This is a genomic window from Streptococcus mitis SK1080, from assembly GCF_000220085.1.
Classification (GTDB): domain Bacteria; phylum Bacillota; class Bacilli; order Lactobacillales; family Streptococcaceae; genus Streptococcus; species Streptococcus mitis_K.
The window spans coordinates 1-43,973 of record NZ_AFQV01000014.1 but is presented as its reverse complement, the minus strand read 5'-3'; the positions used below and the strand labels follow the sequence as shown (position 1 = coordinate 43,973).

General features: G+C 39.2%; 37 protein-coding genes and 2 pseudogenes. 35 read left to right on the top strand and 4 right to left on the bottom strand.

Features of this window, described 5'->3' with window-relative positions; genetic code table 11:
- Window positions 1-6: 6 nt before the first annotated feature.
- Window positions 7-477, bottom strand: a complete 471-nt coding sequence (locus tag HMPREF9957_RS06055; protein ID WP_001043009.1) for an arginine repressor — start codon at window positions 475-477, stop codon at window positions 7-9.
- An 18-nt stretch (window positions 478-495) separates the two neighbouring features.
- Window positions 496-2,769 (bottom strand): Xaa-Pro dipeptidyl-peptidase, encoded by a 2,274-nt coding sequence (locus tag HMPREF9957_RS06050; protein ID WP_001212062.1) that lies wholly within the window; start codon window positions 2,767-2,769, stop codon window positions 496-498.
- A 344-nt stretch (window positions 2,770-3,113) separates the two neighbouring features.
- Between HMPREF9957_RS06050 and HMPREF9957_RS06045 the strand changes: the two genes are divergently transcribed.
- The 3 genes from HMPREF9957_RS06045 (at window position 3,114) to pyk (ending at window position 8,866) form a co-directional block, all read left to right on the top strand.
- On the top strand, window positions 3,114-6,215 hold the full coding sequence (locus HMPREF9957_RS06045; protein ID WP_000561491.1) for a DNA polymerase III subunit alpha: 3,102 nt from the start codon (window positions 3,114-3,116) through the stop codon (window positions 6,213-6,215).
- An 81-nt stretch (window positions 6,216-6,296) separates the two neighbouring features.
- Window positions 6,297-7,304: a 6-phosphofructokinase gene (pfkA, locus tag HMPREF9957_RS06040; RefSeq protein ID WP_000820862.1), complete on the top strand. Its 1,008-nt coding sequence runs from the start codon at window positions 6,297-6,299 to the stop codon at window positions 7,302-7,304.
- Between the two features lie 56 nt (window positions 7,305-7,360).
- Window positions 7,361-8,866 (top strand): pyruvate kinase, encoded by a 1,506-nt coding sequence (pyk, locus tag HMPREF9957_RS06035; protein WP_001042820.1) that lies wholly within the window; start codon window positions 7,361-7,363, stop codon window positions 8,864-8,866.
- Between the two features lie 393 nt (window positions 8,867-9,259).
- On the opposite strand, the gene HMPREF9957_RS06030 is transcribed toward pyk, so the two are convergent.
- On the bottom strand, window positions 9,260-10,246 hold the full coding sequence (locus HMPREF9957_RS06030) for an L-lactate dehydrogenase (RefSeq protein ID WP_000204726.1): 987 nt from the start codon (window positions 10,244-10,246) through the stop codon (window positions 9,260-9,262).
- 193 nt (window positions 10,247-10,439) lie between these two features.
- Between HMPREF9957_RS06030 and gyrA the strand changes: the two genes are divergently transcribed.
- From gyrA to HMPREF9957_RS0102310, 32 genes and pseudogenes are all read left to right on the top strand, one after another.
- Complete coding sequence (gene gyrA, locus HMPREF9957_RS06025) at window positions 10,440-12,908, top strand: DNA gyrase subunit A (protein WP_001153006.1); 2,469 nt, start codon at window positions 10,440-10,442, stop codon at window positions 12,906-12,908.
- On the top strand, window positions 12,908-13,651 hold the full coding sequence (gene srtA, locus HMPREF9957_RS06020) for a sortase SrtA (RefSeq protein WP_000078843.1): 744 nt from the start codon (window positions 12,908-12,910) through the stop codon (window positions 13,649-13,651). The genes gyrA and srtA overlap by 1 nt, the downstream gene beginning before the upstream one ends.
- Window positions 13,652-13,789: 138 nt before the next feature.
- Window positions 13,790-14,587 carry a formate/nitrite transporter family protein gene (locus HMPREF9957_RS06015; protein ID WP_000254774.1) on the top strand — a complete coding sequence of 266 codons (798 nt, stop codon included), beginning with the start codon at window positions 13,790-13,792 and terminating at the stop codon, window positions 14,585-14,587.
- Between the two features lie 146 nt (window positions 14,588-14,733).
- Window positions 14,734-16,014 carry an O-acetylhomoserine aminocarboxypropyltransferase/cysteine synthase family protein gene (locus tag HMPREF9957_RS06010; RefSeq protein WP_000196329.1) on the top strand — a complete coding sequence of 427 codons (1,281 nt, stop codon included), beginning with the start codon at window positions 14,734-14,736 and terminating at the stop codon, window positions 16,012-16,014.
- Window positions 16,015-16,109: 95 nt separating this feature from the next.
- Window positions 16,110-17,383 (top strand): annotated as a pseudogene (locus HMPREF9957_RS06005) (DUF2130 domain-containing protein).
- A 6-nt stretch (window positions 17,384-17,389) separates the two neighbouring features.
- Complete coding sequence (locus HMPREF9957_RS13550; RefSeq protein ID WP_004242295.1) at window positions 17,390-18,073, top strand: hypothetical protein; 684 nt, start codon at window positions 17,390-17,392, stop codon at window positions 18,071-18,073.
- A complete protein-coding gene (locus tag HMPREF9957_RS13545; RefSeq protein ID WP_025170694.1) occupies window positions 18,021-19,067 on the top strand; it encodes a hypothetical protein in 1,047 nt (348 codons plus the stop codon). Before HMPREF9957_RS13550 ends, HMPREF9957_RS13545 begins: the two co-directional genes overlap by 53 nt.
- Before the next feature lie 9 nt (window positions 19,068-19,076).
- A complete protein-coding gene (locus tag HMPREF9957_RS05990) occupies window positions 19,077-19,877 on the top strand; it encodes a hypothetical protein (protein ID WP_001288178.1) in 801 nt (266 codons plus the stop codon).
- Window positions 19,878-20,961 (top strand): annotated as a pseudogene (locus tag HMPREF9957_RS05985) (AAA family ATPase).
- A 19-nt stretch (window positions 20,962-20,980) separates the two neighbouring features.
- The gene (gene truB, locus HMPREF9957_RS05980; protein ID WP_001013279.1) at window positions 20,981-21,859 is read left to right on the top strand and encodes a tRNA pseudouridine(55) synthase TruB; all 879 of its coding nucleotides are present in this window, start codon (window positions 20,981-20,983) and stop codon (window positions 21,857-21,859) included.
- Between the two features lie 108 nt (window positions 21,860-21,967).
- Window positions 21,968-22,606 (top strand): uridine kinase, encoded by a 639-nt coding sequence (gene udk, locus HMPREF9957_RS05975; RefSeq protein ID WP_001181376.1) that lies wholly within the window; start codon window positions 21,968-21,970, stop codon window positions 22,604-22,606.
- 127 nt (window positions 22,607-22,733) lie between these two features.
- Window positions 22,734-24,074, top strand: a complete 1,341-nt coding sequence (xseA, locus tag HMPREF9957_RS05970; RefSeq protein ID WP_000417481.1) for an exodeoxyribonuclease VII large subunit — start codon at window positions 22,734-22,736, stop codon at window positions 24,072-24,074.
- On the top strand, window positions 24,052-24,264 hold the full coding sequence (locus tag HMPREF9957_RS05965; RefSeq protein ID WP_000043223.1) for an exodeoxyribonuclease VII small subunit: 213 nt from the start codon (window positions 24,052-24,054) through the stop codon (window positions 24,262-24,264). The genes xseA and HMPREF9957_RS05965 overlap by 23 nt, the downstream gene beginning before the upstream one ends.
- Window positions 24,261-25,136, top strand: a complete 876-nt coding sequence (locus tag HMPREF9957_RS05960; RefSeq protein WP_000743844.1) for a polyprenyl synthetase family protein — start codon at window positions 24,261-24,263, stop codon at window positions 25,134-25,136. Before HMPREF9957_RS05965 ends, HMPREF9957_RS05960 begins: the two co-directional genes overlap by 4 nt.
- Complete coding sequence (locus HMPREF9957_RS05955; protein WP_001041083.1) at window positions 25,129-25,944, top strand: TlyA family RNA methyltransferase; 816 nt, start codon at window positions 25,129-25,131, stop codon at window positions 25,942-25,944. The genes HMPREF9957_RS05960 and HMPREF9957_RS05955 overlap by 8 nt, the downstream gene beginning before the upstream one ends.
- A complete protein-coding gene (locus tag HMPREF9957_RS05950) occupies window positions 25,937-26,368 on the top strand; it encodes an arginine repressor (protein ID WP_001034401.1) in 432 nt (143 codons plus the stop codon). The genes HMPREF9957_RS05955 and HMPREF9957_RS05950 overlap by 8 nt, the downstream gene beginning before the upstream one ends.
- 6 nt (window positions 26,369-26,374) lie before the next feature.
- Entirely contained in the window at window positions 26,375-28,042 is a 1,668-nt protein-coding gene (gene recN, locus HMPREF9957_RS05945; protein ID WP_000923565.1) for a DNA repair protein RecN, read from the top strand.
- A 1-nt stretch (window position 28,043) separates the two neighbouring features.
- Window positions 28,044-28,772, top strand: coding sequence for a metallophosphoesterase family protein (locus HMPREF9957_RS05940; protein WP_000133348.1), 729 nt, complete (start codon window positions 28,044-28,046; stop codon window positions 28,770-28,772).
- 78 nt (window positions 28,773-28,850) lie between these two features.
- Entirely contained in the window at window positions 28,851-30,674 is a 1,824-nt protein-coding gene (gene lepA, locus HMPREF9957_RS05935; RefSeq protein ID WP_001047207.1) for a translation elongation factor 4, read from the top strand.
- A 414-nt stretch (window positions 30,675-31,088) separates the two neighbouring features.
- Window positions 31,089-31,565 (top strand): PTS sugar transporter subunit IIA, encoded by a 477-nt coding sequence (locus HMPREF9957_RS05925; protein WP_000521985.1) that lies wholly within the window; start codon window positions 31,089-31,091, stop codon window positions 31,563-31,565.
- A 38-nt stretch (window positions 31,566-31,603) separates the two neighbouring features.
- On the top strand, window positions 31,604-31,909 hold the full coding sequence (locus HMPREF9957_RS05920; protein WP_000590550.1) for a PTS sugar transporter subunit IIB: 306 nt from the start codon (window positions 31,604-31,606) through the stop codon (window positions 31,907-31,909).
- A gap of 47 nt (window positions 31,910-31,956) precedes the next feature.
- Window positions 31,957-33,432 carry a PTS galactitol transporter subunit IIC gene (locus tag HMPREF9957_RS05915; protein WP_000338735.1) on the top strand — a complete coding sequence of 492 codons (1,476 nt, stop codon included), beginning with the start codon at window positions 31,957-31,959 and terminating at the stop codon, window positions 33,430-33,432.
- A 204-nt stretch (window positions 33,433-33,636) separates the two neighbouring features.
- Entirely contained in the window at window positions 33,637-34,533 is an 897-nt protein-coding gene (locus tag HMPREF9957_RS12545; protein ID WP_000234199.1) for an aldose 1-epimerase family protein, read from the top strand.
- Between the two features lie 157 nt (window positions 34,534-34,690).
- The gene (lacA, locus tag HMPREF9957_RS05905; protein WP_000029283.1) at window positions 34,691-35,116 is read left to right on the top strand and encodes a galactose-6-phosphate isomerase subunit LacA; all 426 of its coding nucleotides are present in this window, start codon (window positions 34,691-34,693) and stop codon (window positions 35,114-35,116) included.
- A gap of 30 nt (window positions 35,117-35,146) precedes the next feature.
- Window positions 35,147-35,662 carry a galactose-6-phosphate isomerase subunit LacB gene (gene lacB / locus HMPREF9957_RS05900; RefSeq protein ID WP_001216913.1) on the top strand — a complete coding sequence of 172 codons (516 nt, stop codon included), beginning with the start codon at window positions 35,147-35,149 and terminating at the stop codon, window positions 35,660-35,662.
- 10 nt (window positions 35,663-35,672) lie between these two features.
- Window positions 35,673-36,602 carry a tagatose-6-phosphate kinase gene (locus tag HMPREF9957_RS05895; RefSeq protein ID WP_000604288.1) on the top strand — a complete coding sequence of 310 codons (930 nt, stop codon included), beginning with the start codon at window positions 35,673-35,675 and terminating at the stop codon, window positions 36,600-36,602.
- Window position 36,603: 1 nt separating this feature from the next.
- The gene (gene lacD / locus HMPREF9957_RS05890; protein WP_001229121.1) at window positions 36,604-37,584 is read left to right on the top strand and encodes a tagatose-bisphosphate aldolase; all 981 of its coding nucleotides are present in this window, start codon (window positions 36,604-36,606) and stop codon (window positions 37,582-37,584) included.
- Between the two features lie 233 nt (window positions 37,585-37,817).
- Window positions 37,818-38,654, top strand: coding sequence for a PRD domain-containing protein (locus HMPREF9957_RS05885; protein WP_000285705.1), 837 nt, complete (start codon window positions 37,818-37,820; stop codon window positions 38,652-38,654).
- A 35-nt stretch (window positions 38,655-38,689) separates the two neighbouring features.
- Entirely contained in the window at window positions 38,690-39,007 is a 318-nt protein-coding gene (locus tag HMPREF9957_RS05880) for a PTS lactose/cellobiose transporter subunit IIA (RefSeq protein WP_001078331.1), read from the top strand.
- Window positions 39,007-40,698 carry a lactose-specific PTS transporter subunit EIIC gene (locus HMPREF9957_RS05875; RefSeq protein WP_001037320.1) on the top strand — a complete coding sequence of 564 codons (1,692 nt, stop codon included), beginning with the start codon at window positions 39,007-39,009 and terminating at the stop codon, window positions 40,696-40,698. Before HMPREF9957_RS05880 ends, HMPREF9957_RS05875 begins: the two co-directional genes overlap by 1 nt.
- Window positions 40,699-41,036: 338 nt before the next feature.
- Window positions 41,037-42,443, top strand: a complete 1,407-nt coding sequence (gene lacG / locus HMPREF9957_RS05870) for a 6-phospho-beta-galactosidase (RefSeq protein ID WP_000169245.1) — start codon at window positions 41,037-41,039, stop codon at window positions 42,441-42,443.
- A gap of 41 nt (window positions 42,444-42,484) precedes the next feature.
- Window positions 42,485-42,742, top strand: coding sequence for a DUF3884 family protein (locus HMPREF9957_RS0102310; protein ID WP_000475754.1), 258 nt, complete (start codon window positions 42,485-42,487; stop codon window positions 42,740-42,742).
- A gap of 283 nt (window positions 42,743-43,025) precedes the next feature.
- Here HMPREF9957_RS0102310 and HMPREF9957_RS05865 read toward each other — a convergent pair whose 3' ends face one another.
- Window positions 43,026-43,787, bottom strand: coding sequence for a DeoR/GlpR family DNA-binding transcription regulator (locus HMPREF9957_RS05865; RefSeq protein WP_000917603.1), 762 nt, complete (start codon window positions 43,785-43,787; stop codon window positions 43,026-43,028).
- Between the last annotated feature and the right edge of the window lie 186 nt (window positions 43,788-43,973).

Sequence of the window (43,973 nt, the reverse complement as noted above, 5' to 3'; positions counted from 1 at the left end):
ATTTTGTTATTCTTCAAAGAAAAATGGTGGAGCGAATTTTTTCAATTCTTCAAAGCATTTTTGAGCAGCTTCTGCATCTTCGCAGATGACGAGACAGACATCATCGCCACAGAGAGTAGCGATAGCGTCAGGGAAGCTCAAAGCATCAATGATAGAACCAAAGGATTGAGCCAGTCCAGGAAGAGTTTTTAGTAGAACTTGGTGTTGAACTGGGCGCATCAAGACAAGGGCGTCTTCCATGTAGAGTTCGAGACGTTTTTCCCATTTTGAGATGGAACCATTGTTAAGAACATAATAAGCGTTATCCTCTTCGCGGACTTTTGATAGGTTCATATTTTTGATGTCACGTGAGAGCGTTGCCTGGGTTACTTGAATGTCGTTATCGGCCAGGAGGGACTGCAATTCAGCCTGTGTATGAATCTTGTTTTTTGCGACAAGAGCGCGTATGAGTTGGTGGCGGTGTTCAGATTTATTCATAATAATGTAACTCCTTTTTTAGTGAGGTATGGTAAGTGTGGACTGAGAGAGGTCGACAGTCAGGTGGTAGTCAGTATTGTCACGTATGGTGATTTCAAAGTCAGTAGTATAGAGGACTAAACGAAGAGTATCTTCTTCTTTTAGCTTGTAAATAGTAGGTTGTAGTTCAAATTGTACATCCATCCATTCATCTGCAGTAATATCCTCTACTAACAGTAAATCATTTCTATTTTGTAAATTGAGGTAGCCTTTTGTCACGACTCGTTGTGCATCTGCTCTAAATGGCAGTTCACAGAGATTTTCCAACATGTGGTAGCGTCCATTATCAATGGTTCTAGCACTTAAAACAGCTGGATAAGGTTGTAGGTATTTCTTTTGTCCAAGTTCCAGTAGTTGAGCAGATAAGAGCCCCTTGTTTGTGCTGGATTTGATACGAAGATTGAGTTGAGGTCGACCGTTCAAGTGAAGATCTTTGGTCACAGGAAGGTCAATAGTAATCTGATTGGCTTTTCCTTGATAGAGTTCTGTATTGAAGGTCTGGTAGGTCTTACCATAGCGCTCAAAATCCTCATCTGGGTACTGGTTTTGAATAGCTTGCTCTTCTTGACCAAGTGCGAAGGTTTCGAAGTTTTCTTGCTCACCGAAGGTATCAAGTGATAACCAAGTCTGAGGGGCTGTATTGTCCTGCCAAATGACAGTAGGAAGTTGAAAATCTGTATCTTGTCCCAGTAATTTTTTAGTCAATAAGGCATTCATGGATTCACGGAAGTCAATTGATTGCCAATTGTTCATATAAACATGGGCGCCATTATGGAAAAAGAGATGCTTGTTGATATGTGCAGGAAGAGTGTGGAACATCTGGTAAACATGAAGTGGTTTAACATTCCAATCCTGAGAACCATGGGTAAAGACAACCTCTGCCTTTACTTTATCAGCATTGAGTAGATAGTTCCGGTCATGCCAAAACTGGTTATAGTCCCCAGTTTTTCGGTCTAGCTGAGCTTTCACTTTTTCTAAGTCAGCTTGGTGAGCTTCATTGCCACGGATATAGTCGCCAGCCAAGAGATTACGAGAATAGGTTAACTCAGCAAGGGAGTCAAAGTCCTCACCGGGATAACCGCCTGGACTAGTTACCAGACCGTTTTCACGGTAGTAGTTGTACCATGAAGAAATGCCAGCCTCAGCAATGATAACCTCTAAACCATCGACGCCTGTAGTCGCAAGCCCATTGGACATGGTACCTAGATAAGAAAGTCCAGTTGTAGCTACTTTTCCGTTTGACCAGTCAGCCTTGACTTGACGTTGGCGCGTGTGGTCAGTGAAGGCACGGCAACGACCATTAAGCCAATCGATGACATTTTTATAAGCCTCGATTTGCTGATAGTCTCCGTTAGTCATGAAACCAGTAGAGTCTTTGGTACCAACACCTGAAACATAGAGATTGGCAAAACCTCGTGGGAGGAAGTAGTCGTTGAGTGTATAGCTAGAGTTGATGTGACTTAGCTTTTCCTCAGCTTCTGACACAAGCTCAGCTTGGCCTTGAGGTTGGACGAGATTGAGTTGAGGTTCCTCTAGTTCAATCTTATGAGCAGGTTTAACCTCAAGCTCGCCCTCCATCTTGTAGAGAGCCTTATCGCTTGCCTTGTCATTTGTTCCCTGATGATAAGGGCTGGCTGTCATGATAGCAGGGATTTGTCCATCATAACGAGGACGAATAATGCTGACCTTGACTAGATCTGGTAAGCCTTTTTGGTCAGTATCGACACGAGACTCAACGTAAACGACTTCACGAATGACATCATGGCTAGAAAAAGTAGCCAAACTCTTGCCGTTAAAGTAGTGATAGCCATTATCCTCAGGGATAAGACCGTCGCTTACCAGCTGATCAATCAGGGTATTCCCCTTTTTGGTGCGAGTATTGAGTAACTGATAGAGATTTTCAATCAAGTCACCGTATACAATAGGAAATCCAGTCTCTTTACGAAAAGCTTCACTGTCTTCGAAGTCAATCAAATAAGAAAAGCCTAAAAGTTGAAAGGCGACAGTATAAAAAATAGCTGCTGTCAAGTCTTTGTCAGATTTAAAAAAAGTTAATATGTTAGTTTCTTTATCTATAGCTAAGCAGGAGAGTGGATAGTCGGTGTTCTCATAAGTAAAAAATAAGCGACGTAAAAAAGTTTCCAGTAATTCCTTGGGATTGGCTGTGTTTTGTAAATTAAAGCCACATTTTTTTAGTTCAGATAAGATATTTTCTTTTGGGAAAGTGACATAACTATATTGATTAAAACGCATAGAACCTCCATATAGAATGATAGTTAAGGTTATTATATCAAAAAAAAAGCAGAAAGGGAATTGTTAACTGTAAAAGGAAATAATCCAATAAAAATGAATAAAGTGCTAAATTCAATATAGAGAACAGTGTAATAATAGACATAATAGGTATAATATAAAAATTCTAGAAGAGTTATATTATATGTTGTCTATTTTGTATATAATATAGTATAAATATAAAAATGATGACAAAAATACAAATGAATAGAAAGTAAATTAGTAAGCTGATGAAATTTTTCTCAAGAGCAGCCTTTTATAGGTGAAAATGGTATAATATAGTGAGAAGGATAGAGGAGAAGTATAAATTGATCGCACAACTAGATACAAAAACAGTCTATAGTTTTATGGAGAGCGTCATTTCGATAGCCAAGTATGTGAGAGCAGCAAAAGACTATGGCTATACTCATCTGGCTATGATGGATATTGACAATCTTTATGGGGCTTTCGACTTTCTAGAGGTTACAAAAAAATATGGCATTCATCCTTTATTAGGGCTTGAAATGACTCTTTTAGTGGATGAGCAGGAAGTGAATCTGCGTTTTTTAGCTCTATCTAGTGTGGGTTATCAGCAGTTGATGAAACTTTCAACAGCCAAGATGCAGGGGGAGAAAACTTGGTCAGTCCTGTCCCAGTACCTGGAGGATATTGCGGTAATTGTGCCTTATTTTGAAGAGATTGAGTCGCTAAATCTAGGCTGTGATTACTATATTGGAGTTTATCCAGAAACACTGACAAGCGAATTTCATCATCCTATTTTGCCTCTTTATCGGGTCAACGCTTTTGAAAGCAGGGATAGAGAAGTTCTTCAAGTTTTAACAGCGATTAAAGAAAACCTACCGCTCAGAGAAGTTCCCTTGCGCTCACGACAAGATGTCCTTATATCAGCAAGTTCTTTAGAGAAATTATTCCAAGAACGTTTTCCTCAAGCCTTAGACAATTTAGAAAAGCTGATTTCAGGCATTTCTTACGACTTGGATACGAGTCTGAAACTGCCTCGTTTTAACCCAGCTAGACCAGCAGTAGAAGAGTTGAGAGAACGCGCTGAGCTTGGGCTTGCTCAGAAGGGATTGACTAGTAAAGAATATCAAGACCGTCTAGACCAAGAATTGGCTGTTATTCATGATATGGGCTTTGACGATTATTTCTTGGTTGTTTGGGATTTGCTGCGTTTTGGACGTTCGAATGGTTATTATATGGGTATGGGACGGGGTTCTGCAGTTGGTAGCTTGGTTTCTTATGCCTTAGATATTACAGGGATTGACCCAGTAGAGAAAAATCTGATTTTTGAACGCTTTCTCAATCGTGAACGCTATACCATGCCTGATATTGATATCGATATTCCTGATATTTATCGTCCAGATTTTATCAGATATGTTGGCAATAAATACGGCAGTAAACATGCGGCTCAAATCGTTACTTTTTCAACCTTTGGTGCCAAACAAGCTTTGCGAGATGTCTTGAAGCGCTTTGGTGTGCCAGAGTATGAATTATCTGCAATTACCAAGAAAATTAGTTTTCGTGACAATCTTAAGTCGGCCTATGAGGGCAATCTCCAGTTTCGTCAGCAAATCAATAGTAAGTTAGAATACCAAAAAGCCTTTGAAATTGCTTGCAAGATTGAGGGCTATCCAAGACAAACTTCTGTCCATGCGGCTGGTGTTGTGATTAGTGACCAAGATTTGACCAACTACATCCCTCTAAAGCATGGTGATGAAATTCCACTGACTCAGTATGATGCTCATGGAGTTGAGGCTAGCGGACTTTTGAAGATGGACTTTCTGGGACTAAGAAATTTGACCTTTGTCCAGAAAATGCAAGAGTTGCTTGTTGAAACAGAAGGTATTCACCTTAAAATTGAGGAAATAGATTTGGAAGACAAAGAAACGCTAGCTCTTTTTGCCTCTGGTAATACAAAAGGTATCTTTCAATTTGAGCAACCTGGAGCTATTCGCCTGCTCAAGCGTGTGCAGCCAGTCTGTTTTGAAGATGTCGTAGCAACTACTTCCCTAAATCGGCCAGGTGCTAGTGACTACATCAATAATTTTGTGGCAAGAAAGCATGGGCAGGAAGAAGTGACTGTTCTGGATCCAGTACTGGAGGATATTTTGGCTCCAACCTACGGAATTATGCTCTATCAGGAGCAGGTTATGCAGGTTGCCCAGCGTTTTGCTGGATTTAGTCTTGGGAAAGCCGATATTTTGCGCCGAGCTATGGGGAAAAAGGATGCCTCTGCCATGCATGAGATGAGGGCTTCCTTTATTCAAGGTTCATTAGAAGCTGGTCATACTGTGGAAAAAGCAGAGCAGGTTTTTGATGTCATGGAGAAGTTTGCAGGTTATGGTTTTAATCGATCTCACGCCTATGCCTACTCAGCCTTGGCCTTCCAGTTGGCTTATTTCAAAACGCATTATCCAGCCATTTTTTATCAGGTCATGTTGAATTCTTCCAACAGTGATTACTTAATTGATGCCCTCGAAGCAGGCTTTGAAGTAGCACCTCTGTCCATCAACACCATTCCCTATCACGATAAAATTGACAATAAGGCTATCTATCTAGGATTGAAATCGATTAAGGGAGTCAGCAATGATCTGGCTCTATGGATTCTTGAAAACAGACCCTATTCTAACATTGAAGATTTTATAGCTAAATTACCTGAGAATTATCTGAAACTTCCTCTGCTAGAACCTTTGGTAAAAGTTGGTCTTTTCGATTCATTTGAAATAAATCGTCAAAAAGTATTCAATAATTTAGTTAATCTATTTGAATTTGTAAAAGAGTTAGGAAGTTTGTTCGGGGGTACCATTTATAGCTGGCAGGAATCGGAAGATTGGACGGAACAAGAAAAATTCTATATGGAACAAGAGCTTTTAGGGATAGGTGTCAGCAAACACCCCCTACAAGCTATTGCAAGTAAGGCTATTTACCCGATTACCCCAATTGGGAATTTGTCAGAAAATAGCTATGCTATTATCTTGGTTGAAGTTCAGAAAATAAAAGTAATTCGTACTAAAAAGGGCGAAAACATGGCCTTTTTACAGGTAGATGACAGTAAGAAAAAATTGGACGTCACTCTCTTTTCAGACTTATATCGACAGGTTGGGCAGGAAGTAAAAGAGGGAGCCTTCTACTATATAAAAGGAAAAATCCAGTCACGTGATGGTCGTCTGCAAATGATTGCACAAGAAATAAGAGAAGCAGTTGCTGAACGCTTTTGGATACAGGTAAAAAATCATGATTCGGATCAAGAAATTTCACGTATTTTAGACCAGTATAAGGGCCCAATCCCAGTCATTATCAGGTATGAAGAAGAACAGAAAACAATCGTTTCCCCTCATCATTTTGTAGCTAAATCCAATGAATTAGAAGCGAAATTGAATGAAATCGTTATGAAAACGATTTATCGCTAAAAATACGGAAAATAGAAGAATTTTAAAATCAAATGTGGTATAATCAATAAGAATGTTAAAAGAAAAAGGAGCATAACCAATATGAAACGTATTGCTGTTTTGACTAGTGGTGGAGACGCCCCTGGTATGAACGCTGCTATCCGCGCAGTTGTTCGTCAAGCAATTTCAGAAGGAATGGAAGTTTTTGGTATCTATGATGGATATGCTGGTATGGTTGCTGGTGAAATTCATCCCCTAGATGCAGCTTCAGTAGGAGACATCATTTCACGTGGTGGTACTTTCCTTCACTCAGCTCGTTACCCAGAATTCGCTCAACTTGAAGGGCAACTTAAAGGGATTGAGCAATTGAAAAAACACGGAATTGAAGGTGTAGTTGTTATCGGTGGTGACGGATCTTACCACGGCGCTATGCGTTTGACTGAACATGGCTTCCCAGCTATCGGTCTTCCAGGTACAATCGATAACGATATCGTTGGTACTGACTTTACAATCGGTTTTGACACAGCGGTTACGACTGCTATGGATGCTATCGATAAGATTCGTGATACATCATCAAGTCACCGTCGTACTTTTGTTATTGAAGTTATGGGACGTAACGCTGGTGATATCGCTCTTTGGGCTGGTATTGCAACTGGTGCTGATGAAATCATCATTCCTGAAGAAGGATTCAAGATTGAAGATATCGTAGAAAGCATTAAATGTGGTTATGAGTGTGGTAAAAAACACAATATCATTGTCTTGGCAGAAGGTGTGATGTCAGCAGCTGAATTTGGTAAAAAACTAAAAGAAGCTGGGGATACAAGCGACCTTCGTGTAACAGAACTTGGACATATTCAACGTGGTGGTTCTCCAACTGCGCGTGACCGTGTATTGGCGTCACGTATGGGTGCGCATGCTGTTAAACTTCTTAAAGAAGGTATCGGTGGTGTTGCGGTTGGTATCCGTAACGAAAAAATGGTTGAAAATCCAATTCTTGGTACGGCAGAAGAAGGAGCATTGTTTAGCCTTACTGCAGAAGGTAAGATTGTGGTTAACAACCCACACAAAGCCGACATTGAGCTATCTAGCTTGAATAAGAGCTTGTCATAATTTACAATTTAGTTAATAAGACCAAAAAGGTCATATATAAAGGAGTCACAAAAATCATGAACAAACGTGTAAAAATCGTTGCAACTTTGGGTCCTGCGGTAGAAATCCGTGGTGGTAAAAAATTCGGTGAGGACGGATACTGGGGTGAAAAACTTGATGTTGAAGCTTCAGCTAAAAACATTGCTAAATTGATTGAAGCTGGTGCTAACACATTCCGTTTCAACTTCTCACACGGTGACCACCAAGAACAAGGTGAGCGTATGGCAACTGTTAAACTTGCTGAAAAACTTGCAGGTAAAAAAGTTGGTTTCCTTCTTGATACAAAAGGACCAGAAATCCGTACAGAATTGTTCGAAGGTGAAGCTAAAGAGTATTCATACAAAACTGGTGAGAAAATCCGTGTTGCAACTAAACAAGGAATCAAATCAACTCGTGAAGTGATTGCATTGAACGTTGCTGGTGCTCTTGATATCTATGATGATGTTGAAGTTGGTCGTCAAGTGTTGGTTGACGATGGTAAACTTGGTCTTCGTGTGGTTGCTAAAGATGACGCAACTCGTGAGTTTGAAGTTGAAGTTGAAAATGATGGCGTAATTGCTAAACAAAAAGGTGTTAACATTCCTAACACTAAAATTCCTTTCCCAGCTCTTGCTGAACGCGATAACGACGATATCCGTTTCGGTCTTGAACAAGGTATCAACTTCATCGCGATTTCATTCGTACGTACTGCAAAAGATGTGAACGAAGTTCGTGCAATCTGTGAAGAAACTGGAAACGGACACGTTCAATTGTTCGCTAAAATCGAAAACCAACAAGGTATCGATAACTTGGATGAAATCATCGAAGCTGCTGATGGTATCATGATCGCTCGTGGTGACATGGGTATCGAAGTACCATTCGAAATGGTTCCAGTTTACCAAAAAATGATCATCACTAAAGTCAATGCTGCAGGTAAAGTTGTTATCACTGCAACAAACATGCTTGAAACAATGACTGAAAAACCACGTGCAACTCGTTCAGAAGTATCAGACGTATTTAACGCTGTTATCGACGGAACTGACGCAACAATGCTTTCAGGTGAGTCTGCAAACGGTAAATACCCACTTGAGTCAGTAACTACAATGGCTACAATCGACAAGAACGCTCAAACTCTTCTTAACGAATACGGTCGTTTGAACTCAGATTCATTTGAACGTAACTCTAAGACAGAAGTAATGGCTTCAGCTGTTAAAGATGCTACTAACTCAATGGACATTAAATTGGTTGTAACTCTTACTAAGACAGGTCACACTGCACGTTTGATCTCTAAATACCGTCCAAATGCTGACATCTTGGCATTGACATTCGACGAATTGACAGAACGTGGATTGATGTTGAACTGGGGTGTTATCCCAATGTTGACAGATGCTCCATCTTCAACTGACGATATGTTCGAAATCGCTGAACGTAAAGCAGTTGAAGCAGGTCTTGTAGAATCTGGTGACGATATCGTTATCGTAGCTGGTGTACCACTTGGAGAAGCTGTTCGTACAAATACAATGCGTATCCGTACAGTACGTTAATTAATAGAAAAATAGCCTATCATATCAAGCTTTCTAGCCTGTATGATGGGCTTTTTTTGTATATGAGCAAAGCTTTACTTTTGATTTAATGCAACTGTAGCTAAAGAGTAAATCGTTGCTTGTTCCATACTTTTTGTGATGTGAGTATAAATCTGATTGGTAGTCTTTTTGTCTTCATACCCAAGCTATGATATGATAGCTTTTAAAAGGATGTTGTTTTTTGAACGAAAATTTCATAAAATGTTTAGTTCTTATAGTGAATTGTAGCTAGAATAGTACGCCGTGACTGCTAAAACATTTCTAGAAGTTAATTTGTTCGTATCTTATTTCAATCTACTATAATATAGATAAAAAACAACTCCCTGATGATTCAAGGAGTTGTCTATAGTTAAATTAGTTTTTTGAAGCTGCTTGGAATTCTGGGTTTTTCCATGCTTCGTCAATGATAGCTTGCAATTCTTTAGCAGATGCTTGCATTTTTTGAGTTTCTGCGTCGTTCAATGGGATATTTACTGGACGAACGATACCATGTGCACCAACAACAGCTGGTTGACCGATAAAGACGTTCTCAACTCCGTATTGACCTTCTTGGAATACTGAAAGTGGAAGTACTGCATTTTCATCGTCAAGGATTGCTTTAGTGATACGAGCAAGGGCTACTGCGATACCGTAGTATGTTGCACCTTTTTTGTTGATGATTGTGTAGGCTGCATCACGAACACCTTCGAACAATTCAATCAATTCAGCTTCTTGAACATTTTGAGTGTCTTTAAGGAATTCTTCAAGGTTTACACCAGCGATGTTTGCGTGTGACCAAACAGCGAACTCAGAGTCACCGTGTTCACCCATGATGTAAGCGTGAACTGAACGAGCATCTACATCCAATTTTTCAGCAAGTGCTTGACGGAAACGAGCTGAGTCAAGTGAAGTACCTGAACCGATAACGCGTTCTTTAGGGAAACCAGAGAATTTCCAAGTTGAGTAAGTCAAAACGTCAACTGGGTTAGCAGCAACAAGGAAGATACCTTTGAAACCTGATTCAACAACTTGAGTTACGATTGATTTGTTGATAGCAAGGTTTTTACCTACAAGGTCAAGACGAGTTTCACCTGGTTTTTGAGGCGCACCTGCAGTGATCACAACAAGGTCAGCGTCTGCACAGTCAGAGTATTGAGCTGCATAGATTTTTTTAGGTGAAGTGAAGGCAAGGGCGTGACTAAGGTCAAGCGCGTCACCAACAGCTTTTTCATGCAATTGTGGAATTTCGATAATTCCAAGCTCTTGTGCAATTCCTTGGTTAACCAGTGCAAAAGCGTAAGATGAACCTACAGCACCATCTCCGACAAGGATAACTTTTTTGTGTTGTTTAGTTGAAGTCATTGTTCTAAACATCTCCTTAATTTTATTAGGGGATTTTCCCCAGACAACTTCATTCTATCACTTTTAAAAAACTTTGTCACGAATATGCCTTATAGTTCTCAATGTAAACGTTTTAGTGGTTTAGAGGCTGAAATAGATGGGAATTTATGGTATAATGTTGTTACTTACTAATTGTGAAATGAGGCATTTATTAATGCAGGATAAAAATTTAGTGAATGTCAATCTGACAAAGGAGATGAAGACGAGCTTTATCGATTACGCCATGAGTGTTATCGTAGCCCGAGCTCTTCCTGATGTTCGAGATGGCTTGAAACCTGTTCACCGTCGAATTCTCTACGGAATGAATGAATTGGGTGTTACTCCAGACAAACCTCATAAAAAATCTGCTCGTATTACAGGGGATGTCATGGGTAAATATCACCCACACGGGGATTCCTCTATCTATGAAGCCATGGTCCGCATGGCTCAATGGTGGAGCTACCGTTACATGCTTGTAGATGGTCATGGGAACTTTGGTTCCATGGATGGAGATGGTGCTGCCGCTCAGCGTTACACTGAGGCACGTATGAGCAAGATTGCTCTAGAAATGCTTCGAGATATCAATAAGAATACGGTTGATTTCGTCGATAACTATGATGCCAATGAACGGGAACCCTTGGTCTTGCCTGCACGTTTTCCAAACCTTTTGGTCAATGGAGCAACTGGTATTGCCGTTGGGATGGCGACCAATATTCCCCCTCATAATCTGGGTGAAACCATTGATGCAGTGAAGTTGGTCATGGACAATCCTGAAGTGACTACCAAGGACTTGATGGAAGTCTTGCCTGGTCCAGATTTTCCAACAGGTGCCCTTGTCATGGGGAAATCAGGCATTCATAAGGCTTATGAAACAGGTAAAGGTTCTATTGTTCTTCGTTCTCGTACTGAAATCGAAGAAACTAAGACTGGCCGTGAGCGCATTGTTGTAACAGAATTTCCTTATATGGTCAACAAAACAAAGGTACATGAGCATATTGTTCGTTTGGTTCAGGAAAAACGGATTGAGGGCATCACAGCAGTACGTGATGAGTCAAACCGTGAAGGTGTTCGATTTGTTATTGAAGTCAAGCGCGATGCCTCAGCCAATGTTATCCTCAATAACCTCTTTAAGATGACCCAGATGCAAACCAACTTTGGTTTCAATATGCTTGCTATCCAAAATGGTGTACCGAAGATTTTATCCCTTCGTCAGATTTTGGACGCTTATATCGAGCACCAAAAAGAAGTAGTTGTTCGTCGTACACGTTTTGATAAGGAAAAAGCGGAAGCGCGCGCTCATATCTTAGAAGGTCTCTTGATTGCGCTAGACCATATCGACGAAGTGATTCGTATCATCCGTGCTAGTGAAACGGATGCGGAAGCACAAGCTGAGTTGATGAGTAAATTTAAGCTTTCTGAACGTCAAAGTCAGGCCATCCTAGACATGCGTCTTCGCCGTTTGACGGGATTAGAACGTGATAAGATTCAGTCTGAGTATGATGACCTCTTGGCTCTGATTGCGGATTTGGCGGATATTCTTGCTAAACCAGAACGTGTTTCTCAAATCATCAAAGAAGAATTGGACGAAGTTAAGCGTAAGTTTGGCGACCAACGTCGTACAGAGTTGATGGTCGGTGAAGTCTTGAGTCTTGAAGATGAGGACTTGATTGAAGAATCGGATGTCTTGATTACGCTTTCTAACAAGGGATACATTAAACGTCTGGATCAAGCTGAGTTTACTGCTCAAAAACGTGGGGGTCGTGGTGTTCAAGGAACAGGCGTTAAGGATGACGATTTTGTCCGTGAGTTAGTGTCAACTAGCACCCATGATCACTTGCTCTTCTTTACAAATAAAGGACGTGTCTATCGCCTGAAAGGTTATGAAATTCCTGAGTATGGTCGGACGGCCAAAGGTCTACCAGTAGTCAATCTCTTGAAATTGGATGAAGGTGAAAGTATTCAGACTATTATCAATGTTGAGTCTGAACGCAGTGATGATGCTTATCTCTTCTTTACAACCCGTCATGGTATTGTGAAGAGAACGAGTGTTAAGGAATTTGCTAACATTCGTCAAAATGGACTTAAAGCACTGAATCTTAAAGATGAAGATGAGCTAATTAATGTCTTGTTGACGGAAGAAGATACGGATATTATTATTGGTACCAAGTTTGGTTATGCAGTTCGTTTTAATCAATCAGCCGTTCGTGGCATGAGTCGTATCGCCACAGGTGTGAAAGGTGTGAATCTCCGTGAGGGAGACACAGTAGTTGGTGCTAGTGTGATTACTGATCAAGATGAGGTTCTTATCATTACTGAAAAAGGATATGGTAAGCGTACAGTCGCGACTGAATATCCAACAAAAGGTCGTGGTGGTAAAGGAATGAAGACGGCTAATGTGGCTGAGAAAAATGGTCCTCTATCAGGTCTCTTGACTGTGAAAGGTGATGAAGACTTGATGATTATCACTGATACAGGTGTCATGATTCGAACCAATGTTGCCAATATTTCACAAACAGGACGCTCAACTATGGGAGTTAAAGTAATGCGTCTGGACCAAGATGCTAAAATTGTAACCTTTACTACGGTTGCAGCGGCAGAAAAAGAAGAAGTTGGGACAGAAAATGAAACAGAAGGTGAAGCATAATGTCTCAAAAAAATAATAAGAAGAAAAACAAACGAAAAAATCTACTGACAAATATTCTAGCAGGATTTCTGATACTATTATCAATTGCTTTGATTTTTAATGCTAAAATTCGTGATATTTTCATAGTTTGGAATACCAATAAGTACCAAGTAAGTCAGGTATCAAAAGAAAAAATAGAAGAAAATCAGGATACAGAAGGAAATTTTGATTTTGATTCTGTCAATGCTATCTCTTCTGAAGCGGTTCTAGCTTCTCAATGGGATGCTCAAAAATTACCAGTTATAGGCGGAATTGCAGTCCCTGAATTAGAAATGAATCTACCAATTTTTAAAGGGCTTGATAATGTCAATCTCTTCTATGGTGCTGGTACGATGAAACGCGATCAAGTGATGGGGAAAGGAAATTATAGTCTAGCTAGTCATCATATTTTTGGTGTCAATAATGCTAATAAAATGCTATTTTCTCCTTTAGATAACGCTAAAAATGGTATGAAGATTTATCTAACCGATAAAAATAAAGTTTATACTTATGAAATACGTGAAGTCAAACGTGTTACACCGGATCGTGTTGATGAAGTTGATGATAGAGATGGGGTAAATGAGATTACATTAGTAACCTGTGAAGACCTTGCTGCTACAGAACGTATTATTGTAAAAGGCGATTTGAAAGAAACAAAAGAATATTCACAAACATCTGATGAAATCTTAACAGCTTTCAATCAACCATATAGACAATTTTATTAATACAAATCAGTGAAATCCTGGATTTCACTGATTTTTTAAGCTTTTCATAAGAATAAACTTTTATGAAATACAGAAAACGCTTCCTTAATTTTAACGTTTGTGATATAATTATCAGGTAAAAATTTTTAGGAGTTTATTATGGTTTCTTCAGAATTTATCTCAAAGATTGAATTTGCTTGCAAGAAGAAAGAAAGTCTTTATAGCCAAAGCAAATTTAAGTATGCGATTCGTTCTATGTTCGCAGGTGCATTTTTAACCTTCAGTACTGCTGCAGGTGCAGTTGGGGCTGACTTGATTAATAAAATCGCACCAGGTAGTGGACGTTTCCTCTTCCCCTTTGTCTTTGCTTGGGGATTGGCCTACATTGTTTTCTTGAATGCCGAGTTGGTAACATCAAACATGATGTTCTTGACTGCAGGTAGTTTCTTGAAAAAAATTTCTTGGAGAAAAACAGCTGAGATTTTATTATACTGTACCTTGTTCAACCTTATTGGAGCTCTAATAGCCGGTTGGGGCTTTGCCCACTCAGCAGCCTATGCACATCTGACTCACGATAGCTTTATTTCAGGGGTTGTTGAGATGAAGTTAGGCCGTTCAAATGAATTAATCTTGCTTGAGGCGATTTTGGCAAATATTTTCGTAAATATTGCGATTCTGTCATTTGTTTTGGTCAAAGATGGTGGTGCCAAACTTTGGCTTGTTTTATCAGCTATTTACATGTTTGTATTCTTAACAAACGAGCACATTGCCGCAAACTTTGCTTCTTTCGCGATTGTGAAATTCAGTGTTGCTGCTGATTCAATTGCTAACTTCAGTGTTGGAAATATGCTTCGTCACTGGGGCGTAACCTTCGTTGGAAACTTGATTGGTGGAGGCCTCTTGATGGGTCTTCCATATGCCTTCCTCAATAAAAATGAAGATACTTATGTAGATTAAGAAAATGAGCACGATTGAGTCGTGCTTTTTTCGATTTTGTAAGAAGTAATAGCCACTCCTTATATCAAAATATAAAAAAGAGGTATTAGTCAAGATAGGTCGATAGTGCTAGAATATCCTTAATGAAACTATATGGAGGTCGCCTTATGACTCGTGATTTTAAATTTGAAACTCTACAACTACATGCTGGTCAAGTTGTGGATCCAGCAACTAAGTCTCGTGCAGTGCCGATTTATCAGACAACATCCTTTGTTTTTGATGATACGCAGGAGGGTGCCGATTTGTTTGCCTTGAGAAAACCAGGGAACATTTATACTCGTATCACCAATCCTACAACAGCTGCTTTTGAAGAAAGAATTGCTACTCTGGAAGGTGGTGTTGGAGCTCTTGCAACAGCATCAGGTATGGCAGCAGTGACTTATACGATTTTGGCACTTGCCCATGCTGGTGACCATGTAGTGGCTGCTTCGACTATTTACGGTGGAACCTTCAATCTTTTGAAAGAAACCCTTCCTCGTTATGGAATCACAACAACCTTTGTGGACGTGGATAATTTGGAGGAAGTAGAAGCAGCTATTAATGACAATACCAAGCTTGTTCTGATTGAAACCTTGGGTAACCCCTTGATTAATATTCCAGATTTGGAAAAATTGGCAGAGATTGCTCATAAGCATCAGATTCCACTTGTTTCTGACAATACATTTGCTACACCTTATTTGATTAACGTTTTTTCTCACGGTGTAGATATTGCCATTCACTCTGCGACTAAGTTTATCGGTGGGCATGGTACAACTATTGGAGGAGTGATTGTCGATAGCGGGCGTTTTGACTGGGCGGCTTCAGGAAAATTCCCTCAATTTGTTGACGAGGATCCAAGTTATCACAACTTGAGCTATACTCGTGATGTGGGTGCAGCAGCCTTTATTATCGCTGTCCGTGTCCAATTGCTTCGTGATACAGGTGCAGCCTTGTCACCATTCAATGCATTCCTCTTGCTTCAAGGACTGGAAACCCTTTCTCTTCGTGTCGAACGTCATGTACAAAATGCTGAGAAAATTGTTGATTTCCTTGTCAACCATCCTAAGGTAGAAAAGGTAAATTATCCAAAACTTGCAGATAGTCCTTACCATGCCTTAGCTGAGAAATACTTTCCAAAAGGTGTGGGTTCGATCTTTACCTTCCATGTCAAAGGTGGGGAGGCTGAAGCACGCAAGGTAATTGATAATTTGGAAATCTTCTCTGACCTTGCGAATGTTGCAGATGCCAAATCGCTTGTTGTCCATCCAGCAACAACCACTCACGGTCAATTGTCAGAAAAAGACCTAGAAGCAGCAGGTGTCACACCAAACCAAATTCGTTTGTCAATCGGACTTGAAAATGTAGATGATTTGATTGAAGACTTGCGCTTGGCTTTGGAAAAAATTTAAAGTAAAAGAAGATAAACAGTGGGTTTTGACTCACTGTTTTTGATTTTCCCTCAGGCATGATATAATGGATAAAGAAGTCTAGAAAGAGGAACGATATGAACGAAATCAAATGTCCCAACTGTGGGGAAGTCTTTACAGTAAATGAGAGTCAGTATGCTGAACTTCTGTCCCAAGTGAGAACGGCAGAGTTTGATAAGGAATTGCACGACCGGATGAAGCAGGAACTGGCCTTGGCTGAGCAAAAGGCCATGAATGAACAACAGTCTAAACTGGCTCAAAAAGACCAAGAAATTGCGCAATTGCAGAGTCAAATTCAAAATTTTGATACAGAAAAAGAATTGGCCAAGAAAGAGGTTGAACAGACAAGCCATCAGGCTTTATTAGCAAAGGACAAGGAAGTACAGGCCTTGGAAAAAAACTGGCGACCTTGCGTTTGGAGCATGAAAATCAACTACAGAAGACCCTCTCTGACCTAGAAAAAGAACGAGACAAGGTCAAAAATCAGCTTCTTTTACAAGAAAAAGAAAACGAACTCTCTCTTGCTTCTGTTAAACAAAACTACGAAGCCCAGCTCAAAGCAGCCAGTGAACAAGTCGAATTTTATAAGAATTTCAAGGCACAGCAGTCTACAAAAGCTATCGGGGAAAGTCTGGAACAGTATGCAGAGAGTGAGTTTAACAAGGTCCGTAGTTTTGCCTTTCCAAATGCCTACTTTGAGAAGGATAACAAGGTCTCCGCGCGTGGGTCTAAGGGGGACTTTATCTTCCGTGAATGTGATGAAAATGGGGTTGAAATCATTTCTATCATGTTTGAGATGAAAAATGAAGCAGATGGAACAGAGAAGAAGCACAAGAATGCAGATTTTTATAAGGAATTGGACAAGGACCGTCGGGAGAAGAACTGCGAATATGCTGTTTTGGTGACCATGCTTGAGGCTGATAATGACTACTTTAATACAGGGATTGTAGACGTCAGCCACGAGTATGAAAAGATGTATGTGGTTCGTCCTCAATTCTTTATCCAGTTGATTGGTCTCTTACGTAATGCGGCGCTAAATTCCCTAAAATACAAGCAGGAGTTGGCCTTGGTTCGCGAGCAAAATATTGATATTACACATTTTGAGGAAGACTTGGATGCCTTTAAGCTAGCTTTTGCCAAGAACTATAATTCAGCTTCTACCAACTTTGGTAAGGCAATCGATGAAATCGACAAGGCCATCAAACGCATGGAAGAGGTTAAAAAGTTCCTAACAACATCTGAAAACCAACTCCGCCTTGCAAACAATAAATTGGAAGATGTTTCAGTAAAAAAACTAACTCGAAAAAATCCAACCATGAAGGCTAAGTTTGAAGCATTGAAGGGGGAGTAGAAAGCAGTGGAAAATGAATTATTAGTATTGAATACTGAAGAAGTAGATGAATTACAAAACTTAAATTACGATGAATTGGAAGAAATACTTGAGCAACAATTTAAGATGGAATTTTCTAATCTTGAATCGTTACAAACAGAGTTTAAAGAAATAGGATCACCTGATAAGTTAAGTGAAGTTATTTTAGATGAAATTTGGAATCAATTCGGGAATCAAATTGGTTTAGATATGACAAGTGATACTCTTCTCAAGCAGTATAATGATAATATAGATAAACCAAAAGAATATACTAAAGTAATAGGTAAAAGTATTTTAGAAGATAAAAGATTCAAAGATGCAAAAAATAATATGAAAGATAAGCTAAGATCTGGAACCCTAAAAGATGAGTATACTGGTAAAACTTTGAAAATTAATGAAAAGGTTAATCTGGATCACGTCGTACCGCGAAAACAGATTTTTGAAAATCCATGGAGGAAAATTGCTGATATAGAGACTGTTGATTTAGCAAATAAATCAGAAAATTTTGCTGCAACAAACGAATCACTTAATAAAAGTAAAGGAGCAACATCCAATAGTGACTATATAAAGAATAGAGAAGCGAGAGAAAAAAAACTTAAGGATCAAGTTCAAAGAGCCAATGAGAAAATTGATAAGAAAAAATATCTCAGATGCCGAAAAGCGAAATCTTAAAGCTGAAAATAATAAAAGATTAAATGATAAATTAGCAGCTGATTCGAAGAAAATGCTCAAATCTGAAAAAACAGCGAAGAAAGCTATTAATAAGGATATTGCAAAGAAAGCTTCTGTCAGAATGGCCAATAAAGCTGGTAAAGAAGCTGTTAAAGCAATGTTTGTTGCAGCTTTATTTGGAATGTTGAAAGAGATTATGAATGCTTTAGTGAGATATTTTAAATCAAAAAAACAATCTTTTGATGCATTTCTTAAGGAAATGAAAAAAGCTCTTCATTCATTTTTTGGTAAAATCAAAGATTTTATTAAAGTGGGTGTAGATAGTTTTGTTGGAAGCATCGTAGGAGAAATTATTGGTGCTTTCGCTGAAAAACTAAGAAAGTTACCAAATTTGGTAAAACAATTATTTGGTTCAATTAGAGAAAGTATCTCTTATCTATCAAACCCTGAGAATGAATCTCATTCTACTGCAATTAAAATTGCCCATATTTCAAAAATTATTACATCCGCATTAGTAGGTGTAGGCGCAATGTTTTTAGGAGAATATTTTGAACAGTTCTTAAATAAGATACCAGGTATGACTTTTGAAATAAAACTTCTAGGAACAATTGCTAATATTTTAGGGATGTTCTTAGCAAGTTTACTAACTGGAATCTTGGGAGCAATTATCATTAACGGACTTGATGGCTTTATTTCAAGGAAACTACAAGATGAGAATAAAAGGCAACAAGCTGATAAGAGAAATGAATTGTTAAGAATTCAGGAAGTCCAAATTTTTGTTGCCGAGCAAAATGTTGCTATTAAACGAAACCACATTTTTAGTAAGATGGCTAAGAACCATCAAAAACTAAGAGAACTACTTGGTGATGTTGAAGAAGAGTTTTCTAATTCAAATATTGATTTCAAACAGCGATTATTAGCTAATGAAATTTATTTTGATGAAAAACAAAGAGAACTTGAAGAAATGCAAAGTACATTAAATGATTTATTATAGGAGAATGTTATGTCAGAAGAATTAGAAATTCAAGTTTTAGCCAATTCTGAAAGATTTAATGAAAAAAAACAAGCATTAAAAGCCTTTAGTGAAGAGATTCCTGAACAATTTGATTTACCTACTGTTCCAGATGAAGAGAATATATTGAATTTGTTTTCTGTGGACTATGGAGTCAAGGGAAAAGATTTAAATGCACTTAGAGAAGCTGTTCATAACAAGATTTTTAATCAAAATGAACATATTAAAAAAATTATTCAGGAATTTAATACCATTTACGAAACATTTCAAATATTGGATGATGAGTATATTCAAAGCATTTCAAAGTCTTTGATTGCAGCCAAAGAGGCAAATAATAAAGCTATACAGGGATTGCACGAGATAGAAGAATATCAAACTGGTAATAAAAAATTATTAGATGATGTTTTTAAACAGAATAAAGATTTAATTGATGTATTGAAGAAACATCATAAAAAATTAGAAGAGTTAGAACAACTTGAAGATAAGCAAAGTGAAATTCAAATTGAAATTGATAGTTTAAAAGCGAAGCTAAAATCATTAGTGAAAATAGAAAATAGTTTTAACGATTTGCATTTACAAGTTGAAGAAACACAAAATAATCTTAAAAACGATGTAGACAAGATGAATGTTCGATTAATAGAGGAGGGTAAAAATCTTACTTTAATTGTCGAGAAATTTCAAACTGAACTAGAGGAAAAACAAAAAGAGATTAGTTTCCTTATAAAAGGATTCTATACTATTGGAGTCGCTGTTGTTATAATAGTATTATTTCTATTGTTTAAAGGAATGTAGATGATTAGTGAAACTTATTTAAAATTGTTAAAATCGGAAGTGAAAAAACTGGATGATTTAACAAAAAATACTTATGAATTAGAAATAATTCTTCAAGATATAGTTGATAATATTAAAAATGCTGAGTTAGAATTTATAAAACGATTAGGAAATTTGACAAGTAAAGAGACATTCTTAAAAATCAAAAATAAGCAAACTAGCATATTGGAATTATTGTATAAATATCTTGGTTCTAGAGTTATTGATACAAATTATTTGATTTTGAAAGAAACAAATCATAAATCATTTGAAGAACTAGCAAATGATTTAAAGTCACTAATAGGTTTAGAAAATGTTAAGAAAGAAATTAAAGATTTAGTAGCGTTTAATAAAGTTCAACAAAGTAGAGAAAAAATCGGTCTTAAAAAAACAAATAGAACTATGCATATGGCGTTTTTAGGTAATCCAGGTACCGGTAAAACTACTGTGGCTAGAATCGTTGGGAATATGTATCGTTCATTAGGAATACTAAGTAAAGGTCACTTTATAGAAGCAAGTAGAACAGACTTAATAGCAGAATATCAAGGACAGACGGCTTCGAAAGTGAAGAGATTGATACAAAAAGCTAAAGGTGGTGTATTGTTTATTGATGAAGCATATAGTATTACTGAAAACGATAAAAGTGATAGTTATGGTCGAGAGTGTTTAACTGAGTTAACAAAAGCATTAGAAGACTATCGTGATGATTTGGTGGTTATTGTTGCTGGATATGATGAATTGATGAAAAAATTTTTTGAATCTAATCCTGGGTTAAAATCAAGATTTAATTATTTTATTACGTTTGAAGATTATACTGTGGAGCAAATGTTTGATATTTTTCTTTCATATTGCAAAAATGAAGAGTACATTTTGCATGATTCTGCAAAAGAAAATTAAAAAATATTTAGAATTACATAGTAGCAATCCTGAAAATAAAAATGCAAATGGGCGATTTGTAAGAAATGTATTTGACAGGATAATTATGAACCAAGCAATAAGATTAGCCACACTATCTTTTGTTACAAAAGATAATTACATTACGATTCTTGAAGAAGATATTTCATGAATGAAATTAGAAAGCAAAAATGAACGGTATTATCAACTTAAAAAAAGAAGCAGGGATGACCTCGCATGATGCGGTTTTTAAACTGCGTAAGATTTTGGGAACCAAGAAAATTGGTCATGGTGGGACCTTGGATCCGGATGTAGTGGGTGTTTTGCCTATTGCGGTTGGCAAGGCGACCCGCATGGTCGAGTTTATGCAGGATGAGGGCAAGGTCTATGAGGGGGAAATCACTCTCGGCTATTCCACGACGACAGAGGATGCTAGTGGGGAAGTGGTCGCTGAGACACCCGTTCTGTCGCCCTTGGATGAAACCATTGTCGATAAAGCAATCGCTAGTTTGACTGGGTCTATTACTCAGATTCCACCTGTGTATTCGGCTGTCAAGGTCAATGGTCGTAAGCTTTATGAGTATGCGCGTGCTGGCCAAGAAGTGGAGCGTCCAGAGCGTCAGGTGACCATTTATCAATTTGAGCGGACAAGTCAGATTTCTTATGAGGGTCATCTTGCACGTTTTACTTTTCGTGTGAAATGCAGTAAAGGGACTTATATCCGTACCTTGTCGGTTGACTTGGGAGAGAAGCTGGGCTATGCGGCTCATATGTCTCACCTGACACGAACAAGTGCTGCTGGCTTACAATTAGAAGATGCCCTTACCTTGGAAGAAATTGCTGAAAAAGTTGAAAGAAGACAAGTCGATTTTCTATATCCGCTCGAGATTGGGACAGGCGACCTTGTCAAAGTTTTTCTAACTCAAGAAGAGGCTACAGAAGTGCGTTTTGGTCGTTTTATCGAGCTAGAACAGTCGGATAAGGAATTGGCTGCTTTTGAAGGAGATAAATTGTTAGCCATTCTAGAGAAACGGGACAATCTATACAAGCCAAGGAAGGTTTTTATCTAGTCTAACTGAGGTGTAGGGAGTGTTGTTTCCCCTAGACTATCCAAATCAGACTATAAATTTTGCAAAAAATGTGATAGAATAGACGAGGATAAAAAAACGGAGGATAGCATGCAAAATAGACCAATCATTATCGGAGTGACAGGTGGTTCTGGTGGTGGTAAGACTAGTGTTTCAAGAGCCATTTTATCGCATTTTCCTGATGAAAAGATTTCCATGATTGAGCATGATTCATACTACAAGGATCAGTCTCATTTGACCTTTGAAGAGCGTGTCAAAACCAACTACGACCATCCTTTTGCCTTTGATACAGACTTGATGATCGAGCAGATTAAGGAATTGTTGGCAGGGCGTCCGGTGGACATCCCGACTTATGACTATACAGAACATACACGGAGTAGCAAGACCTATCGTCAGGAGCCTCAAGATGTCTTTATCGTTGAGGGGATTTTGGTCTTGGAGGACAAGCGCCTGCGCGATTTGATGGATATCAAGATTTTTGTGGATACGGATGATGATGTGCGCATTATTCGTCGGATCAAGCGTGATATGGAGGAGCGTGGCCGTAGCCTTGATAGCGTTATTGACCAGTACTTAGGTGTGGTTAAACCAATGTACCACCAGTTTATCGAGCCAACTAAGCGTTATGCTGATATCGTCATTCCTGAGGGAGTCAGCAATACCGTTGCTATTGACCTTTTGACGACCAAGATTGCAAAGATTTTGGAAGAAGCTCGAAATAGCAAATAAACAGATGTGGAGGCCTTGCCTCCTTTTTCTATTTTTCCCTCATAATGGTACATAAATGAAGATTTTTAGGCATATTTTTGGTATAATAATACCCATGAAAGAGCAAGAAAATGAATAGTAGGTGGAGATGGAAAAGTATTTATCGGTAACAACTTTGACCAAGTATCTGAAAATGAAATTCGATAAAGACCCTTACTTGGAACGGGTCTATTTAACTGGTCAAGTTTCCAACTTTCGTAAACGACCTACTCACCAATATTTCTCCCTAAAAGATGACCATGCAGTTATTCAAGCGACCATCTGGTCTGGGATTTATCAGAAATTAGGTTTCGACCTTGAAGAAGGGATGAAGATCAATGTAATTGGGCGTGTACAGGTCTATGAACCAAGTGGTAGCTACTCCATCATCATTGAAAAGGCTGAGCCTGATGGGGTTGGGGCGCTTGCGATTCAGTTTGAACAACTCAAGAAAAAATTGACGGAAGAAGGTCTGTTTCAAGAACGCTTCAAGCAACCTCTTCCCCAATTTTCTAAGAGAATTGGTGTAGTGACTAGCCGTAGTGGAGCCGTTATTCGAGATATTATCACGACCGTCAGCAGACGATTCCCAGGTGTCGACATTCTTCTCTATCCGACCAAGGTACAAGGTGAGGGTTCTGCGGAGGAAATTGCTCGAAATATTGCTCGTGCTAATCAACGGGACGATTTGGATTTGCTCATTATTGGTCGTGGTGGTGGTTCCATTGAGGATCTCTGGGCCTTTAACGAAGAAATTGTGGTACGGGCTATTTTTGAATCTCGCTTGCCAATCATTTCTAGTGTTGGTCATGAGACGGATGTGACCTTGGCAGATTTTGTGGCAGATCGCCGCGCTGCGACACCAACGGCGGCAGCTGAACTGGCAACACCTGTGACCAAGTTGGATTTATTAGCTCATTTACAAAATCAAGAAAAACGGATGGCAACGGCAGTTCGAAATGTGCTATCTAAGAAACAAGAAGCTTTGAAAAAATGCAGTCAGTCTGTTATCTTTAGACAACCTGAACGTTTGTATGATGGCTATTTGCAACGCTTGGATCAACTGCAACTGCGCTTAAAACAGAGTTTACGTACACGGATTTCTGATAACAAACAGATACTACAAGCAAGAATGCATCAACTGGTGCAATTATCACCTGTTACCAAAATCCAACGCTATCAAGACCGTCTAGGCCAGTTGGATAAGCTCCTCCGTAGCCAAATGGCTCTGGTTTATGATGCCAAGGTTGCTGAAGTTAAGCGACTTTCAGAAGCCTTGCTCATGTTGGATACCAGTCGAATCGTGGCGCGTGGCTATGCAATTGTCAAAAAAGAAGAGTCCGTTGTAGATTCGGTTGAGAGTTTGAAGAAAAAAGACCAAGTGACGCTTTTGATGCGAGATGGTCGAGTAGAATTAGAGGTTAAAGATGTCAAAACAAAAGAAATTTGAGGAAAATCTAGCAGAACTGGAAAGCATTGTCCAAAGTTTGGAAAATGGTGAAATTGCTCTGGAAGATGCGATTGCTGCCTTTCAAAAGGGCATGATCCTGTCAAAAGAGCTCCAAGCGACGCTGGATAAGGCTGAAAAGACCCTAGTCAAGGTCATGCAAGAAGACGGAACAGAAAGTGATTTTGAATGAAGAAGCAAGAAAAATTAGCTCTTGTTGAGTCGGTTTTGGAAGACTTTTATGGAGACCAGCAGTTTGCCTCTAGTTTGCGAGAGTCTGTTCTCTATTCTATTCATGCTGGTGGCAAGCGTATTCGCCCCTTTCTCTTGTTAGAAGTCCTGGAAGCCTTGCAGGTGGCTATTAAACCAGCACATGCGCAGGTGGCTGCGGCCTTGGAAATGATCCATACAGGGAGTTTGATTCACGATGACCTTCCTGCCATGGATGATGATGATTACCGTCGAGGGCGGTTAACCAATCACAAGAAATTTGGAGAAGCTATGGCCATTTTGGCTGGAGATGCTTTATTCCTAGATCCTTACGCCCTGATAGCGCAGGCATATTTGCCAAGTCAGATCAAGGTGGACTTGATTGCCAATTTGTCGCTTGCTTCAGGAAGTCTAGGCATGGTGGCAGGGCAAGTTTTGGACATGGAGGGTGAACACCAGCATTTGTCTTTGGAAGAACTCCAGACTATTCATGCTAATAAGACTGGAAAACTACTAGCTTATCCCTTTCAAGCAGCTGCTATTATAGCCGAATTGGCACCTGAGATGCAGGTAAAACTTAAAACTGTAGGTGAATTGATTGGGCTTGCTTTTCAAGTTCGAGACGATGTGCTGGATGTGACAGCTAGTTTTGAGGAGATCGGTAAGACACCACAAAAGGATTTGCAGGCAGAAAAGTCAACCTATCCAGCCTTGTTGGGCTTGGAAGAGGCTATTGCCTTTTGTAACCAAACTCTGGATCAAGCTAATGCCAAATTAGAAGAAATTGCCCAGCAGGTTCCCTTTGAAACAGAATCGATTGTAAAAGTAGTAGAAAGTTTGAGAATCAATGGCTAAGGAAAGAGTGGATGTACTAGCTTATAAACAGGGTTTGTTTGAAACGCGAGAACAGGCTAAGCGCGGTGTCATGGCTGGTCTAGTCGTAGCAGTCCTTAATGGAGAACGGTTTGATAAACCAGGAGAGAAAATCCCGGACGACACCGAGCTAAAACTCAAGGGTGAAAAACTCAAGTATGTCAGCCGTGGTGGCTTGAAACTGGAGAAGGCCTTGCAGGTCTTTGATTTGTCAGTGGAAGGAGCTACAACGATTGATATCGGTGCCTCTACTGGAGGTTTTACCGATGTTATGTTGCAAAATGGTGCCGAGTTGGTCTTTGCAGTCGATGTTGGTACCAATCAGTTGGCTTGGAAATTACGCCAAGACCCAAGGGTTGTCAGCATGGAGCAGTTCAATTTTCGCTATGCTGAAAAGACTGATTTCGAGCAGGAACCGAGCTTTGCCAGTATTGACGTGAGTTTCATTTCCCTCAGTCTGATTCTTCCGGCCTTGCACCGTGTCTTGGCTAATCAGGGTCAGGTTGTGGCTTTGGTTAAGCCCCAGTTTGAGGCAGGACGTGAGCAGATTGGGAAAAATGGAATCATTCGTGATGCTAAAGTTCATCAGAATGTTCTTGAATCTGTCACAACCATGGCAGTAGAGGAAGGCTTTTCAGTCCTTGGTTTGGACTTTTCTCCCATCCAAGGTGGACATGGAAATATTGAGTTTTTAGCGTATTTGAAAAAAGAAGAGTCAGCAAGCAATCAGGTTCTTGCTGAGATTGAAGAAGTAGTAGAGAGGGCGCATAGTCAATTTAAAAATGAATAAAAAAGAGAGACTTGAAAAAATTAGACGATTTGTGACAGATTATCAAATCGGTACACAAGAAGAAATTGTAGAACATTTGAAAGAGGCTGGCATCACCGCCACTCAAGCAACGGTATCACGGGATATCAAAGAGCTAGGTATTGTCAAAATTCCTTTGAGAGACAACACCTATGTCTATGAATTACCAAAATCAATCGTAAAAAGTTTGCAACTGGCTGAAGACAATATCGAATCGGCTGAATTGATGGATAAGATGATCAATCTCCAAGTTATTCCAGGAAATACAGCTTTTGTAAAAGCTCAGTTAACCGAGACTTTTGCGGACAAGATTTTTAGCTGTTTAGCTGATGATAGTTCGATTTTAGTCATTGCCAGAAGTGAAAGTCTAGCTGAGGAAATCTTTGAACAAGTAAAAAATTGGTAGGTCTATATGTTACTTGAAATTTCGATAAAAAACTTTGCCATTATTGAGGCTATTTCTCTCAATTTTGAAAAGGGAATGACTGTCCTGACTGGTGAAACGGGTGCAGGGAAGTCCATTATCATTGATGCCATGAATATGATGTTGGGAGCTCGTGCGACGACAGATGTTATTCGTCATGGTGCGCCAAAGGCAGAGATAGAGGGGCTTTTCTCAGTTGAGAATAGTCGCTTTTTACAGGAAATTTTTGATGAGCAAGGTTTGGAAATGGGTGATGAAATTATCATCCGTCGAGAAATCTTGCAAAATGGTCGTAGTATCAGCCGTGTAAATGGTCAGATGGTTAATCTGTCTGTTTTGCGTGCTATTGGGCAACATCTGGTGGATATTCATGGTCAACATGACCAAGAGGAGTTAATGCGTCCCCAACTGCATATCCAGATGTTGGATGAATTTGGCGATGCAGCCTTTTGGGACTTAAAAGAAACCTATCAAACGAGTTTTGATGCCTATCGAAAAATGCGCAAGCAGGTTCTGGAAGTCAAGAAAAACCAACAGGAACACAAGGCACGTATCGAAATGTTGGAATTTCAAATGGCAGAGATTGATGCAGCCAACTTGCAAGCAGGTGAAGACTTGGCTCTTAACCAAGAGCGAGAGAAACTCCTCAACCATAAAAATATTGCGGATACGCTGACCAATGCCTACAGTATGTTGGACAATGAAGACTTTTCGAGTCTGGCTAATGTTCGTTCGGCCATGAATGATATGGAAAGTGTTGAAGAGTACGATCCTGAATACCGTGAAATTTCAAGCTCACTATCTGAGACCTACTATGTCTTAGAAGATATTAGCAAGCGTCTGGAAGCTATTATTGAGGACCTTGATTTTGACGGCAATCGTCTCATGCAGGTTGAGAATCGTTTGGACCTTCTTCATACCATTACCCGCAAGTATGGTGGGACTGTAGACGATGTCTTGCTTTATTTTGCCAAGATTACGGAAGAATACAATCTCTTGACAGGCAATAATCTTTCGTCTGAGGACATGGAAACAGAGCTTAAGAAGTTGGAAGTCAATCTTGTCAATTTGGCAGGTCAACTTGCTTCTGCTCGTCATGATTTGGCTCAGCAATTGGAAGCCGAGATTAAACAAGAACTGCAAGACCTTTATATGGAAAAAGCCCAGTTTCAAGTTCGTTTTAGCAAGGGCAAATTCAGTCGTGAGGGAAATGAAATGGTCGAGTTTTACATTTCAACCAACCCTGGTGAAGATTTTAAACCCTTGGTCAAGGTTGCATCTGGTGGGGAATTATCCCGTCTTATGCTAGCTATTAAGTCTGCCTTTTCACGTAAAGAAGGCAAGACTAGCATTGTCTTTGATGAGGTGGATACGGGAGTTTCAGGTCGTGTAGCCCAAGCTATTGCGCAGAAGATTCACAAGATTGGTCAGCATGGTCAGGTACTGGCTATTTCTCATTTGCCACAAGTGATTGCGATTGCGGATTATCAATTCTTTATTGAGAAGATTAGCAATGAGCATTCAACCGTTTCAACTGTTCGTCTCTTGACGGTTGAAGAGCGAGTGAAAGAAGTTGCTAAGATGTTGGCAGGTGATGATGTGACGGAAGCAGCCCTGACGCAAGCCAGAGAATTGTTGAGAAACAGGGAGAAATAAGATGACAGACTATTATGTAATTGGAGATGTTCACGGAAAAGCTGGGATGCTGGAAGACCTTCTCAAAACATGGGATGGTCAGACCCAGTTGCTCTTTCTAGGGGACTTGATTGACCGCGGTGAGGATAGTCGCCGTGTCCTAGAGATGGTTAAGGACTTGGTCGATAATCAAGGGGCTATCTGTTTGTCAGGAAATCACGAGTATATGTTTTTGACTTGGCTAGATGACCCAGAAGAAAGTTATGACCACTATCGTCGTAATGGTGGAGATACAACCATTAATTCTATCCTAGGTCGTCCCTTGGATGCACCAGTTGATGGAGTTGAGGATGCCAAGCGTGTTGCTACTGAAGCGGCAGATTTGGTCGAATTTATTCGTCAAATGCCATTTGTTGTAGAGACAGATAAGTATATCTTCGTTCACGCAGGTATTGATTTAACATTGGATGACTGGCATGAAACCACAGATTATAAAAAAGTCTGGCTTAGAAAACCGTTCCACGAAGCAGAAAATCATACTGGAAAAATCATTGTCTTTGGTCATACACCGGTCTATGGTTTGTTAAAGCAAGACCGAGGTACAGCTGAGCTTTGGACTACAGAAGATGGTAAGATTGGGATGGATGGAGGAGCTGTTTATGGTGGTGTCCTTCACGGGATTGTCTTTACAGACCAAGGAATGACAGAACACCACTTTATCGAAAATGACGGCTTTGTCGCTGAAGATTAGTACTCCTAGCAGGGTATAGTCTTGTCAAAATGTCAAAAACAATTTATAATAAATAGATACCCTGAAAGGAAGAGAATCATGAACTTAGAAGAATTGAAAAAACGACAGGAGAAGATTCGTAACTTCTCTATTATCGCCCATATTGACCACGGGAAATCAACTCTAGCAGACCGCATTTTGGAAAAAACAGAGACCGTTTCAAGCCGTGAAATGCAGGCCCAGCTTTTGGATAGCATGGATTTAGAGCGAGAACGTGGGATTACCATTAAACTCAATGCCATCGAGCTGAATTATACTGCAAAAGATGGGGAAACTTATATTTTCCACTTGATTGACACGCCGGGGCACGTAGACTTTACCTATGAAGTTTCACGTTCGCTAGCTGCCTGTGAGGGAGCGATTTTGGTGGTCGATGCTGCCCAAGGGATTGAGGCCCAAACCCTTGCCAACGTTTATCTGGCCTTGGACAATGATTTGGAAATCATGCCAGTCATTAATAAAATTGACCTGCCAGCAGCAGACCCTGAGCGCGTGCGTACAGAGATTGAAGATGTCATTGGTTTGGATGCCAGCGAAGCAGTCTTAGCATCTGCCAAGGCTGGTATTGGGATTGAAGAAATCCTCGAGCAAATCGTAGAAAAAGTTCCAGCACCAACGGGTGATGTGACGGCGCCTCTTAAGGCCTTGATTTTCGACTCTGTTTACGATGCCTACCGTGGGGTTATCCTCCAAGTGCGTGTCATGGATGGAGTGGTCAAACCTGGCGATAAGATTCAGCTTATGAGCAATGGTAAGACCTTTGATGTGACAGAAGTTGGTATTTTTACACCCAAAGCAGTTGGTCGTGATTTTCTTGCGACTGGTGATGTTGGTTATATTGCAGCTTCTATTAAGACAGTTCAGGATACGCGTGTGGGTGATACCGTTACCTTGGCAACCAATCCTGCGGCAGAGCCATTACATGGTTACAAGCAGATGAATCCTATGGTCTTTGCGGGTCTATATCCAATTGAATCAAACAAGTATAATGACCTTCGTGAAGCCCTTGAAAAATTGCAACTCAATGATGCTAGTCTTCAGTTTGAACCAGAAACATCGCAGGCGCTTGGATTTGGTTTCCGTTGTGGATTCCTTGGACTTCTCCATATGGATGTTATCCAAGAACGTTTAGAACGTGAGTTTAACATCGACCTCATCATGACAGCTCCGTCTGTTATCTATAAGGTTAACTTGACCGACGGTGAGTCTATGGATGTGTCTAACCCATCTGAGTTTCCAGACCCAACCAAGATTGCGACCATTGAAGAGCCTTATGTTAAGGCGCAAATTATGGTACCACAGGAGTTCGTAGGAGCAGTAATGGAGCTAGCTCAGCGCAAGCGTGGGGACTTTGTGACTATGGACTATATCGATGATAACCGTGTCAATGTTATCTATCAAATTCCACTGGCTGAAATCGTCTTTGATTTCTTTGATAAGCTTAAGTCTTCGACACGTGGTTATGCAAGTTTTGACTACGAATTGTCAGAATATCGCCCTTCTAAGCTGGTCAAAATGGATATCCTTCTCAATGGAGACAAGGTGGATGCCCTCAGCTTTATCGTTCACAAGGACTTTGCCTACGAACGTGGGAAACTCATCGTTGATAAGCTCAAGAAAATCATTCCTCGTCAACAATTTGAGGTTCCAATTCAAGCAGCTATTGGACACAAGATTGTCGCTCGTACTGATATCAAAGCCCTTCGTAAGAATGTACTTGCTAAATGTTATGGTGGTGACGTTTCTCGTAAACGCAAACTCCTAGAGAAACAAAAAGCTGGTAAGAAACGCATGAAAGCTATCGGATCAGTTGAAGTCCCACAAGAAGCCTTCCTCAGCGTCTTGAGTATGGATGAAGAATAAGTTATCAGAAATGCCTTTCCTTGTTCACAGGAAAATTTATATAAGAATCAATAGTAAAGCAGGCTTTAATGGCCTGCTTTTTTAGTTTCTATACTCTTCGAAACTCTCTTCAAACCACGTCAGCGTCGCCTTGTCGTATGTATGGTTACTGACTTCATCAGTCTTATCTACAACCTCAAAACTGTGTTTTGAGCAACCTGAGGCTAGCTTCCTAGTTTGCTCTTTGATTTTCATTGAGTATTAGAACAGAAAAAATGCTGGTAGTATTTGTTTGTGTGTTTGTTTTTATATAACAAACTATAAACACAACAAAAATATAAAAAAAGAGACAAAAATCAACAGAAAACTATTGACAACGATTTCATATAGTGTTATACTTATGGCATAAAGTTAATGGAAAGAAGGGAAAACTTTATGGGATTAGATCATTTCTTTGACAAAAACCTTGTGTTTTGCTTAGAAGCGAATAATCAAGAACATCTCTTTGATCAGGTTGCAACTTTATTGGAAGAACGAGAAATCGTAACTCCAACCTATCGTGAAGCCTTGATCACGCGTGAAAAGTCATTTCCAACTGGCTTAGATATGGAATTTTTGGGTAAGGATTTGCCGAATGTAGCTATTCCTCACACAGATATTGTTCATAATCTGGCTGAAAAAGTTGTGGTCGTTCGATTAGAGAAACCGGTGACTTTCCACAATATGATTGCGCCGGATAAGGAAGTAGAAGTATCTTTACTCTTCTTTATCATTAATAACTCAAGTTCAAGTCAAACGAATATTCTTGCTCAGTTGATGGACTTCTTCACAGGAAATGGTCATCTTGAAGACCTATCAAAAATTTCTGAACCAGAAGCCCTCTATGCTTATATCGCTGAAGCAATCGCTTAATCTTGTCTATTAAAAATATTAAATCGGAGGAGATCCATATGATTAAAATTCTTGCTGCCTGCGGTGCAGGTGTTAACTCAAGCCACCAAATTAAAAGTGCTCTTGAAGAAGAACTTTCAAACCGTGGTTACGATGTGCACTGTGATGCAGTCATGGTCAAAGACGTTAACGAAGACCTTATCAAAGGTTATGACATCTTCACACCAATTGCTGCGACAGACCTTGGTTTTGACCCAGGTATTCCAGTTATCGAAGCTGGACCAATCTTATTCCGTATCCCAGCTATGAGTGCTCCAGTATATGATAATATTGAAGCAGCTATTAAAGAACACGGGTTAAGCTAATTTTAATTTGTTAACATTCATATAACATAAAAAAGGGAGGAACTGTTATGGATGCAATCTTTGACCTAATCAAAAAGGTTTTCACGCCCGTCTTAGATATGGGTGGTCCTGTCATCATGTTAATCATTTTGACATTATTGGCTTTACTTTTTGGAGTGAAATTCTCCAAAGCGCTTGAAGGTGGTATCAAACTTGCCATCGCTCTTACAGGTATCGGTGCCATCATCGGTATGCTAAACACTGCTTTCTCAGCATCACTAGCAAAATTCGTTGAAAACACTGGTATCCAATTGAGTATCACTGACGTTGGTTGGGCACCACTTGCAACAATCACTTGGGGATCTGCTTGGACACTTTACTTCTTGCTCATCATGTTGATTGTCAACATAGTGATGCTTGCTATGAAGAAAACAGATACACTTGACGTTGATATCTTCGATATCTGGCACTTGTCTATCACAGGTCTTTTGATTAAATGGTATGCAGATAACAACGGTGTGAGTCAAGGGGTTTCACTCTTTATTGCTACAGCAGCTATCGTCCTTGTTGGTGTGTTGAAAATTATCAACTCTGACTTGATGAAACCTACATTTGATGACCTTCTTAACGCTCCAAGTTCATCACCAATGACATCAACTCACATGAACTACATGATGAACCCAGTTATCATGGTTTTGGATAAGATTTTTGAAAAATTCTTCCCAGGTCTTGATAAATACGACTTTGACGCCGCAAAATTGAATAAGAAAATCGGTTTCTGGGGTTCTAAATTCTTTATCGGTTTCATCCTTGGTATCGTTATCGGTATTATGGGAACTCCACATCCAATTGCAGGGGTTGAAGATGCAGATAAATGGCGTCTTGTTATCAGAGGATGGTTGTCTCTTGGTTTGACTGCCGGTGTATCTTTGGAACTCTTCTCACTTATCGGTTCATGGTTCATCGCAGCCGTAGAACCACTTTCACAAGGTATTACAAACGTTGCTACTAAACGTCTTCAAGGACGTAAATTCAACATCGGTCTTGACTGGCCATTCATCGCTGGTCGTGCTGAAATCTGGGCTTGTGCCAACGTACTTGCACCAATTATGTTGGTTGAAGCGGTGCTTCTTTCAAAAGTCGGAAATGGTATCTTGCCACTTGCAGGTATCATCGCTATGGGTGTTACTCCAGCTCTCTTGGTTGTAACTCGTGGTAAATTGCTCCGTATGATCATCTTTGGAACACTCTTGTTGCCACTCTTCCTTCTTTCAGGTACACTTATCGCACCATTTGCAACAGAACTTGCTAAAGGTGTAGGTGCCTTCCCAGCAGGTGTGAGTGAAACTCAATTGATTACTCACTCTACTCTTGAAGGACCAATCGAAAAACTTCTTGGTTGGACAATTGGTAACACTACAACTGGTGATATCAAAGCAATCCTTGGTGCTGTAGTCTTCCTTGTATTCTATATCGGTATCTTTGCTTGGTACAGAAAACAAATGATCAAACGTAACGAAGAGTACGCAGCAAAAGCAAAATAATGCGCTCCTATAAAATGTAAGCTCAATGAAAATCAAAGAGCAAACTAGGAAGCTAGCCGCAGGCTGTACTAAAGTACGGCAAGGCGACGCTGACGAAGTTTGAATTGGATTTTCGCAGAGTGTAAATTGTTAAAGCTAGGTTGTCATACCGTTTAGGAGTGACAGCCTAGTTTTTTATAAACTATTAAGAAATCGGAGAAAATAATGGTAATTGAATTAAAATCAGAACAATTAAGAGTTGAATTTAACAGTTTTGGTGGGGCTCTTTCTTCTATGAAAGATGCTGAGGGAGTTGAGTATTTGTGGCAAGGGGATGCTACTTATTGGAGTGGACAAGCTCCTGTTCTCTTCCCCATTTGTGGTTCATTGAGAGATGATACAGCCGTCTATATAGATGATAATGGACAAGAAATCCAAGGAATCATCCCTCGTCATGGTTTGGTTCGTAAGAAAGAATTTGAATTAGTTGAACAGACAGACAAGAGTGTAACTTTTGCAATTGAAGACGATGAGAATAGCTATCAAAACTATCCTTATCATTTCCGCCTAGAAATCACTTATAGCCTTACTGGCAAGACAGTACGGACTCAATACAAAATATTTAATAAAGAAACTAGCAAGGTCATGCCTTACTTTATTGGTGGACATCCAGGATTTAATTGTCCTCTACTGGATGATGAGGTCTATGAAGATTACTATTTAGAGTTTGAGAAAGAAGAGACTTGCTCTGTTCCACGCCCTTTCCCAGAAACGGGGATGCTTGACTTTCAAGATAGAAGTCCATGGTTAGAGAATCAAAAAGAATTAGACCTAAGCCATGATCTTTTCAGCACAGATGCAGTGACTTTGGATGAATTGCAATCTCGAACAATTGCCCTTCGTTCTCGTAAACATGATAAGGGATTGAAAGTGCACTTTGCAGAGTTTCCAAACCTCATCATCTGGTCAACTTTGAACAAGGGACCTTTCATTGCCTTTGAACCATGGTCTGGCTTGTCAACATCCCTTGAAGAAGGAGATCATTTAGAAGATAAGAAGAATGTTCGTCTCTTAGAAGCCAATCAGGTTGAAGAATTAGGTTTTGAGATAGAAGTTTTATAAAAAAAGTAAAAAATAAATAACAAAAACAAACACAAACTGTTGACTTTTTCAAACAATAGTAGTATATTATGTTTGTGAGGACTAATTGACTGTTTTTTAAAGACAGCCAATACACTGCTGGAATCCAGCATAGAAAAAATAAAAAGGAGTATACAATATGTCTATTGTTATCGGTGCAGATGCTGCAGGTTTGAGATTGAAAGAAGTTGTGAAAGATTTCTTGAAAAAAGAAAACTTCCACGTTGTGGATGTTACAGCTGAAGGTCAAGACTTTGTTGATGTGACTCTTGCTGTTGCTGCAGAAGTAAACAAAGAAGAACAAAATCTTGGTATTGTTATTGATGCTTATGGAGCTGGTCCATTTATGGTCGCAACAAAAATCAAAGGAATGGTTGCTGCAGAAGTATCTGACGAACGTTCAGCTTATATGACTCGTGGCCACAACAACTCACGTATGATCACTATGGGTGCACAACTTGTCGGTGATGAATTGGCTAAAAACATCGCTAAAGGATTTGTTAACGGTAAATACGATGGTGGACGTCACCAAATTCGGGTCGATATGTTGAACAAAATGTGCTAATTAGATTACAGTAAGAAAGGTAAGTTAAAAATGAGAATTGCAATTGGATGTGACCACATCGTAACAGATGAAAAAATGGCGGTTTCAGAATTTTTGAAATCAAAAGGATATGAAGTCATTGACTTTGGTACATATGACCATACACGTACTCACTACCCAATCTTTGGTAAAAAAGTTGGTGAAGCCGTAACTAGCGGTCAAGCTGATCTTGGGGTATGTATCTGTGGTACTGGTGTTGGTATCAACAACGCTGTAAATAAAGTTCCAGGTGTCCGTTCTGCCTTGGTTCGTGATATGACAACAGCCCTTTATGCTAAAGAACAATTGAATGCCAACGTTATCGGTTTTGGTGGTAAGATTACTGGTGAATTGCTTATGTGTGATATCATCGAAGCTTTCATCCATGCTGAATACAAACCATCTGAAGAAAACAAAAAATTGATTGCGAAAATTGAACATGTTGAAAGTCACAATGCTCAACAAACAGACGCAAACTTCTTCACTGAATTCCTTGAAAAATGGGATCGCGGAGAATACCACGACTAAGAGGTAACCTATGATTTTAACAGTCACAATGAACCCATCCATTGATATTTCCTATCCCTTGGATGAGTTGAAGATTGATACTGTCAATCGTGTGGTGGATGTAACCAAAACGGCTGGTGGTAAGGGACTCAATGTTACCCGAGTGCTTTCAGAATTTGGGGATTCTGTTCTTGCTACTGGTTTAGTGGGTGGCAAACTTGGTGAGTTTTTGGTTGAAAATATTGATGATCAAGTAAAGAAAGATTTCTTCTCAATTCAGGGAGAAACTCGGAACTGTATTGCTATTCTCCACGGTGACAACCAAACAGAAGTTCTTGAAAAAGGTCCTGAAGTATTGGAACAGGAAGAAAAAGGCTTTTTGGATCATTTCAAAAAACTCTTGGACTCAGTTGAAGTAGTAGCTATCTCAGGAAGTCTGCCAGCTGGTCTTCCAGTTGATTACTATGCGAGCTTGGTGGAACTTGCTAATCAAGCTGGCAAGCCTGTTGTTTTGGACTGCTCTGGTGCAGCACTTCAGGCGGTTCTTGAATCACCACATAAACCAACAGTCATCAAACCAAATAATGAGGAATTGTCCCAGCTTCTAGGAAGAGAAGTTTCTGAGGATTTGGATGAATTAAAAGAAGTTCTTCAAGAACCTTTGTTTGCTGGTATTGAATGGATTATCGTTTCACTTGGTGCCAACGGTGCCTTTGCTAAACATGGTGACACTTTCTACAAGGTAGATATTCCTAGAATTCAGGTAGTAAATCCTGTTGGATCTGGAGATTCTACTGTGGCAGGAATTTCTTCAGGACTTCTTCACAGAGAATCGGATGCAGAATTACTCATCAAGGCAAATGTCCTTGGTATGCTCAATGCTCAAGAAAAAATGACTGGTCATGTCAACATGGCCAACTATCAAGCTCTATATGATCAATTAATAGTAAAAGAGGTATAAAATGGCTTTAACAGAACAAAAACGTGCACGCTTAGAAAAACTTTCTGATGAAAATGGTATCATCTCAGCTCTTGCATTTGACCAACGTGGTGCTTTGAAACGCCTCATGGCTCAACACCAAACAGAAGAACCAACTGTAGATCAAATGGAAGAACTGAAAGTCTTGGTAGCAGATGAATTGACTAAATACGCTTCATCTATGCTTCTTGACCCTGAGTATGGACTTCCAGCGACTAAAGCTCTTGATGAAAAAGCTGGTCTCCTTCTTGCTTATGAAAAAACAGGCTATGACACAACAAGTACAAAACGTTTGCCAGACTGCTTGGATGTTTGGTCTGCAAAACGTATTAAAGAAGAAGGTGCAGATGCAGTTAAATTCTTGCTTTACTATGATGTAGATAGCTCAGACGAACTCAACCAAGAAAAACAAGCTTACATCGAACGTATCGGTTCTGAATGTGTGGCTGAAGATATCCCATTCTTCCTTGAAATCCTTGCTTACGATGAAAAAATTGCTGACGCTGGTTCTGTAGAATACGCTAAAGTAAAACCACACAAAGTTATCGGTGCTATGAAAGTCTTCTCAGACCCACGCTTTAACATTGATGTCTTGAAAGTAGAAGTTCCTGTTAACATTAAATATGTTGAAGGCTTCGCTGAAGGTGAAGTGGTTTATACACGTGAAGAAGCAGCAGCCTTATTTAAAGCACAAGATGAAGCAACTAACTTGCCATACATCTACTTGAGTGCTGGTGTATCAGCTAAACTCTTCCAAGATACTCTTGTATTTGCTCATGAATCAGGTGCAAACTTTAACGGAGTTCTTTGTGGCCGTGCTACATGGGCTGGATCAGTTGAAGCTTACATCAAAGATGGTGAAGCAGCAGCTCGCGAATGGCTTCGCACAACTGGATTTGAAAATATTGATGAACTCAACAAAGTTCTTCAAACAACAGCGACTTCATGGAAAGAACGCGTGTAAGCAAGTCCTCCTAGGTTAGGAACATAAATCTAAAAATTTTTAAAAAAAGTTGTATGTAAAGGTTTACAAAATAACTTACTTGTGCTATACTTAAATCACAAGTTAATACAAGGTGAGTGTTACTAAGTAATATTAGGCATGATCACAGGTGAATTAGAAATCGGCTGATTTTCTAGTTCATTTGTGGTCATTTTTTGTACTCATATACCTTTAAGATATAAAAGGAGGTTGACATGTATCGAATTCTAAATCCAATGAATCACAATGTTTCACTTGTCAGAAATGATAAAGGAGAAGAGGTGATTGTAATTGGTAAGGGGATTGCATTCGGAAAGAAGAAGGGGGATTTGATTGCTGAACATCAGGTTGAGAAAATCTTTCGGATGAAGACAGAAGAGTCCAGAGAAAATTTTATAGCTCTCCTCAAAGATGTTCCGCTTGATTTTATCACAGTGACCTATGAGATCATTGATAAGCTATCCAAGAAATATCACTATCCTATTCAAGAGTATCTCTATGTAACCTTGACAGATCATATTTACTGTTCTTACCAAGCTCTAGCACAAGGAAGGTACAAGGATAGTAATCTGCCAGATATTTCTGCTAAGTATCCTGTCGCTTTTCAAATTGCAAATGAAGCTTTTGGAATTTATCGTCAAAAACTGACAGATCATTTTCCTGAGGACGAAATTATTCGGATTGCTTATCATTTCATCAATGCCGAAGGCGAGAATGAAGTAGAAGTAGTTAAGTCGATTGATAAGAGAAAAGAAATTCTCAGGAATGTTGAAGAAGTGCTAAAGGGTTATGCAATTCAACGAACCAAAGAGAATAATCATTTCTATGATCGTTTTATGATTCATCTGAATTATTTCTTGGATTATTTAGACAGATCTAGGGATGATAACCAATCACTTCTGGATATGGAAGATCACATCAAACGATCCTATCCAAAAGCGTTCGAGATTGGTTCCAAGATCTATGATGTGATTACGCAACATACGGGTCTTGATTTGTATAAAAGTGAACGAGTTTATCTAGTTCTACATATCCAACGTTTATTGTCATAAAAATTTATTTAAAATTATATAAGGAGAATTCTATCATGAATAGAGAAGAAGTAACATTGTTAGGTTTTGAAATCGTAGCCTATGCTGGCGATGCTCGTTCAAAACTATTGGAAGCCTTGAAGGCTGCTGAAGCTGGTGATTTTGAAAAAGCGGACGCTCTGGTAGAGGAAGCTGGTAGCTGTATTGCAGAGGCTCATCACGCGCAAACAAGTCTATTGACTAAGGAAGCTTCTGGTGAGGATTTAGCATATAGTGTGACCATGATGCATGGCCAAGACCACTTAATGACAACTATCTTGTTAAAAGATTTGATGCACCATTTAATCGAACTTTATAAGAGAGGAGTTAAGTAATGAACAAACTAATTGCATTTATCGAGAAAGGAAAGCCCTTCTTTGAGAAACTATCTCGCAATATCTATCTTCGTGCTATTCGAGATGGATTCATTGCAGGTATGCCTGTTATTCTCTTCTCAAGTATTTTTATCTTGATTGCCTTTGTACCAAACTCATGGGGTTTTAAATGGTCTGATGAAGTTGTAGCCTTTCTGATGAAACCTTACAGCTATTCAATGGGGATTTTGGCTCTCTTGGTAGCTGGTACAACAGCTAAGTCATTGACCGACTCAGTAAACCGTAGCATGGAGAAAACCAATCAAATCAACTATATGTCAACATTGTTGGCAGCAATTGTTGGTTTGTTGATGTTGGCAGCTGATCCTATCGAAAATGGTCTAGCTACTGGATTCTTGGGAACAAAAGGTTTGCTTTCAGCCTTCCTTGCTGCCTTTGTTACCGTAGCTATCTATAAGGTTTGTGTTAAGAATAATGTCACTATTCGTATGCCTGACGAAGTTCCACCAAATATCTCACAAGTCTTTAAAGACGTTATTCCTTTCACGCTTTCAATTGTTTCTCTTTATGCTCTTGACTTGCTTGCACGTCATTTTGTTGGTACGAGTGTTGCGGAATCAATTGGTAAGTTCTTTGCTCCTCTGTTCTCTGCTGCTGATGGTTACCTCGGAATTACAATCATCTTTGGTGCCTTTGCCTTCTTCTGGTTTGTTGGTATCCATGGTCCATCTATCGTTGAACCAGCTATCGCAGCTATTACCTATGCCAATGCCGAAGTCAACTTGAACCTTCTCCAACAAGGGATGCATGCTGACAAGATTCTTACTTCTGGTACACAAATGTTTATCGTTACCATGGGTGGTACAGGTGCGACACTGGTTGTTCCATTCATGTTCATGTGGTTAACAAAATCAAAACGTAACCGTGCAATCGGACGAGCTTCAGTAGTTCCAACTTTCTTTGGTGTAAATGAACCAATCTTGTTTGGTGCACCACTTGTATTGAACCCGATTTTCTTCATTCCATTTATTTTTGCTCCTATCGCAAACGTTTGGATCTTTAAATTCTTCATTGAAACTCTTGGAATGAATTCATTTACTGCTAATCTACCATGGACAACTCCAGCTCCACTGGGTCTAGTTCTTGGTACGAACTTCCAAGTGCTATCATTCATTCTTGCTGCCCTTCTAATTGTGGTTGACGTTGTCATTTACTATCCATTCCTTAAAGTCTATGATGAACAAATTCTTGAAGAAGAACGTTCAGGTAAGTCTAATGATGAATTGAAAGAAAAAGTTGCTGCAAACTTCAACACTGCAAAAGCAGATGCTATTCTTGAGAAAGCGGGTGTAGATGCAGCTCAAAATACAATTACAAAGGAAACAAATGTCTTGGTTCTTTGTGCAGGTGGAGGGACAAGTGGACTCCTTGCAAATGCTTTGAATAAGGCAGCTGCAGAATACAATGTTCCTGTGAAAGCAGCAGCAGGTGGTTATGGTGCTCACCGTGAAATGTTGCCAGAGTTTGATTTGGTTATCCTTGCCCCTCAAGTTGCTTCAAACTTTGAAGATATGAAAGCAGAAACCGATAAACTCGATATTAAACTTGCCAAGACAGAAGGCGCTCAATACATCAAATTAACCCGTGATGGAAAAGGTGCTCTAGCATTTGTACAAGCTCAATTCGATTAACGATAGGGACTGTGAAACAGTCTCCTATCGTTACGGAAATCGCTATGGCGAATTTCCTAATCGCCTTGTTAATTCGTCGGTAAAAAGATATCGTTTTTACCTCCTCATGTCACAATTCGATTAAGGCTAGGAACTGTGAAATAGTCTCCTCTCGTTACGGAAATCACTATGGCGAATTTCCTAATCGCCTTGTTAATTCGTCGGTAAAAAGATATCGTTTTTACCTCCTCATGTCACAATTTGGTGACTCGGTACAAGAAGTGAGATGGAGAAGGATGGCTCACTGACTCCTCTCCTCTCACTTTTACTTTATTTAAATCAAGAAATAGGTGAAAAAAATGACAAAAACATTACCAAAAGACTTTATTTTTGGTGGCGCAACAGCTGCTTATCAAGCAGAAGGTGCTACACATACTGATGGAAAAGGACCAGTTGCGTGGGATAAATATCTTGAAGATAACTATTGGTACACTGCAGAACCAGCCAGTGACTTTTACAATCGATATCCAGTTGACCTAAAGCTAGCAGAAGAGTATGGTGTCAATGGCATTCGAATTTCTATTGCTTGGTCACGTATTTTCCCGACTGGTTACGGCCAAGTAAATGCTAAAGGTGTTGAGTTTTATCATAATTTATTTGCAGAGTGTCACAAACGTCATGTTGAGCCTTTTGTAACTCTTCATCACTTTGATACGCCAGAAGCTCTACATTCAAATGGAGACTTCTTAAACCGTGAAAACATTGAACACTTTGTAGACTACGCGGCTTTCTGTTTTGAAGAATTCCCAGAAGTTAACTTTTGGACAACCTTTAATGAAATTGGGCCAATTGGTGATGGTCAATACTTGGTTGGGAAATTCCCTCCAGGTATCCAGTACGACCTTGCCAAAGTTTTCCAATCCCACCACAATATGATGGTTTCTCATGCACGTGCGGTAAAATTGTATAAAGAGAAAGGCTATAAAGGGGAAATTGGTGTTGTTCACGCTCTGCCAACTAAGTATCCTTTAGATCCTAAAAATCCGTCAGATGTTCGTGCAGCTGAGTTGGAAGATATTATTCACAATAAATTTATCTTGGATGCAACTTATCTAGGTCGCTATTCAGCTGAAACCATGGAAGGTGTCAACCATATCTTATCAGTCAATGGTGGTAGCTTGGATCTTCGTGAAGAAGATTTTACAGCATTAGAAGCAGCAAAAGACTTGAACGACTTCCTTGGAATCAATTACTATATGAGTGACTGGATGGAAGCATTTGATGGAGAAACTGAAATCATTCATAATGGTAAGGGTGAGAAAGGGAGCTCTAAATATCAAATCAAAGGTGTTGGTCGTCGTGTAGCTCCTGACTATGTACCACGTACGGATTGGGATTGGATTATCTACCCTCAAGGTTTGTATGACCAAATCATGCGCGTGAAGAAAGATTATCCTAACTACAAAAAGATTTACATCACTGAAAATGGACTTGGTTATAAAGATGAGTTCGTTGATAACACTGTTTACGATGATGGCCGTATTGATTATGTCAAACAACACTTGGAAGTTTTGTCTGATGCTATTGCAGATGGAGCGAATGTAAAAGGTTACTTCATTTGGTCATTGATGGACGTCTTCTCATGGTCAAATGGTTATGAGAAACGTTACGGTCTCTTCTATGTAGACTTTGAAACGCAAGAACGTTATCCGAAGAAATCAGCTCATTGGTACAAGAAAGTAGCGGAAACTCAAGTGATTGAGTAGTAGAATGAGTCATTAGATATAGAATTTTAGTGAGGCAAAAGATGTTCAAAAATTTTATCCAATCTATTTATGAAAAAGTTTATATTATCAACTTTGAAAAATGCTCTCAAATACCGTGTTTGACGAATGAAGAATTGAAAAGTCTTGGGAAATGGTATGTCTCGACCGGTAAAGAATGGATTTGTCATTCGGATTATGAGCTGGAAGAATTTAAAAATTTGTTTTTAAATTTTATCAATCCTGAAGAATGGGATACTATCTCCTTTGATTCAGATTTTATGCCGTTTCAACAATCATAACCAATTTCCAAAAAAGTTAAATCTTATATCTAGTACTCTGCAAAACTCTTATCTAATCACGTTGCTTATACTCAATGAAAATCAAAGAGCAACTTTAAACCAGGAAGCGAGTCGCAGATTTCTCAATGCATAGCTTTGAGGTTGCAGATAAAGCAATTGGGCAAAAAGTCTTTGATACAGAAAAACGCATAATATCAGGTGTTGAAAAACCTTGATATTATGCGTTTTATTGTGGGAAGATTTACTTCTGAAATTGAGTTCTTACCCAGAATCTTTCAGTTTATTAAGGCTTGATGACTTTAGTAAGTTTAGATAGCTCAAAAAGGATTGAATCACTCAGTTTAGAATCTGAAACAATAGTATCAAGATTTGATACATTATAAAAAGTATAAAAATCAAACTTATTGAACTTACTATGATCTGCGAGTAAATATTTTTTATTAGAATTATTTAAAGCGATGCGTTGAGCCTCTCCCTCTTCCTCGCTAAAAGTAGCTAGAGCTCCGTTTTGAATACCATTACAGCTAACGAAAGCTTTAGAAAATTGGAGATTAGAGAGATTTTGTAGGGTCAATGTGCCAACAAAAGCACCTGTAATATCGCGATAATTTCCACCTATCAAAATCAAATCTGTTAATTTTCGTTCGCTTAAAATCAGAAAAACAGGTAGACTGTTGGTCACGACGCGGATATTGTCAATAGGCAATTCGCGCGCAAAAAATTCTAATGTTGTTCCTGGTCCAATAAAAATAGTTTCTCTTTCTTCTACTAGACTGCCTGCAAAACGGGCTATTTCTTGTTTTTCTGCCGTTTGGAGGGCTTGTTTTTCAATATTTGATCGCTCATTAGTCAAAAGGGAGTTGGTTCGAAGTTTTTCAGCTCCACCATGCACACGAATCAGTAAATCTTTATCAGCTAATTCCTGTAAATAGCGTCTTGCAGTCATATCTGAAACGGCTATTTCGTCCATAATCTGTTTAACCGTTATGGTTCCTTTACTATTTACTATCTCTAAAATTTTGGTTAATTTTTCTTGTTTGAGCATATTATCACCTCGTTTCCTACTACTATCTTACCATAAACTAGCTCATCATTCAAATACAAAAACAACAAAATAAAACAAAAACAAAAATATCGAGGTTTATTTTCAAAACTTTCGATATTTTTATTAAGTTATTATTTTGTTGTTTCTAGTTTACTTTTTGATAGTTAAGAGTGGTGGAGAATTATA

Bases quoted from the DNA above. Each gene is read 5' to 3' on its own strand.
- HMPREF9957_RS05950 (WP_001034401.1), top strand. From the start codon at position 25,937: ATGAATAAAAAAGAGAGACTTGAAAAAATTAGACGATTTGTGACAGAT.
- HMPREF9957_RS05920 (WP_000590550.1), top strand. From the start codon at position 31,604: ATGATTAAAATTCTTGCTGCCTGCGGTGCAGGTGTTAACTCAAGCCAC.
- pyk (WP_001042820.1), top strand. From the start codon at position 7,361: ATGAACAAACGTGTAAAAATCGTTGCAACTTTGGGTCCTGCGGTAGAA.
- HMPREF9957_RS0102310 (WP_000475754.1), top strand. From the start codon at position 42,485: ATGTTCAAAAATTTTATCCAATCTATTTATGAAAAAGTTTATATTATC.
- HMPREF9957_RS06010 (WP_000196329.1), top strand. From the start codon at position 14,734: ATGACTCGTGATTTTAAATTTGAAACTCTACAACTACATGCTGGTCAA.
- pfkA (WP_000820862.1), top strand. From the start codon at position 6,297: ATGAAACGTATTGCTGTTTTGACTAGTGGTGGAGACGCCCCTGGTATG.
- HMPREF9957_RS05960 (WP_000743844.1), top strand. From the start codon at position 24,261: ATGAAGAAGCAAGAAAAATTAGCTCTTGTTGAGTCGGTTTTGGAAGAC.
- lacD (WP_001229121.1), top strand. From the start codon at position 36,604: ATGGCTTTAACAGAACAAAAACGTGCACGCTTAGAAAAACTTTCTGAT.
- gyrA (WP_001153006.1), top strand. From the start codon at position 10,440: ATGCAGGATAAAAATTTAGTGAATGTCAATCTGACAAAGGAGATGAAG.
- HMPREF9957_RS05955 (WP_001041083.1), top strand. From the start codon at position 25,129: ATGGCTAAGGAAAGAGTGGATGTACTAGCTTATAAACAGGGTTTGTTT.
- lepA (WP_001047207.1), top strand. From the start codon at position 28,851: ATGAACTTAGAAGAATTGAAAAAACGACAGGAGAAGATTCGTAACTTC.
- HMPREF9957_RS05895 (WP_000604288.1), top strand. From the start codon at position 35,673: ATGATTTTAACAGTCACAATGAACCCATCCATTGATATTTCCTATCCC.
- lacB (WP_001216913.1), top strand. From the start codon at position 35,147: ATGAGAATTGCAATTGGATGTGACCACATCGTAACAGATGAAAAAATG.
- HMPREF9957_RS06030 (WP_000204726.1), bottom strand. From the start codon at position 10,246: ATGACTTCAACTAAACAACACAAAAAAGTTATCCTTGTCGGAGATGGT.
- HMPREF9957_RS05880 (WP_001078331.1), top strand. From the start codon at position 38,690: ATGAATAGAGAAGAAGTAACATTGTTAGGTTTTGAAATCGTAGCCTAT.
- truB (WP_001013279.1), top strand. From the start codon at position 20,981: ATGAACGGTATTATCAACTTAAAAAAAGAAGCAGGGATGACCTCGCAT.
- HMPREF9957_RS05915 (WP_000338735.1), top strand. From the start codon at position 31,957: ATGGATGCAATCTTTGACCTAATCAAAAAGGTTTTCACGCCCGTCTTA.
- srtA (WP_000078843.1), top strand. From the start codon at position 12,908: ATGTCTCAAAAAAATAATAAGAAGAAAAACAAACGAAAAAATCTACTG.
- HMPREF9957_RS12545 (WP_000234199.1), top strand. From the start codon at position 33,637: ATGGTAATTGAATTAAAATCAGAACAATTAAGAGTTGAATTTAACAGT.
- HMPREF9957_RS05875 (WP_001037320.1), top strand. From the start codon at position 39,007: ATGAACAAACTAATTGCATTTATCGAGAAAGGAAAGCCCTTCTTTGAG.
- recN (WP_000923565.1), top strand. From the start codon at position 26,375: ATGTTACTTGAAATTTCGATAAAAAACTTTGCCATTATTGAGGCTATT.
- lacG (WP_000169245.1), top strand. From the start codon at position 41,037: ATGACAAAAACATTACCAAAAGACTTTATTTTTGGTGGCGCAACAGCT.
- HMPREF9957_RS05925 (WP_000521985.1), top strand. From the start codon at position 31,089: ATGGGATTAGATCATTTCTTTGACAAAAACCTTGTGTTTTGCTTAGAA.
- HMPREF9957_RS05965 (WP_000043223.1), top strand. From the start codon at position 24,052: ATGTCAAAACAAAAGAAATTTGAGGAAAATCTAGCAGAACTGGAAAGC.
- HMPREF9957_RS06055 (WP_001043009.1), bottom strand. From the start codon at position 477: ATGAATAAATCTGAACACCGCCACCAACTCATACGCGCTCTTGTCGCA.
- lacA (WP_000029283.1), top strand. From the start codon at position 34,691: ATGTCTATTGTTATCGGTGCAGATGCTGCAGGTTTGAGATTGAAAGAA.
- HMPREF9957_RS06015 (WP_000254774.1), top strand. From the start codon at position 13,790: ATGGTTTCTTCAGAATTTATCTCAAAGATTGAATTTGCTTGCAAGAAG.
- HMPREF9957_RS05990 (WP_001288178.1), top strand. From the start codon at position 19,077: ATGTCAGAAGAATTAGAAATTCAAGTTTTAGCCAATTCTGAAAGATTT.
- HMPREF9957_RS05865 (WP_000917603.1), bottom strand. From the start codon at position 43,787: ATGCTCAAACAAGAAAAATTAACCAAAATTTTAGAGATAGTAAATAGT.
- HMPREF9957_RS05940 (WP_000133348.1), top strand. From the start codon at position 28,044: ATGACAGACTATTATGTAATTGGAGATGTTCACGGAAAAGCTGGGATG.
- HMPREF9957_RS05885 (WP_000285705.1), top strand. From the start codon at position 37,818: ATGTATCGAATTCTAAATCCAATGAATCACAATGTTTCACTTGTCAGA.
- udk (WP_001181376.1), top strand. From the start codon at position 21,968: ATGCAAAATAGACCAATCATTATCGGAGTGACAGGTGGTTCTGGTGGT.
- HMPREF9957_RS13545 (WP_025170694.1), top strand. From the start codon at position 18,021: ATGAGAAAATTGATAAGAAAAAATATCTCAGATGCCGAAAAGCGAAAT.
- HMPREF9957_RS06050 (WP_001212062.1), bottom strand. From the start codon at position 2,769: ATGCGTTTTAATCAATATAGTTATGTCACTTTCCCAAAAGAAAATATC.
- xseA (WP_000417481.1), top strand. From the start codon at position 22,734: ATGGAAAAGTATTTATCGGTAACAACTTTGACCAAGTATCTGAAAATG.